General features: G+C 65.6%; 50 protein-coding genes, 1 tRNA gene and 7 pseudogenes (1 of these 58 running past the window's edge). 27 read left to right on the forward strand and 31 right to left on the reverse strand.

The genetic code is table 11. The features are described 5' to 3' along the window. Nucleotides 1-165 precede the first annotated feature (165 nt). From JWS14_RS50610 to JWS14_RS41020, 3 genes and pseudogenes are all read left to right on the forward strand, one after another. Nucleotides 166-995: pseudogene (locus tag JWS14_RS50610) on the forward strand (PEP/pyruvate-binding domain-containing protein); the annotation flags it as partial. 1,500 nt (nucleotides 996-2,495) lie between these two features. Beyond that, nucleotides 2,496-2,708, forward strand: a complete 213-nt coding sequence (locus JWS14_RS50615; protein ID WP_241031842.1) for a PEP-utilizing enzyme — start codon at nucleotides 2,496-2,498, stop codon at nucleotides 2,706-2,708. A gap of 1,632 nt (nucleotides 2,709-4,340) precedes the next feature. Beyond that, complete coding sequence (locus JWS14_RS41020; protein WP_206016318.1) at nucleotides 4,341-4,778, forward strand: hypothetical protein; 438 nt, start codon at nucleotides 4,341-4,343, stop codon at nucleotides 4,776-4,778. Nucleotides 4,779-5,127: 349 nt separating this feature from the next. Here the strand turns inward: JWS14_RS41020 and JWS14_RS51555 are convergent, their stop codons facing one another. From JWS14_RS51555 to JWS14_RS41035, 3 genes are all read right to left on the reverse strand, one after another. Further along, complete coding sequence (locus JWS14_RS51555; RefSeq protein ID WP_338051618.1) at nucleotides 5,128-5,976, reverse strand: PaaI family thioesterase; 849 nt, start codon at nucleotides 5,974-5,976, stop codon at nucleotides 5,128-5,130. A gap of 184 nt (nucleotides 5,977-6,160) precedes the next feature. Continuing rightward, nucleotides 6,161-7,027, reverse strand: coding sequence for an enoyl-CoA hydratase/isomerase family protein (locus tag JWS14_RS41030; protein WP_141471507.1), 867 nt, complete (start codon nucleotides 7,025-7,027; stop codon nucleotides 6,161-6,163). A gap of 362 nt (nucleotides 7,028-7,389) precedes the next feature. Continuing rightward, nucleotides 7,390-8,151, reverse strand: coding sequence for an SDR family NAD(P)-dependent oxidoreductase (locus JWS14_RS41035; RefSeq protein WP_105417956.1), 762 nt, complete (start codon nucleotides 8,149-8,151; stop codon nucleotides 7,390-7,392). Between the two features lie 292 nt (nucleotides 8,152-8,443). On the opposite strand from JWS14_RS41035, the gene JWS14_RS41040 reads away from it, so the two are divergent. Continuing rightward, a complete protein-coding gene (locus tag JWS14_RS41040) occupies nucleotides 8,444-9,013 on the forward strand; it encodes a TetR/AcrR family transcriptional regulator (RefSeq protein WP_206032248.1) in 570 nt (189 codons plus the stop codon). Nucleotides 9,014-9,582: 569 nt separating this feature from the next. On the opposite strand, the gene JWS14_RS51950 is transcribed toward JWS14_RS41040, so the two are convergent. The 4 genes and pseudogenes from JWS14_RS51950 to JWS14_RS52270 form a co-directional block, all read right to left on the reverse strand. Continuing rightward, entirely contained in the window at nucleotides 9,583-10,029 is a 447-nt protein-coding gene (locus JWS14_RS51950; RefSeq protein WP_420855160.1) for a transposase, read from the reverse strand. A 12-nt stretch (nucleotides 10,030-10,041) separates the two neighbouring features. Further along, nucleotides 10,042-10,365 carry a transposase gene (locus tag JWS14_RS51955; RefSeq protein WP_420855161.1) on the reverse strand — a complete coding sequence of 108 codons (324 nt, stop codon included), beginning with the start codon at nucleotides 10,363-10,365 and terminating at the stop codon, nucleotides 10,042-10,044. A gap of 73 nt (nucleotides 10,366-10,438) precedes the next feature. Beyond that, nucleotides 10,439-10,798 (reverse strand): hypothetical protein, encoded by a 360-nt coding sequence (locus tag JWS14_RS41050; RefSeq protein WP_206016320.1) that lies wholly within the window; start codon nucleotides 10,796-10,798, stop codon nucleotides 10,439-10,441. Between the two features lie 669 nt (nucleotides 10,799-11,467). Beyond that, nucleotides 11,468-11,599: pseudogene (locus tag JWS14_RS52270) on the reverse strand (IS110 family RNA-guided transposase); the annotation flags it as partial. 440 nt (nucleotides 11,600-12,039) lie between these two features. Here JWS14_RS52270 and JWS14_RS41055 point away from each other — a divergent pair. From JWS14_RS41055 to JWS14_RS41065, 3 genes are read left to right on the forward strand one after another with little or no spacing between them, the layout of a single operon-like run. Further along, nucleotides 12,040-12,570 carry a cytochrome c oxidase subunit 3 gene (locus tag JWS14_RS41055; protein ID WP_241031723.1) on the forward strand — a complete coding sequence of 177 codons (531 nt, stop codon included), beginning with the start codon at nucleotides 12,040-12,042 and terminating at the stop codon, nucleotides 12,568-12,570. A gap of 2 nt (nucleotides 12,571-12,572) precedes the next feature. Further along, a complete protein-coding gene (locus tag JWS14_RS41060) occupies nucleotides 12,573-12,863 on the forward strand; it encodes a cytochrome C oxidase subunit IV family protein (RefSeq protein ID WP_206016322.1) in 291 nt (96 codons plus the stop codon). Nucleotides 12,864-12,902: 39 nt separating this feature from the next. Continuing rightward, nucleotides 12,903-13,670 (forward strand): hypothetical protein, encoded by a 768-nt coding sequence (locus tag JWS14_RS41065; protein ID WP_206016323.1) that lies wholly within the window; start codon nucleotides 12,903-12,905, stop codon nucleotides 13,668-13,670. Between the two features lie 123 nt (nucleotides 13,671-13,793). On the opposite strand, the gene JWS14_RS41070 is transcribed toward JWS14_RS41065, so the two are convergent. From JWS14_RS41070 to JWS14_RS41080, 3 genes and pseudogenes are all read right to left on the reverse strand, one after another. After that, on the reverse strand, nucleotides 13,794-15,410 hold the full coding sequence (locus JWS14_RS41070) for a hypothetical protein (protein WP_206012473.1): 1,617 nt from the start codon (nucleotides 15,408-15,410) through the stop codon (nucleotides 13,794-13,796). A gap of 335 nt (nucleotides 15,411-15,745) precedes the next feature. Further along, nucleotides 15,746-16,912: an IS701 family transposase gene (locus tag JWS14_RS41075; protein WP_420855162.1), complete on the reverse strand. Its 1,167-nt coding sequence runs from the start codon at nucleotides 16,910-16,912 to the stop codon at nucleotides 15,746-15,748. A gap of 62 nt (nucleotides 16,913-16,974) precedes the next feature. Then, nucleotides 16,975-17,883, reverse strand: a pseudogene (locus JWS14_RS41080) (IS5 family transposase). Nucleotides 17,884-18,113: 230 nt separating this feature from the next. On the opposite strand from JWS14_RS41080, the gene JWS14_RS41085 reads away from it, so the two are divergent. From JWS14_RS41085 to JWS14_RS41110, 6 genes and pseudogenes are all read left to right on the forward strand, one after another. Beyond that, a complete protein-coding gene (locus JWS14_RS41085; protein WP_206016324.1) occupies nucleotides 18,114-18,614 on the forward strand; it encodes an N-formylglutamate amidohydrolase in 501 nt (166 codons plus the stop codon). 532 nt (nucleotides 18,615-19,146) lie between these two features. Next, nucleotides 19,147-19,983 (forward strand): hypothetical protein, encoded by an 837-nt coding sequence (locus JWS14_RS50620; RefSeq protein WP_241031725.1) that lies wholly within the window; start codon nucleotides 19,147-19,149, stop codon nucleotides 19,981-19,983. Nucleotides 19,984-20,968: 985 nt separating this feature from the next. Continuing rightward, nucleotides 20,969-21,517 (forward strand): annotated as a pseudogene (locus JWS14_RS41095) (phospholipase D-like domain-containing protein); the annotation flags it as partial. A 74-nt stretch (nucleotides 21,518-21,591) separates the two neighbouring features. Beyond that, on the forward strand, nucleotides 21,592-22,809 hold the full coding sequence (locus JWS14_RS41100; RefSeq protein ID WP_206016325.1) for a tyrosine-type recombinase/integrase: 1,218 nt from the start codon (nucleotides 21,592-21,594) through the stop codon (nucleotides 22,807-22,809). Further along, nucleotides 22,806-25,256 (forward strand): tyrosine-type recombinase/integrase, encoded by a 2,451-nt coding sequence (locus JWS14_RS41105; RefSeq protein WP_206016326.1) that lies wholly within the window; start codon nucleotides 22,806-22,808, stop codon nucleotides 25,254-25,256. The genes JWS14_RS41100 and JWS14_RS41105 overlap by 4 nt, the downstream gene beginning before the upstream one ends. A gap of 49 nt (nucleotides 25,257-25,305) precedes the next feature. Next, nucleotides 25,306-25,707: pseudogene (locus JWS14_RS41110) on the forward strand (phosphatidylserine/phosphatidylglycerophosphate/cardiolipin synthase family protein); the annotation flags it as partial. Nucleotides 25,708-25,888: 181 nt separating this feature from the next. On the opposite strand, the gene JWS14_RS41115 reads toward JWS14_RS41110, so the two are convergent. Further along, the gene (locus tag JWS14_RS41115) at nucleotides 25,889-26,368 is read right to left on the reverse strand and encodes a hypothetical protein (RefSeq protein ID WP_206016327.1); all 480 of its coding nucleotides are present in this window, start codon (nucleotides 26,366-26,368) and stop codon (nucleotides 25,889-25,891) included. Nucleotides 26,369-27,144: 776 nt separating this feature from the next. Beyond that, nucleotides 27,145-27,711 carry a TetR/AcrR family transcriptional regulator gene (locus JWS14_RS41120; RefSeq protein ID WP_206016328.1) on the reverse strand — a complete coding sequence of 189 codons (567 nt, stop codon included), beginning with the start codon at nucleotides 27,709-27,711 and terminating at the stop codon, nucleotides 27,145-27,147. 251 nt (nucleotides 27,712-27,962) lie between these two features. Here JWS14_RS41120 and JWS14_RS41125 point away from each other — a divergent pair, with 251 nt between their 5' ends. From JWS14_RS41125 to JWS14_RS41150, 7 genes are all read left to right on the forward strand, one after another. Further along, the gene (locus JWS14_RS41125) at nucleotides 27,963-28,868 is read left to right on the forward strand and encodes an alpha/beta fold hydrolase (protein WP_241031726.1); all 906 of its coding nucleotides are present in this window, start codon (nucleotides 27,963-27,965) and stop codon (nucleotides 28,866-28,868) included. After that, on the forward strand, nucleotides 28,865-29,737 hold the full coding sequence (locus JWS14_RS41130) for a metal-dependent hydrolase (RefSeq protein WP_206016330.1): 873 nt from the start codon (nucleotides 28,865-28,867) through the stop codon (nucleotides 29,735-29,737). The genes JWS14_RS41125 and JWS14_RS41130 overlap by 4 nt, the downstream gene beginning before the upstream one ends. A 28-nt stretch (nucleotides 29,738-29,765) precedes the next feature. Further along, complete coding sequence (locus JWS14_RS50625) at nucleotides 29,766-30,338, forward strand: ferredoxin reductase domain-containing protein (RefSeq protein WP_241031727.1); 573 nt, start codon at nucleotides 29,766-29,768, stop codon at nucleotides 30,336-30,338. Continuing rightward, nucleotides 30,251-30,847, forward strand: a complete 597-nt coding sequence (locus tag JWS14_RS50630) for a flavin reductase family protein (RefSeq protein ID WP_241031728.1) — start codon at nucleotides 30,251-30,253, stop codon at nucleotides 30,845-30,847. The genes JWS14_RS50625 and JWS14_RS50630 overlap by 88 nt, the downstream gene beginning before the upstream one ends. Nucleotides 30,848-30,916: 69 nt before the next feature. Next, the gene (locus JWS14_RS41140) at nucleotides 30,917-31,108 is read left to right on the forward strand and encodes a hypothetical protein (protein ID WP_141468190.1); all 192 of its coding nucleotides are present in this window, start codon (nucleotides 30,917-30,919) and stop codon (nucleotides 31,106-31,108) included. A 92-nt stretch (nucleotides 31,109-31,200) separates the two neighbouring features. Next, nucleotides 31,201-31,671 carry an SRPBCC family protein gene (locus tag JWS14_RS41145; protein WP_206016331.1) on the forward strand — a complete coding sequence of 157 codons (471 nt, stop codon included), beginning with the start codon at nucleotides 31,201-31,203 and terminating at the stop codon, nucleotides 31,669-31,671. A 55-nt stretch (nucleotides 31,672-31,726) separates the two neighbouring features. Further along, complete coding sequence (locus JWS14_RS41150; RefSeq protein WP_206016985.1) at nucleotides 31,727-31,936, forward strand: hypothetical protein; 210 nt, start codon at nucleotides 31,727-31,729, stop codon at nucleotides 31,934-31,936. Between the two features lie 45 nt (nucleotides 31,937-31,981). Here JWS14_RS41150 and JWS14_RS41155 read toward each other — a convergent pair whose 3' ends face one another. The 15 genes and pseudogenes from JWS14_RS41155 to JWS14_RS51960 all read right to left on the reverse strand — a co-directional run bounded on the left by JWS14_RS41155 (nucleotide 31,982) and on the right by JWS14_RS51960 (nucleotide 44,241). Further along, nucleotides 31,982-32,239 (reverse strand): hypothetical protein, encoded by a 258-nt coding sequence (locus JWS14_RS41155; protein WP_206016332.1) that lies wholly within the window; start codon nucleotides 32,237-32,239, stop codon nucleotides 31,982-31,984. 34 nt (nucleotides 32,240-32,273) lie between these two features. Beyond that, on the reverse strand, nucleotides 32,274-32,714 hold the full coding sequence (locus JWS14_RS41160; RefSeq protein WP_241031729.1) for a helix-turn-helix domain-containing protein: 441 nt from the start codon (nucleotides 32,712-32,714) through the stop codon (nucleotides 32,274-32,276). 400 nt (nucleotides 32,715-33,114) lie between these two features. After that, nucleotides 33,115-33,444 (reverse strand): hypothetical protein, encoded by a 330-nt coding sequence (locus JWS14_RS41165; protein ID WP_206016333.1) that lies wholly within the window; start codon nucleotides 33,442-33,444, stop codon nucleotides 33,115-33,117. Continuing rightward, nucleotides 33,444-33,806, reverse strand: a complete 363-nt coding sequence (locus JWS14_RS41170) for a histone-like nucleoid-structuring protein Lsr2 (RefSeq protein WP_206016334.1) — start codon at nucleotides 33,804-33,806, stop codon at nucleotides 33,444-33,446. Before JWS14_RS41170 ends, JWS14_RS41165 begins: the two co-directional genes overlap by 1 nt. 140 nt (nucleotides 33,807-33,946) lie before the next feature. Beyond that, nucleotides 33,947-34,318 (reverse strand): hypothetical protein, encoded by a 372-nt coding sequence (locus JWS14_RS41175; protein ID WP_206016335.1) that lies wholly within the window; start codon nucleotides 34,316-34,318, stop codon nucleotides 33,947-33,949. Nucleotides 34,319-34,327: 9 nt separating this feature from the next. Continuing rightward, nucleotides 34,328-34,573: a hypothetical protein gene (locus JWS14_RS41180; protein WP_241031730.1), complete on the reverse strand. Its 246-nt coding sequence runs from the start codon at nucleotides 34,571-34,573 to the stop codon at nucleotides 34,328-34,330. Between the two features lie 13 nt (nucleotides 34,574-34,586). Beyond that, nucleotides 34,587-35,021, reverse strand: a pseudogene (locus tag JWS14_RS41185) (transposase); the annotation flags it as partial. 27 nt (nucleotides 35,022-35,048) lie between these two features. Then, nucleotides 35,049-37,385 (reverse strand): tyrosine-type recombinase/integrase, encoded by a 2,337-nt coding sequence (locus JWS14_RS41190; protein WP_241031731.1) that lies wholly within the window; start codon nucleotides 37,383-37,385, stop codon nucleotides 35,049-35,051. After that, nucleotides 37,382-38,437 (reverse strand): tyrosine-type recombinase/integrase, encoded by a 1,056-nt coding sequence (locus JWS14_RS41195; RefSeq protein ID WP_206016336.1) that lies wholly within the window; start codon nucleotides 38,435-38,437, stop codon nucleotides 37,382-37,384. Before JWS14_RS41195 ends, JWS14_RS41190 begins: the two co-directional genes overlap by 4 nt. Nucleotides 38,438-38,519: 82 nt before the next feature. Beyond that, a pseudogene (locus tag JWS14_RS41200) lies at nucleotides 38,520-39,301 on the reverse strand (transposase); the annotation flags it as partial. Between the two features lie 47 nt (nucleotides 39,302-39,348). Continuing rightward, a complete protein-coding gene (locus JWS14_RS41205; protein ID WP_206016986.1) occupies nucleotides 39,349-39,858 on the reverse strand; it encodes a ribbon-helix-helix protein, CopG family in 510 nt (169 codons plus the stop codon). Between the two features lie 301 nt (nucleotides 39,859-40,159). Then, a complete protein-coding gene (locus JWS14_RS41210) occupies nucleotides 40,160-41,446 on the reverse strand; it encodes an Lsr2 family DNA-binding protein (protein ID WP_206016337.1) in 1,287 nt (428 codons plus the stop codon). A 629-nt stretch (nucleotides 41,447-42,075) separates the two neighbouring features. Continuing rightward, entirely contained in the window at nucleotides 42,076-42,741 is a 666-nt protein-coding gene (locus JWS14_RS41215) for a PIN domain-containing protein (RefSeq protein ID WP_206016917.1), read from the reverse strand. Next, a complete protein-coding gene (locus JWS14_RS41220) occupies nucleotides 42,738-43,148 on the reverse strand; it encodes a helix-turn-helix domain-containing protein (protein ID WP_206016338.1) in 411 nt (136 codons plus the stop codon). The genes JWS14_RS41215 and JWS14_RS41220 overlap by 4 nt, the downstream gene beginning before the upstream one ends. A gap of 82 nt (nucleotides 43,149-43,230) precedes the next feature. Then, nucleotides 43,231-44,241, reverse strand: coding sequence for a DUF3109 family protein (locus JWS14_RS51960; protein WP_420855163.1), 1,011 nt, complete (start codon nucleotides 44,239-44,241; stop codon nucleotides 43,231-43,233). A gap of 270 nt (nucleotides 44,242-44,511) precedes the next feature. Between JWS14_RS51960 and JWS14_RS41230 the strand changes: the two genes are divergently transcribed. Then, nucleotides 44,512-45,549, forward strand: a complete 1,038-nt coding sequence (locus tag JWS14_RS41230) for an alpha/beta fold hydrolase (RefSeq protein WP_206016339.1) — start codon at nucleotides 44,512-44,514, stop codon at nucleotides 45,547-45,549. A 217-nt stretch (nucleotides 45,550-45,766) separates the two neighbouring features. On the opposite strand, the gene JWS14_RS41235 is transcribed toward JWS14_RS41230, so the two are convergent. From JWS14_RS41235 to JWS14_RS41245, 3 genes are all read right to left on the reverse strand, one after another. Then, nucleotides 45,767-45,840 (reverse strand) — tRNA-Ile (locus JWS14_RS41235). Between the two features lie 85 nt (nucleotides 45,841-45,925). Then, nucleotides 45,926-46,273, reverse strand: coding sequence for a hypothetical protein (locus JWS14_RS41240; RefSeq protein ID WP_206016340.1), 348 nt, complete (start codon nucleotides 46,271-46,273; stop codon nucleotides 45,926-45,928). Between the two features lie 796 nt (nucleotides 46,274-47,069). Next, entirely contained in the window at nucleotides 47,070-48,362 is a 1,293-nt protein-coding gene (locus tag JWS14_RS41245; protein WP_206016341.1) for a helix-turn-helix transcriptional regulator, read from the reverse strand. A 148-nt stretch (nucleotides 48,363-48,510) separates the two neighbouring features. Here JWS14_RS41245 and hxlB point away from each other — a divergent pair, with 148 nt between their 5' ends. Further along, the gene (gene hxlB, locus JWS14_RS41250) at nucleotides 48,511-49,092 is read left to right on the forward strand and encodes a 6-phospho-3-hexuloisomerase (protein WP_095869901.1); all 582 of its coding nucleotides are present in this window, start codon (nucleotides 48,511-48,513) and stop codon (nucleotides 49,090-49,092) included. Between the two features lie 47 nt (nucleotides 49,093-49,139). Further along, on the forward strand, nucleotides 49,140-49,769 hold the full coding sequence (gene hxlA / locus JWS14_RS41255; RefSeq protein WP_095869900.1) for a 3-hexulose-6-phosphate synthase: 630 nt from the start codon (nucleotides 49,140-49,142) through the stop codon (nucleotides 49,767-49,769). A 301-nt stretch (nucleotides 49,770-50,070) separates the two neighbouring features. On the opposite strand, the gene zwf is transcribed toward hxlA, so the two are convergent. Then, nucleotides 50,071-51,651, reverse strand: a complete 1,581-nt coding sequence (gene zwf / locus JWS14_RS41260) for a glucose-6-phosphate dehydrogenase (protein ID WP_206016342.1) — start codon at nucleotides 51,649-51,651, stop codon at nucleotides 50,071-50,073. Between the two features lie 162 nt (nucleotides 51,652-51,813). On the opposite strand from zwf, the gene gnd reads away from it, so the two are divergent. The 4 genes from gnd to JWS14_RS41280 form a co-directional block, all read left to right on the forward strand. Then, entirely contained in the window at nucleotides 51,814-52,713 is a 900-nt protein-coding gene (gene gnd / locus JWS14_RS41265; RefSeq protein WP_095869898.1) for a phosphogluconate dehydrogenase (NAD(+)-dependent, decarboxylating), read from the forward strand. 3 nt (nucleotides 52,714-52,716) lie between these two features. Next, a complete protein-coding gene (pgi, locus tag JWS14_RS41270; protein WP_206016343.1) occupies nucleotides 52,717-54,384 on the forward strand; it encodes a glucose-6-phosphate isomerase in 1,668 nt (555 codons plus the stop codon). Nucleotides 54,385-54,714: 330 nt separating this feature from the next. After that, a complete protein-coding gene (locus tag JWS14_RS41275; protein WP_095869896.1) occupies nucleotides 54,715-57,345 on the forward strand; it encodes an ATP-binding protein in 2,631 nt (876 codons plus the stop codon). Further along, nucleotides 57,342-57,671 carry the 5' portion of a roadblock/LC7 domain-containing protein gene (locus JWS14_RS41280; RefSeq protein WP_095869895.1) on the forward strand. It continues 90 nt past the right edge of the window, so only the first 330 of its 420 coding nucleotides appear in the window; its start codon is at nucleotides 57,342-57,344; the stop codon falls past the right edge of the window. The genes JWS14_RS41275 and JWS14_RS41280 overlap by 4 nt, the downstream gene beginning before the upstream one ends.

Genomic DNA, 57,671 nt, shown 5'->3' on the forward strand with positions numbered 1-57,671 from the left:
GTGAATTTACGTCACCGCGCGACGACATTTTCAATCGTTAACTCAGACAGAAGGCAGAGGTTCATGGACGTCATCGCAGTGATGCCGCTCGAGAAGTGCGGAGAGGATGTCGCATCGGAGGTCGGGGGCAAGGCGCTGGGACTCGGAGCGCTTATGCGGTCGGGCATGACCGTACCTCCGGGTTTCGTCGTTACAACCGACGCGTACCGGGCGGCGGTGAAGGCTGCGGGCATCAACGAGCACATCGAGAGCGCTCTTCGCGGAGCCGACCCCGAGGGCGATCTCACAGCCGTGTCTGAGGTGATTTCCGCGCTCTTCACGGAAGCGCTCATCAGTGATGAGCTTCGCACGACTATCGAAGATGCATACCGCGGGCTGGGCTTGTCCCCGACTCCCGTCGCCGTGCGGTCCAGCGCGATCGCCGAGGATCGTGCAGACGCCTCTTTCGCTGGACAGCAGGACACCTATCTCTGGGTGCAGGGGGCAGACCAGGTTATTACCCATATCGTACGGTGCTGGCAAGCCTCTTCAGCCCGCGTGTCATCGCCTATCGGGCCCGCTTGGGAGTTCCGCCTGAGGATGTAGCCATGGCGGTGGTCGTTCAGGAGATGGTACAAGCTCGTGCGGCAGGAGTCATGATGACCCTCGATCCGGCCAACGGTGACCGCGACGCGCTGTACATCGAATCGAACTACGGGCTCGGCGAAGCCGTCGTAGCCGGGGAGGTCACGCCGGACTCCTTCTGGGTCGACAAGAAAACTCTTGGGTTGCGCAAGCGCGTCATCGGGGATAAGCAGATTGCGTACCGCTTCGATGAGGCGAGTCAGCAGGTTCGCAAGGTAGAAGTCTCGCCCGGCGAGCGTGCGGACTGGTCCCTCAGCAACGAGGAAGTGTGCAGGATCGCCGAACTCGGACGAGAGATCGAGACGGCCTTCGGCGCCCCGATGGACGTCGAGTGGGCAATTGCCGGGTCCGGACCGTCCTCACAGGTGCAGCTCCTGCAGGCGAGGCCGGAAACCGTCTGGGCATCGCAACCCGTCCCCCCGGTTAAGCAGTCCCAATCCGGTAACGACTCGGACCTCACCACACCCCAACGATGGGATCCGCTGCACTCGTCGAGCACTCCGAACCTTCATTGGACCACGTCTAACCTCGGCGAGGCGATGCCCGGGGTTCTAACTCCCCTGAACTGGACGCTGTGGCACCGGACGCTCGAGAAGGCCGCATTGAAGGCCGCATTCCGAATCGGAGTTCTGTCTCGGGCAGAGTCGGAATTCACTGATGACGCCGACCGCCACTACTTCCGTGTGTTCTATGGCCGCCCCACCATCCAGGTCGAATACATGGGCACAATGGGCGACCGTATGCCTGGAACTTCAAGCGAGGACATCGTCATATCCATCCTTGGTCGTGTTCCCGACGGTTGGCAGGCGAATCCCACACGTCGTCGATGGCCCATTATCGCCGGCAGATTCCCCTGGACATTCATGACCGTTACCAAGGAGATCCGGGAGACCGTCAAAGCGGTCGACGCCTGGTACGCACCGCATCTTCAGCGCGTGTCCAAAGCGTTGACGGTAGCCGAGGCGACCGAAAACTTCCGCGTCGCCACACGGCACTTCGACCGAGCCCTGGAGACCCAGGTCGTCGGCTCCCTTGCAGGCATCGTTCCGGTGTACGACATTCTTGAACGACTGACCAAGCGTGCTGGAGTGGATATCTCGGCATTGAGCGGCTCCGGTGGGGCTGAGGTCTCGGGACTCGTCACCGACGTCTGGAAGGCGTCACGCAACGAGCTCCGCTTTGACGAGGTCGTCGCGCGGCATGGAATGCACGGTCCGTCGGAGGGCGAAATATCGAGTGTTGTGTGGCGTGAGAATCCCGAGCCGCTGCGCACACTGATCGAGACCTATGCCCTCCAAGACGACGATGAGGATCCTCGCCTTCGCGAGGCGGATCACCACATCGCGGCCGGTATGGCGGCGCGACAGCTGCTTGCTGCGACGCCGAGATGGCAAAGACCAGCCGTTCGGTTCCTGCTGAAACTCGCAGCGACACGGATTCCGCTGCGCGGTGCGGCAAAGCGGTCGTTGGTGCAAGGTCTCGATGGAACCCGGGCATCCGCGCGGCGCCTTGGCGCACTGCTCGTTGAAGCGGGCACTCTGGAGCACACCGACGACATCTTTTACTTGACCGCGGCAGAAGTCGAAAACACACCTAGCGACGTTAAGTCGCTTGTGCGGAAACGGCGCGAGCGACGGGATGCTTACGCAGCGCTGTCGATCCCGAGCGAGTGGAAGGGCATGCCGGAGGCGACGCCGGTCGGCGCCGATGACGGTCTGACCGCCGAGGGAGCGATGACTCTTGAAGGCATCGGTGTTAGCGCAGGAGTCGTCGAGGGAATCGCGCGTGTCCTTTACGAGCCTGATTTCGCCGCGGTTCAACCTGGCGAGGTTCTAGTGACTCCGACGACCGACCCGAGTTGGTCCTCGGTGATGTTCATCTCGTCCGCCCTTGTCGTGGACATCGGCGGAGCACTTAGCCATGCAGCGGTCGTGGCCCGCGAGCTTCGGGTGCCGTGCGTCGTGAACACCCGGAGCGGAAGCCGCACCATCAAGACGGGCGACCGTATTCGCGTTAACGGCAATTCTGGAACCGTCGAAGTTCTCGAACGCGCTGCCTCGCCTGTGGAGCTCGAGGACGCGTGATGCGCACAGTCTTCCTCAAACGAGGAAGACGTGACTGGTCCGACGTACCGACGCGTGGGGTGTCCGCGGGCCGGGCAGGATAATAGATTCGGAGTCGTCCCCGAGGGTCCTCCCGGCCCGCCACCGCAGAGGGTGGAACCGTCTTCAAGCAGCGCAACGTGTCCTGGCGACTCGTGCCCACAGCGCGGTAGCACGTGTAACCACGACCGACCGTGTCCGACAGTACGAGGTGATGACCGTGGTGTGCAGGGCTCGGTACAAGTTGCCGATTGCCGGGCCGGGAGAGCCGGGAGCGGAGGACGCCGATGAAGCCCCTCTCCGGGACCGGTGTAGGAGGTCAACGCGGCCGCCGACCGGACGTGAAACTAGCTGCGTCGGGCGAGGGTGGTGAGAGCTCCCCGAGTTACACACGGTCGGCCGGCGGCATTGATGTACACGCACGATCGGGGGGCAGCCGTGACAGTCGAGAATTTTGCGTAAGTCATTGCTGCTCTGATTTTTTGACACAACAAGCCGGGTTGCCGAAGGCTAGGATGAGGGACCGAGTCCGGTGCTGCAGCCGACAATGGCGCAACGTCCACGACTGCGGTCGTGAGCGCCATCGATGAACTCAGACTCTGACAGTCACGGGTGGCGTTTCACCTCGATGTCATGGACGGTCACAGCAATGTGGCCACGGCTTGGTCGCTGCAACCGCTCCCGGGAAACTCCAAGGCGCGACTGCGGCCGCGTGCGTGTGTCAGGTTCGAATGGCTCTGGCTCATTCTCCGTGATGGTTCCTGAGTATGTCAGTGGCTGAGGTGTATTCGCATGTGTGGGAGGTCGAATCCGGCGCGTCCATCCCTCTGCCGCTCGCGCGTTTTGATTCGATTTACGTTTCCCTCGACAGCGCCGGAGTTGTCGGGCAGGTGGTCAGCCCGTTGAGGACCGCGGCTCGGTCGCGTCCGATCCCCCGGACGAATCGATGCAGGTTCGGCAGATCGTTCGAGGAGACGGCCGCCTTCCAAGGTTGACACGGTCGCCGTGTGCTGGTCAGCATCTCGGGCGAACGAGGTACGAACGCGGCGGTGGTCTCAAGGTGCTGGCAGTTGGCGAGGACTTGCTGCTCGTCGTCGGTGATGCCCTCAGGTCGGTGCAGGATCCGCGAGGCGACGCGCCGAACGTTCGGGATTTTCGCCCGTGCAGATGTACGGTGGACTCGTCCAACCCGAGTGCCGACCGGCCTGCGGGGCGGCCAGCAGTTGGCGACGCTGCCAAACGGCCGACGCACGGTTCTCCTCAGCGCGCCCGAGCCCCGTTGGATCGGTTTGATCCACTTGCCCTGGGCCTCGAGCGCGGAAACCGCTTTCATAGCGGCGCTGGGTGGAGGCGACGAGGACGGATTGCTCGCGGCGCGCGGTCAACGCTTGTTCGGCGGTCCGCCGGAAGTCCTCCGCGGCGGTGAGTTCGGTGTGCCGTTCGGGATCGTCTGCAGCCCTGAGTCGGAGACAAACGCTTTGAGCGGCAATGTTTTCCGCGCGGCTTCGGCCAGGTTATGCCACAGCTGTCAGTTTTCGGCGACCTCGATCGCGTCGGGCGCCCCCGTGCGCGCCCCTTCGACGCAAGCGCCGGCGCCAACACGGCACCACGGTCGTGCCCGGGCACGCGGTCGGCCAGTCGGCGAAGGTAATCGACCTTCCTGTCGGTGAGGACGTCGCCGGGGAGGGCGGTGGCCATGTCGATCAGGACGATCCCGGACCGGTGCCGTCGTCGAAGGGCGAAGTCGTCGACTCCGAGGACCTTCACCGCCCGATGCCGGGTCTGGAAGCGCACGGACAAGTCGTAGCTGGGTGCTGTGTCCCGACAGTTCTGTCGCTGGGTTCCGGAGCGGCCGGCAACCGCCAGCCAAATTCTTTCGAGGCTTCCCTTCAGCATCTGGGGGTGCGCCGTGCACATCACACCGTCTATCTGCTCGGCGAAGGTACGCCCGGGTCGCAGTCGGTGGTCAGACGCAGGAAGCGCCACATCCCGCAGCACGAGGCGACTCAGCCGGTTTCCGATCGCGATGTCGGCCACACCGTGCATTCGTAGCTATGTTGACCTTCGTGCAGGACGCCGGCGTCCGGAGACGTGTGGATCCCCGCAGTGAGGGGCGCACCGGCCTCACGGAGGCGATCGAGGCAACCCGTGCCGACCGCCACCGGATTGGCCGGTTCGGCGCAGACTCTTCGAGCAGTCGCTAGAGCCAGGCCTGGCTTTCCCTGAGCGAGACGACGTCTGCAATCTTCGAGATCGTCTCGTGGCCCCGAGGACCGGTGGCACGGCGAGGCGTGCCACCGGATGTCCGGTAATGCTTTCGACGCCGAAGGCCAGTTGTGCGGGCATCCTGCGGAGGTCCCGGTCATTCTGCTCGCAAGAAGCAGAAGCCAGTCGATTCCAGTCAGGCGAACTGCTTCATAAGCTTCGCCGCCTGCTCCGGGCGCAGCAGGCGGAAGTGCCCGTCCGCCGTCACCAGTCGCGTCCCCGGCTCAGCAGCGGCGGCTATCCACGCCTGAGCGAAGACATCGCCGTCCCCGCTGGCGACCACTCGCCCGCGCACGAGCAGCTCCACCCCGGAGGGGACGGGGCGCAAGTATTGGACGACGAGCTTCCGGGTCAGGCCCGGTTTGCCTGAGTCTGCCACGACGTGCCCCAGCGCGTGATCCATCAGCATTGCCGAGATCCCGCCATGTACGTGGTGCGGCGGGCCTTCGAATGCCTCACCGAACGTACAGGTGGCGCTGGCCACGCCGTCGACAGTCTCGAACGATAACGGAGCAACGAATGGACTCCCCTCCCCGGTCATTGGTGAGAACATTCGTACGCCGTTGTACGGGTCGTCAACCGAGGAGGGCACACCGGCCTGCCGGCTCGTCGCGCCTAGGATCGAGGTGGCCTCGGCGACCAGAAGCCTCGCCTGGCAGAGGATCTTGGTAGGTACCTCCGACATGACCGAGTCGGTCCCGAGGGCGCGGAGCGCCCGACCGAGATCACGGACCGCGCGTCGTCTATCGACGAGATCGCCCGGGACGTCCTGCTCTGCCACAGTTGTCGCTTGACCGAGCAAGGGTCCCCAGGCGATCGTTGGTACCGGGCCGATTCCCTCCAGGTCCTCGCCGTCCCCTGCCCCTCGGCCGACCCTTTCAGATGGCGACTTTACGAATCCCTCATTCACGCGAGGACTCCTGGAATCTACCCGGTTGAGGCCTCGACGGGTCAAACAAATACCGGAGAGTTCCGCATCCCGCATCCCGTATGCCGGCGCCTGCAGCAGCGCTGAACTTGGGGATGCGCATGCTCGGCGCCGTCGGCACTTCGTCGCGGGACGGCTCGGCGCGCCGCTCGCGGATCGATCGTACGACGATGGCGTCCATGTCTTCAATGCCCTGCATGGTGTTCCTTCGAATCGTGGATGAAGACCGGATCACCTCCGGTCAACGGCCGACGTACGTCCCCTTCGTGCGTGTTTTGAATGCCTCGAAGGCCGCGGCAGCGTCCTCGGTGGCAAAGGTAATGCGCTGGTTGTCCCACTCCAGGTCAAGCTGCTCGGCCAGGGTATTCGTCTCAGCACCTCGCAAGGCACGGACCGTCGCCCGCAACCCGAGTGGTGGCAGCTGCGCTAGATCCTTGGCAACCTTCAGCGCGTGCTCCAGCACCTGGCCGTCAGGGACCACCTGGTTGACGAAGCCTGCACGGTGCGCATCTTCCGCCGACATCGGCTGGTCCCGCAGCAAGAAGTCCGTCGCCGCCGATTGTCCCATCAGCTTGGTGACGAAATAACTGGCTCCCATGTCGGGGCCGAATCCAAGTGTGCCGAACGCAGCTTTGAACTTCACCGACTCGCCCGCAATGCGGTAAGTGTGCAGGCCAGCCCATCCGATGCCTCCGCCAGCCACGGCTCCATTGATGGCCGCGATGGTGGGCTTCTGAAAGTTGTTAAGCATCTGAAGAATCCATCGGCCCGGCCCCAACGGGTCGAAACGTCGAGCTTGAGCCGAGACCCCGAGCGAGGCGTGATCACCCTGCATCACTCCGCCGTAAAACATGACATCCGCGTCCGCGCCGGGACCGAGCTTGCCGTCCAGCTGGGCAAAGTCGACGCCGGGGCTCCACGCCGTCGCGCCGTCCGAGACGTTCGCGGTCGTGACGATGACGCGAACGCTGTCGTCACGTTCGAGCTCGGCGGAGACGTCCAAGAGTTCCCTCAGCAGAGACCCTCCGAGTGAGTTATTGGCGAGCGGACGATCGACCGTAAGCACGGCGACGTGCTCATCCACCGACACGTGCAGTTCCTCCGACATAGGCAGCCTTTCCTCGCGCGGGGGCTCCGGCGGACCGGGGAAGCTCCCGAGATATTTTACTGTACATTAAACTTTGGGCGAACAGAAGCATTCGTTCGAACCCCCCACGCGATCAATACCGCGTGGTCGATGATCTGAACCACATCTTCGACGCGCCCGATCAGGACCAGCGATGCCCGCACGGTCGCCGTCGGAGGACCTTGGCCGCTCACTTTGGGTCGGCGCGGTGTTGCCCGAAAAGAGGGCCATGTCTTCGCACCCCCGACCGCGAGCCACCCGAGTCCCGTGTGACGCGGCCGGGGATTTACCGGTGACACTCGAACGCATCGCGCACCAGAGGATGCTCACGACGCGAATCGCGATCAGACTCCGTACCCTCCATCGACGTTGAGAGTCTGGCCGGTAATCCAGCCGGCACGATCTGACATGAGGAATCGGACTGCCTCGGCCACGTCAGTCACGTCCCCGAACCGACCAAGGGTCGTCTCCGACTTCGCCAAGGCCAGGCCCTGTTCCGTGAAGACCCCCGATTTCACCAACTTGTCGAACATGCCCTCCCCCTCGATGACGCCGGCGCCGACAGCATTCGCGCGAACACCGAATCGCCCCTCTTCGCCGGCGATGCCCCTGATCAATGCCTGAACCCCCGCCTTGGGGGCCGACGACATCAGGTCCATCTTGCTGTACCGCTCGATCACCGGTGTGACGATGGCGGTTACTGCACCCGACGAAGCACGGAGCATCGGCAGGAAAGGCTGCACCAAGTTGAAGCAGCTCTTGAGGTCGTTGTCGATCACGCGTGAGAAGGTCTCGAGCTCAGTCTTGGCGATGAACGACATCGGAATCACCGGGCCCGCCGCGTAGACGACACCTCGCACGGCGCCGGCATCCGCGACTCGGCTCGCAAAGGCCCGAGCCTCGTCGGGAATCGCAAGATCAACCTGCTCAATCATGGCCTTTCGACCACTCGAACGGACGAGCTCCGCCGTCTCGTCGGCCCCCGCACGATTGCCTCGATACGCCACGACGACGTCATGGCCATCCTCCGCCAGGCTACGAGCGATGGCCCGACCCAAACCACCCGACGCCCCGCCGACAACCGTCCAGCTCATCGATTCCACCATCTTCTCTTCTCACTCCAAACTCGAGGATCGTTCGGCACACGAAACACATCGCGCGTCATCACGACTTCACGGCGCGCTACGGGCCAGCTGAACGAGGACCAACATTCCCGGAAGTATCTAATTCAGACTAAATAATAGGTGCATGTGACCGGGATCGTCAACAAAACCAGGGTGTCGCAGGCACGACCGTAGAAGGGCAGTTAGAATCGGGTTTGTGCCACGCCTAGCGACGAACAATGCCAGCAGCGCTCCCTTAGCGACTACCAAGTCCGCCAAGACCCGAGCCCGGATCTTGGATGCCACGGCGCACATTTTGTGCCGCAAAGGTTTCTCCGGAACTCGCCTGAGCGATATCGCCGACCGCGCCGAGTGTCAAGCACCGGCAATTTACTACTACTTCGAATCGCGCGAGGACCTGATCGAAGAGGTCATCTGGCAGGGAATGGCACACTTGCACGACCATGTGCGCAAGGCCCTCAAAGCTGCGAGCAGCGTGTCACCCGCGGAACGCCTGAACATCGCACTGGAGCAGCACCTACGCTTCATTCTGACCGAGTCCGACTACACAATGGCCGCGATTCGCAATGCCGCCCAGATGCCCATCGAGCTGCGCGATCGGCAACTCGCCGAGCAGCAGAAATACGCGGTGCTGTGGAGGAAGCTGTTCCGGGACGTGCGAACGGCCGGGCAACTTCGGCCGGGCGTCGACGAGCGGCTCGCACGCATGCTCATCCTCGGTTCGCTCAATTGGTCCACCGAATGGTGGCAGCCACGCGGAGAGTCTGTCGACACCTTGGTCCAGAACGCCAAGCGCATGCTCAACGGAGGATTCCTCAAAGAGGTCGATAACGAGGTCGACTGAGCCCCCGATGACAAGCCGGGGACCTCACGGGCCGATGACGGCCCACGAGATCCCCGGTTTCCAGCTACCCGCCTCCACCGACCACCACGTGTTCCGTTAGCAGGCGCTGGGTGGCCGCGCCCTCCGCTCCCTCGGGCGTCGGCTCGCAGGTCTTCGATGTGGCCGTCCGCCTCGTCGCCAGCGAAGCTGGGAGTTCAGCTCTCCAGCTCGACGGAGAGCATGTGCGGTGACGGAACACTGCGAAAGTCCATCCAGTGCCCGTGAGGAGTCCATCCCATGTGGAACGGGAGCTCGATGCGACAGATCGGCCCCGTGCCATATACGGCGGGTGGCCAGCGAAGTTATCGGCGGTGCTGTGGTTGCTGCTGAAGCTGGTGACCTTGCCGAACTCCATCCGGGAACCGACGGTGACGCCAGAGTCGATGCACTCCTCAGAGTGCATCTGAAAGCTCCGGTTCGGGTCAGGCCATCCGAGAGAGTCGGCGTGACGTGGTCGCGATCATGGCGATGTAGACTATAGCTTCGTGATGTCGGGCCGCTTCTCGTAGTTGCGGACGCAGCGGCGGTGTTTACAGATCCCCGCGAACGTTCTCTCGACCACCCACCTGAGGGGAAGAACCTTGAATCCCTTGGCGTCGTCGGCGCGTTTGACGACCTGAACAGTCAGCGACAGAACACCACTCGATCAGCCTGCCGGCGTAGCCGCCGTCGGCCCACACCAAACTGATCGTCGAGCAGGGGGCGCGCAGCGCAGCCAGGAGCCGGAACGCGCCGTCCCGGTCCTGAATACCGGCCATCGTCACCACAACCGCCAGCAACAGCCCGTTCGAGTCCACAGCGATGTGCCGTTTGCGCCCGTTCGTTTTCTTCCTCGCATCGTATCCACGACTCGACCCGGGCACGGTGTCGGCGCCCTGCACCGATTGGGAGTCGATGATCGCCGCCGACGGCTGCGGATCGCGGCCGCCCCGCACACGGGCGCGATCGCGCAGTGCGTCGTGGATCCGTTGCCACACCCCCGCCCGGACTCACCGGGCGAAGATCGCGTACACCGTGGTGGCGGGCGGGAACTCCGCCGGCAGCTGCCGCCACGCGATGCCGCCCCGCACGACGTCGAAGATGGCGTCGAGCACCAGACGGCGGCAGTGCTTTTCGGGTCGACCACCGCCGCCTCCGGTGTTGCCGGGAGGCGGGAGCAGGGGTTCGCGGAGCACCCACTGTACATCGGCGATGGACGATGAGGGGTACACCGCGCACCGGTGTCCTGGAGTGATCCGGGGTGGGGCATGACGGGCACAGCTCGATGAGCGATGATGGCAAGTGAGCTCCTGGCAGGGCGGGGACGTAAGCACTCACTGACCTTCCAGGAGTTCACTTGTTTCCCATCCGTCACACGCCGACGATCACCGAGTTTCAGATGCTCTCTCAGACCGACTGGCCTGTCAGCGCCGTCGACTCACAGCGGACCGGTCCCTCCGCTCCCCCTTTCGCTGCCGGCGAACATCGCCGCTGCACCGGCCCGCGGTTCGCGACAATCCCCGGACGGATCAGCCAGTCCACACCTACCGAAAGGACCGGCCGCAGCAGCAGCACCGAGACGACGACCGCGGCACTCTCGCCACGCCCGGAGAGATAGCCGAGGAACTCCTCGCCCAGGCGATCACCGCCGCCCTCACCCAGGGCGGTTCCTGGGCGCAGATCGGCGCCCGGCTCGGGTTTCCCGATCCCTGCGCACCCTCCGGCGCATGCTCGGACCTGCAGTGACAGAACGCGATCGTCGACCACGAAAACGCCCGAGCACACCGCATCCACACCGACCCGAACCCCACCGACAGGCCCGCACCTGGACCGGAAAGCACTGACCACGCCGCGTACAGCCCGCCGTTGCGGTAATCCCGGTGTCACGGGCACCGACTCCCCGAATCTTCGGCGCCTGAGGTGGCGATGCCCTACTGCCCATTGGCCGTGGTTCTGTACATCATCGCGGCGATCTGGCAATGCAACCTCGGACCCTTCTGAACCCGGTGTCCTGCCCGGTCACCGACAACGCGATGGAAGCCGGGATTCACCCCGTTGCCGTCTTCGTGGTCTCGTTCCGCGGGACTTCGGTCGCCATGTTCGGTATGACTTCTTGCCCCTGTCTCTCGAATGATCCGGGGGCGGTGTCGCCGAACCTGGTGGCGTCGGCGGACCGCTAATAGGCCTCCGATCACCGTAAGTCGTCATCCCTGTAGGTGTCGGGCTTGTCAAGGGTCGAGTTTTACGGGTTTCGGCCTCTATGCGGGCAGTGCCGGGTGAGGGCCGGGGTCAAGACAGAGCGCCCGCAGCGTGAGCGAGGACGAATGGTCTTGACGGTGGCCCGGCCCGGTGCAGGCTGGTCTGGGCCCGAGACCGCGTCGAGGACCAACGACGTGATTCGGTTTCGCTATGTGGTTGTGGTGCAACGGCTCCAGTGTCGATCAGCTCGAGCAGCGAGACCACCCGCTGCGCGTACGCGTCCCCGAGCGGCACCCGGGCCAGCCTCTGGCGGCCGGTGACACCGAACAGATCCGACACGGGGATCAGGACGCCGGCCTTGGCGAGCAGGGTGCGGCCCGGACCAACGGGCCACCGCTCGGGGGCATGGGTGGGCGTTCCCTGCGGGCTGTTGGGGTGCCTCCAGGTTTCGCGGTGTGCAGGTGGGCCAACAGCCGCACGGGTTACCTCAACGGCCTAGCGCCGCACACGACGCCCGGCAGCTTTCCGCGGAGACGCACCTGACGCACCGCGGTAGACGAGGTATGACCTCGGAGACGACAGATGACAAAAAGTGACGCTTGACACCTAATCGGTCGACTGCCAGGATACTTAATAGTGATTCAATTCATATCTAGGACCGTGCTGCTGTACCGACGCGCCAAGAACGCCGCCTCCGAGACGGCTGCGGACACAATAGACACCCCTGACCCTCGAGCGGAAGCAACATGTCGACAGTAACGAGAAATTCTCGGCAACATCCTCGTGCCGTTCCCCAAGTACCAGGTGAGGTGGGCATCTGGGTTTTCATATTCGGCGATATGGTCATTTTCGCCGTCCTCTTCGCCACCTTCTTCTATTACCGAGCGAAGAAGCCGGAGATTTTCGATCAGTCGCAAGTCGCACTGAATCAGAACTACGGTGCGGCCAACACGGTGGTGCTGCTGGTGAGCTCACTGCTGGTTGTGCTCGCTGTCCGGGCGGTGCGGAAACGGATGCCGCTGGCGCCTCACCTGATCGCCGGTGCCATCTTTTGCGGAATACTCTTCTCGGCGTTGAAGGTCTTGGAGTACGCCGAAAAAGTGAGTCACGGGATCACCCCGGCCACCAATGACTTCTTCATGTTCTATTTCGTGCTGACCGGGTTGCACTGGTTCCACCTCATCGTGGGATTGGTAGTACTCGTGACGCTGTACGTGTTCGCACGTAAACCCGAGATCACCGAGCATCGATTCGCCTTCTTCGAAGGTGGCGCCTGCTTCTGGCACATGGTCGATCTGCTGTGGATCGTTCTGTTCCCATTGCTGTATCTAGTGAGGTAGCGATGATTCCGACATTGACTGCGCTGGCACGAACCACGGCAACGGCCGTGTGGTTGGTACTGGTGTCCGCGACCGTGCTGTCGTGGTGGCTGGGTTTCGAGAGCGCGCACGGTGCCGACGCCTACCGAGAACTGATCGGCGTCGCGATTCTGCTCGTCGCCTTTATCAAGGTCCGATTCATCGGCATGTATTTCATGGAGCTGCGGGATGCCCCGCTGCCGTTGCGCGGTCTGTTCGACGGCTACTGCCTGATTGTCTGCACGGCGGTCGTCGGCATGTATCTGTGGGCTTGATCACGCTGTGTACCAAGTCTTTTCGATGAGTTAGGAGAAATGATGTTCAAACACAATGACGCCGATGTGATAGTGGCGACGAACCACACTGCTATCCAGAAGGTATGCGCCTGGAGCGGCCCGGCCTGCATCCTGTTTATGTTCACCGGCTTTTTCATCGCGGGATTTCTGCCGCCGATGCCGACGTCGTGGTCGCAGGCCGAAGTGGCCGCCCATTACCGGGAGAATGCGAACACTATCCGTATGGGCGCCGTTCTGGTCATGACGGCCTCGATGTTCTATGCGTCATTCACGGCCGTCTTTTCCGGGCAGATGCGTCGGATCCCCGGCATGCATTCCACCGTCGTGTACACCCAGCTGGCAGGTGGCGCGTTCGGGTGCCTGACCTTCCTGGTGCCCGGACTGCTGTTCATTGTCACCGCGTTCCGGCCGGAACGTTCGCCCGAGTTGACCATGATGCTCAACGACATGAGCTGGATCTTCCTGATTATGCCGTTTACCCCGTTCATGGTGCAGAACTTCGCGTTCGCTTACGCCATCTTCAGCGACAAGCGGCAACAGCCGCTGTTCCCTCGTTGGCTGGGGTACGTGAATATCTGGGCACCGATAATGTTCACCCCGGTTGTGATCGTGCCGTTCTTCCGGTCAGGACCGTTCGCTTGGAGTGGGATCTTCGGCTTCTGGGTTCCGGCCATTGCCTTCGGCCTTCAGTTTATCGCGAATATGATCTTCCTACTGCGGGCCATCAACCGACCGGAATCGGAGGACGCCCCGCAGTCGTCGCCCGGATCCACCCTTGTGGTATGAGATTGTGGCATAACATGTTGTCGGGACATGACAGCGACTAGGTAGCTAGGTAGCTAGAAGCGGCGTAGCCGGGTTTTGGGGTCAAGTTTGTGGTGTGTGGGTCACGTTCGACTGCTTGATATTTCAGGCTGCGAGTTGCGCTGTGGCGGTGAGGGTATCGACGGCGGTGCGGTAGGCGGTGGCAGCTGATCGCAGGCGGCCGGGAGTGGTTGTCGGAGCGGCGAGTTCGGCCAGGCCGGTGCGCAGGACCCGATCGTGGATACAGGTGAGGAACTTCGCGGTGTCGAGTCCGAGGTCGGTGACCTGATACCGGTGGGTGCCCTCGATCCGGACGATGAGGCTGCGGGTTTTCAGCCGGCGCAGGTCGTAGGTCATCTGCCCGGCGGACACTTCGTCCGGGTCGAGTCCACGCAGCTCGCCGGTGAGGGTGCGCAGGTCCTTGTTGGTGAAGCCGTTCGGGTGCAGCCGGAAGACCAGCAGTGCGGAGAGCAGGGCGTGGCTGCGCTGATCGGCGAACCGTAGTCCCGGGACACGGGTGCCGGTGGTGGTGATGACGGGGGCGGTGATGGCGGCGAGGGCGTCGGCGCCGATGATCGGGTCGTGGCTGAGTCGTTGGACGCGCAGTAGGCGGCGGTTGGCGTGGAAGCCGATCTCCCGCAGGGCGGGCAGATGTGTCAGTCGTTTCCCGAGGTGGAAATCGCGGGTGTCGTTGATGGTGGTTTCGGTGCGCAGGGCGCGTCCCTCCTTGTGGTACTGCTTGATGGTGGTGTGTTTGTAATCGACGTGCAGGCTGGGGGTGACGCCCTCGGTGATCACCCGGGTGCGGAATCGCCCGGGGGTGGCACGGGGGCCGCGGCGCATCAACCGCCGGTCGAAGACCAACGTGACCTGGTCGGGGCGGCCGAGATCGAGATTGTCGCGGATGACCTGTTCGAAGAAGACCCGACCGGAAACCGGGGCGTCGAGCATCTGGGTCAGGGAGAACTCCGCCTGCAACACCGACAGGTCGTAGCGGTAGCCGGCGTCCCGATCGGCGTCGGTGAACGGATCCGGCAGAATCGCCAGCCATTTCCGGAGGAGGGCGTCGATCCGTGGACCGGTCAGCCGATCGCAGATCGCCTGCAACGCGTCGGGGTCATCGACGGCGGCGAAGGCGTTGTCGAGCGCGGTGAACCCGAGCCCGGCCCTCGCGGCCTGACGCTGGGCCCAGTGGTGGCCGTTGATACAGAGTTTGGCGTTGTAGGGGAAGTACGAGCAGAACTTGAGGAAGAACGGGCCGAAGTCGGCGTCGACGCAGTAGAAGTAGTAATGGTTGACCACGCCGGTGGACTTGACGATCCACGGATAACTCTTGCCGTCGGCGTCGCGTCGTTTCTCCGTGCGGAACAGTGGTGTCCTCTCCTGCGCCCGGCCAATGAACACCACCCCCTCGGGTGCGGTGAACTGCTCGAGGTACTCGTGCATCACGTCGTCCTTGCGCTGGCCCTTCGCGAAGTCCACCCACGGGATGTGCCCGGTGTCGGCGAAGCGGTGCACCGCCGCAGCGAAGCGGTCGGTGATCCTGGCCAGCGGTGCGGTGGAGGCGACCGGCAATCCCAGCTGCCGATGCACGTAGGCGACCAGGCCGGGAGCGTACTGCAGGCCGGGAACGTAGACGTTGAGGTACATCCGGTCGATGCACTCGACGTCGAAGAGCGTGTGCGTGGTGAGCACGTCGGCGACGCTGCGCGGTATGGTCATGATGAGCTCCGGACGATCGGGCGGCCGGCAGGCCAACCAACCGCTACGACGGTTCATACACCCGATCGACGTCGTCGACCAGGGTCATCACCCCGACCGGCCGGGGCCCCCGGAGCGCAGCCGCCACCACACGACTCGTCGGGCTGGGGCGCAGCCCCGGTAGTACTACAGTCGCGTTTAGGGCAGGTGTCCGCGGGCTCGGTAGTGGCATTGCCGGGCTCGGTGTTGATGGCGGCGGCGCCAGTGGGAGCGTGCGAGGACGTGGCGGGGATCGGGTAGATACGTCCAGATCAGGTGGCAGAGCAACCGTCGGATCTCGGGCACGCTCAGTGCGATCAACTCACTGTCGTCGCCGGGTTCTCGGGCCCCCTTTTTGACCGGGTGACGGTGAGGAAGGTGTGCGCGAGCATCGAGAGGGTGATGTGTCGGTACCAGCCCGCGTACTGCCGAACCTGGTAGTGGTCGAGGCCCGTCTGGCCCTTCGCGGTCTGGAAGGTTTCCTCTATCGCCCAACGTGTTCCCGCGACGGTGACCAATTCGGTCAAGGTGGTGCGCGCCGGGCAGTGGCACAGGTAGTACGCCAGATCCTCCGGGTCGGTGCGACTGCGACGGGCCAGGAGCCAGTACACCGTCGTCGGCCAGTTCACCCCGCGCACCGGTGTGCGCGCCCAGTCGTAGAGTCGCTCGCCTTTCGCGCCGTCACCGGCCGAGCGGGTCCGCCACGCCTGGGCAGGCAACGCCGCGATCGCCTCGTCGGCACGGAGCTCGGCGCCGTCGACGGTGATGACGTGTTGGTTCACCGAAGTAGCCAGCACGTAGGACAATCCGAGTTCCTCGCAACGGGCACGGAGCCGGTGCACCTGCCCGTATACGGCATCTCCGGTGACCCATCGTGCCGGCACACCGGCGGCGACGGCGCGTTCGAGCATCGCGATCGCCAGCTCGGGTTTGGTCGCGAACTCGCGCTCGGCGGGGATCCCGGCCTGCGCGCACCGGTCACGGTCGTCGGTCCAGGCTTTGGGCAGGTACAACTCTCGGTCGATCAGCGTTCGACCCGCCGCAGTGGCATAGGTCAAGAACACCCCGATCTGGCAGTTCTCGACTCGGCCCGCGGTGCCCGAGTACTGGCGGGCCACCCCGGCCGAGCGGGTGCCCTTCTTCAGGAAACCGGTCTCGTCGAGAATCAACACACCGGACGGATCCGCAAGATGATCGACCGCATAATCGCGTACGTCGTCGCGGACCGCGTCGGGATCCCAGTCCGCCGTCGAGAGCAGTCGCTGCATCCCGTCCGGCAATCGATCGCCCGCGCGTTCGGACAGGGTCCACGAATTCTTCCGCTCCTCGCCCGAGAGCAACCCCCGCACATATTCCACCGCATGCTTGCGGGGCTCGGACCTGGCGAAACGATGCCCGATCAAGGCATCGATCTCCGCCAGCCCCTCCGCCCACACCCGCACCTCAGCCACGCACACATCATCGCCCACACACGGACCATGCATCCTGCGACTCTCGGAACCTGCGCCGACACACCGACAAGATCAAAATAAACGCGACTGTAGTACTAGGGCATGTCTCCCAATAGTTTGAGCCATTCGACGATGCCGGCGAGGAGGAATCCAGCCCGGTAAGTCAGGGCAAGCTTGTCATACCGGGTTGCCACCGCTCGCCACTGTTTTGCCTTGTTGAAGGCCCTTTCCACCACGTTGCGGCCCTTGTACGACTCGGCATCGAAGTTCGGTGGCCGACCGCCCGCGCTGCCCTTGTTCTTGCGGTTGGCCACCTGATCGGACTTCTCGGGAATGACCGCCTTGATGCCCTTGCTGCGTAGCAGTTCTCGATTGGCCTTGGATGTGTACGCCTTGTCGGCACGGACCTCGTCCGGGCGCGTGCGGGGTGCGCCGCCACCGTGCGCGGCACGCAGATGCCCTCCAGGAGCGGGCCGAACATCGGGCTGTCGCCGGCCTGGCCAGGACCCACCAGCACCGACAAGGGACGTCCGTCGCCATCGCACGCCAGGTGGACTTTGCAGGTCAGCCCGCCGCGGGACCGGCCGATGCCGTGATCGACCGGTTCGTCAAGCAGATTCGTGTAATTCGGTAGATCCCCCTGTGTCACGCGCGGCGTTGGCGCCGTGCTGGTGCACCCGCACCACGGTGGAATCCACCGACACCGCCCAATCCAGGTCGCCACCGGCATCGGCCATCGCCGCCAGGGCTATGAGTACCCGATCCCACGTTCCATCCCCGGCGTAGCGTCGGTGCCGTTTCCACACCGTCTTCCAGGGGCCGAAATGCGCAGGTAGATCCCGCCACGGGAGCCCGGTACGCAGCCGGTAGAGCATCCCCTCCACCACGAGCCGGCTGTTCTGGAACTTCCGCCCCCGCAGCCCATCCGAACTGGGCAACAGCAGCGCAAGCAACTCCCACTGCTTGTCCGTCAACACCTCAAACCTATTAACAACGTCTGCCACAGCGAAGAGTCTGCAGCACAACACCCCAAATCATTGGGAGACACGCCCTAGTAGGGCGGAGTCAGGCGAACCGCTCGCGTTCGCGATCCCTACCGCGCATCGACGCAGTCCTTCCGTTAGGGGACCTGCCATAACTGCAGGTCAAAACCCCCTTCTGCCGGATCGGTCGTCGGTCGGACTAATCGCTGTCACCTCGCGGGCGGTGTATCGGCGGCCCGTACTCTTAACCCATGTCCGCTGATCCAGGCAGCATCCGCGCCGACGGCCACCAGGCGCTGCCGAACCTGGCCGTACAGGATGCTTCGGCGGATCCCCACATCATCACAGCGGCGGCGCGCACCGGAACGGACATCGAGCTTCGGATTCACACGTCCGTCGCACCGTTCGACGTTGCGGCCGAGGAGTGGTTTCCCGCGGCGGCCGGGTTCGCCGTCACGGTCATCCTGCACATCGTCGACGCGCAGACGGGCGTGCCGCGCTATCTGTCGCCGGCGGAGCCCGCCGAGTGGGCGCGGGCGATCTTCTCGACCGTTGACTCCGCGCACGGGTACTTCCTCGGCGCCGTCGACCCAGGCACCGGCAGCCATCGACGCGGGCAGCTCGCCTACCGCCTCTACCTCGACACCGACCGTCAGGCGATTCCCGTTCCTCTGCAGGTGGTCACCTGCCCGCATTACCAACTATCGGCCATCGACGGCAGAGCCGAGATCACCATTCCTACGACGGCCTGACCCCGCAGGCCAGCCGGGAGCTGGACCACGGTCTGCGGGCGCCGCTTCCTCCGGTGTCCGATCTGCGCGACCTCCGAAGGGGGCGACCTTGAAGTCACGTCCACGCTGCTCACTCATGCAATTCCTCCATCCGTCTCGATCCGATCCCCTGCCAAAGACACCTGGTCGCCGCTGCCCCACACGCGAGGACGACGCCCTGGGGCGGAATCGAGACAGTTGATCCACCCGGGGAGGGCCGCGGCACGTGGATACACTTGTGCCACAAGCTCATTGCCACTTCTGAAGCCGACCACGACAGACCTCAGGAATCTCCCGGGTGGGAGCGCGGCGACCACACTACCAGCGCACGGAACCGCGGGGAGGGGACGTGTCATTTCTGCTGGTCAAAGAGAAATCCCGGGTCGGATACGACACCACCAGCACTGATGTCGGCCCCGCGCCTCCGATGCGAGCTCTCACGCGGCCGGCGAGCTCGGCCGCGGCCAGGCCGGCGCGCAATCGCGGCCCTACCCGTCCGGTTAAACTGCCCGGCATGGCGCTTGGACTCACGCGACGCACGCGCGCCCACCCCGTCGCTCTCGAAAACCTCGCCGACGCTGCACACGAGTTCCGGGAAGCGCTGATTCTGCTGCAGGGCATCACCCCTGACCGCTGTGATGCCGCAGCCACCGAGTTACTGGACAGAGCGCATCACGCCGGGGAACGATTTTTCGCAGCTGTCGCAGGGCTCCCCCGCCGCGAGCGCACACTCGCCGGTCACTGGGAGAACGCGGCGGTCATGCGTTACCGGTACGGGCTGGAGGTCTTTGCGCGCGCCGAAGACCTCGGCGCCGACATGCTCGCCCAACTCGCCACCCACCGGCGGCCCTCGTTGCCCGCGCTCACCGAACTGTGTGACGCCTGTACCCATGCCCGCGCCCTTGACCAGCACCAACGGCCCGAGATGTTCGGGGCCATACCGCGCAGGGCCACCCGACGGCTTCGCACCGCCCCCGCCGACTCGGCCGACGCCGACCACGGTAGGGCCACCGAACGGTCCTGCATTGTCGATCAAGCTGAACTCCGGTGGCGGATCCGCCGCGATCTGACAAGTCTTCTCGTCGAGAACGCCATAGCGGGCAACGGAATCACCCGGGAAGCCGAACGCCACCTCGTCCCGTGGCTGAAACTGGCGTGCGAGACCCTCGACAGTCCCATGAGCATCGACGGTCTCGAGGATGTCGCCGCGCAATGGCGCGAGCGCCGCCGGCCCTACATGCTCGCCGCCGCCGATCGGGCCGACGTGATCATCGTTGACCCGATCCCTCGTCAGCGCGCGACCCTGTGGTGGAAGCTCGTCCACGGCGACGAACCGCCGCCGCCGCTGTAAGGCGACACGGTGTGGTCGCCCCGGCCGGAGAGGGAAGCTCCGCGCTGGGGGCGCCTACTCCTCGGCAACAACCGAATCTCAGGAACACCCCCTACGAGATCGCGCCCCTGACGACATCGTCCACTCCAAGGACGAAAAAGTTCGCCCCCTCGTCGTGGCGGACGTGACGTAGTTCGCCGAGTCGTCCCTGGTTGCCGCCTTGATCGCCTGGACCGTCACCTGGTCGGGGTCGCGCGCACCGATGCCGATCACGAAGAATTCACGCATGTGGGCTGGCTATCGCTCGTGCACCCTTCCGGTTGTTCCAGCTCCCGAAAAGGCGCACGGGCGCGAAGCGCCTAAACTAAACACCGTGACTGTGCCGACCCCGTACGAAGACCTGCTCCGCCGAGATCGGTCCTGACACAAGAAAAGCCCCGCCTTGCAGGGCGGGGCACCTTCTCGAAAACCATCCATCCGCGGCTTAGACATCCGGAGGTCCTCCATTCCGACAATACGCGCTACCCGACAGTCCAGCACCGCGCGCCCTCAGGTGCACGTCAACTCTGCCGCACTGTGGCACCGCTGCCTGATGCTTCTGTGCATCGCAGTTGTGTTGTGCGCCATCACCGCTGTAGTTCTCTACTCTCCCGCCCCAGAGGTAGGAGTGAACGTCCTGATCGTTCTCCTCAGCGGAGGAGGGTTGGCCGCTCTCGTGCAGAAGATGATGACCTAACCGTCCCGTAGAACGACGAAAGCCCCCACCCTCGAATGAGAGTGGGGGAGTTCGTTGTGTGTGCCCTTACGGCGTGGCCTTGAACCAGTACGCGGTCGGGAGGTCGAAGATGCGCCGGTTCGATGTCTCAGATGGGGACGTGTCATATCCGCACTTCATCACCACTTTCCGCGAGCACGGCGATGCAATTGGCCTCATGGGCTGCACCATAGGCTCCGGGCCCGAGCCAATAGCGGTACAGCGCATCACGCCCGCGCTACCGTTCTACCTATGGGGACGACATTTCACGGGCCGAGTCCCTGGCCGCACATCACCCGCGCCATTCGAGTGAGGGGGCCGCGCCACGCGGCGGTCGCGTACCTGGGCGAGGACGCGCCCGCTCTGCTGCCGCTGCGGGCCGGTGATCTCCTCGTCGTGAACGCCTCCCGGGCGGCGGTGCGCGCGCATGTGACCTCGCCGATTGCGCTTGCGTACTACGTCGAGGCCGGTGTGAGGGTCCTGTCATCGCCGAACCTGCACGCCAACGTGATCGCCACCAGTCGGCGGGCGGTCATCGGCTCCGCGAATTCCTCCCACAGCTCGACGATCGCCGATGAGGCCGTAGTCATCACCGATGATCCGGAGGTCGTTGCCGGCGTGCGGAAGTTTATCGACGGTATCGAGGAGATCACCGAGGTCGATCAGGTGTTTCTCGACAACGCCGCCACCGTATGGCAGATCGGTCGGTCGGTGCCGATCCCCGGGGTCGGTGGCCGGGTGCGCGCCGACCCCGGGTTCCTGCCCGCGAAGATCCCCCGGATGTTTTTGCGGCACACCGTCACGTTGACTGAACTACGACACGCGTTTTAGCTGGTAAACCGGGATGGGCGCCTTTCGTGGTTATGGTCTGAACCGTGACAATCGATAAGGAAGTTCCACGCGATCTCGCCGAGCTGGTGGTTCCGCTGGAGGGTTCTCTACGCGAAACCGACGATCGGTGGCAGCCGTTGATGCTGACCGATCCCGCCGGCGCGTCGGTGGAGTCGGTTGCCGCATACTTCCGGGATCTGCAGGCGCGGGGCTGTTCCGACGCCACGATCCGTTCCTACGGGATGGATTTACTGCGCTGGTTCCGATTTCTCTGGGCGATCGACGTGTCGTGGAATTCCGCCACACATACTGAGGCGCGGGACTTCTGTCGCTGGCTACTGTTGGCAGGCAAACCGATTCGCCCGCACTGGCGCCACCCGAGTACCACAGCCACATCGAGCGGGAAGCCCTATTCGGCATCGGTCCGCGCACACAGCGAGACGGTGCTGCGATGCTTCTACGGGTTCCACCTGGAGGAGGGCAGCGGGCCGATCGTCAATCCCTTCCCCTCCGGCCGTTCCTCACATGGTCGACGCGCGAACGCCCATCACAACCCGATGGAACCGTATGCGCGCGAGCGCCGAGGCCTCTATCGCCCGACGCTTCCAGCGCGCGTGCCCCGCGCAGTGCCCGATGCCGAGTTCAACGAGATCTTTGCGCGACTGCCCTCGCACCGCGATCGCGCCTTGGTCGCGTTCTACGTCTCCACCGGTGCACGGGCCTCGGAGCTGTTGTCGGCGACCCAAGGTGGCGTTGACCCCGGGAGGCAGCTGATCACCGTGATACGCAAAGGAACTCGCGAAGCACAAGAATTGCCGGCGTCCACCGATGCCTTCGTGTGGTTGCGGCTGTACCAGCTCGAGATGGAGGGTGTGGTCCCGAAAGGCGCGCGGAAGCCGCTGTGGTGGACCTCGCGGACCCCGGTACGACCGCTGACCTACCACGCGGTGCACCGGATGTTCGAGCGGACCGGCAAACGCGCCGGCAGTTCCGTCACACTGCACGCGCTGCGCCATACCGCGGCCTATCGGATGGCGGAGGACCCGAACGTGCCGCTGACCGACGTGCAGTTCGTCCTCGGCCATGCGCAGCTGACCACCACGCAGATCTACCTCACGCCCCGCAAAGAGGACGTCATCCGTCGAATCCTGGCCCACCACGCCGAGCAGACCCGCCGGACGGTGCAGCACACACCGCCGCGGCTGGCCCCGGAATATCGACCCGAATCGTTGGACGTGCTCTTCGGAGGTTCGATCTCATGAAGTCCACAATCGTCGACCCGCCGCACGATGTCGCCGACCAGCCCACAGCACCCGCCGGGTATGACGGACGAGCACGGTGGCCGGCCCGTCCGGTCGAGAGCGGATGGGCCGAAACCCGGCGTGACCGCGACCAGACGTGGTCGCGGTTGATGAGTGCCCCATTCGCGTTGGATGACTACCACGAACAGAACGCCCGCACGCAGGGCCTGCGCTGGATGCTCGATTGGCTCGAAGCGCAACCGGGAGAAACATGGCAAGACAGGTGGCTCGCGAGCGGCGTCGACACGGCCGAAGCCCAGCACCAGTGGCGAACGGTGCCCGAGAAATGGGTGCTCACCTCCGGCGGGATCGCCTACCACAATCGGATCCTCTGCCGAGCAGTGGCGACGGCGATCAGCGCCGACCTCATTCGACCATCCCTGGCCTGGCTGAGTTCGAGCAGGATTCAGCGGAGCACCCTCATCGGTGGCCTCACCTGCGCTGGCCGTGGCGAGGGATTCGATCGGCTGAAGGCCTTCTTCGATGCGGATTCGCTGGTGTCGGCCACCGCGGCGAACCGCTGCCTGCACCGCACGGCGATGATCGTGGCCCATAAGGGTGGCACAGTCTGCGATATCACACCCGGTGACGTGCTGGAGTTCCTCGACGTCGAAGCGTCGACTCGTGGCGCCGGCCGCCTCGGTGCCACACGATTGTTCTACCGAGCTCTGCATACCCTCGGGAGCTTCGACAGCCAGGCACCCGCCACCCTGCCGCAACTGCGCAGCCCGGGACAGCGCACTCCCGCCGAACTCATCGACCGATACTCCCTCCAATGCCGCCCTATCCGAGATCTCTTGGTCGAGTATCTCTGCGATCGTCAACCCGCCGTGGACTACGCCAGCCTGCACTCGCTGGCGTGGATCCTCGGGGGGCTGTTCTGGTCCGACCTCGAACGGCACAACCCCGGCATCACGTCCTTGCGGATGCCCGCCGACGTCGCCGGCGCCTGGAAGCAGCGGCTCCGCACCGTGACGACACGAACCCGGACAAACGACGGCACCGTTGTCGAAACGACCACCCCCCGGTTGAACTACTTCGGTTGCCTGGCAGTAGTGCGCGCCTTCTACCTCGACCTCGCCCAATGGGCAGTGGAGGATCCCGCCCGGTGGGGGCCCTGGGTCGCCCCGTGCCCGATCGCCGGCAACGAAATCGATCGTCGAAAAGAAAAGCGTCGCCTGAAATCACGGATGGACACCCGAACCCGGGAGCGGCTCCCGGTGCTCCCGATCCTCGTGCGGTCGGTCACCCAGCGCCGCATCGACGCGGCAGAACTGCTCGAGCTCGCGCAACGAACCCCGCCGGGCAGCCCATTCTCCGCCGCAGGTCAAACCCTGATCCGATCACGAACCCACGAAAGGACCCCCGGCAAACTCTGGGCGCACGAACCCGACACCGGGATACGCCGCGACCTCGCCCGAGAAGAAAGCCGCGCATTCTGGGCCTTCGCCGCCGTCGAGGTCCTACGCGCCACCGGAGTCCGAATCGAAGAACTCAGCGAACTAACCCACCACAGCCTGATCCAATACCGACTCCCCACCACCGGAGAGATCGTCCCGCTGCTCCAGATCGCACCATCCAAGACCGACGCGGAACGGCTACTGCTGGTCAGCCCCGAACTGGCAGACGTGTTGTCGATGATCATCCGCAGGATCCGCAACTCCGACGGCACCGTGCCGCACGTCGCCGCGTTCGACCTCCACGAGCGCACGTGGTCATTGCCCGCACCGTTTCTGTTCCAACGGCGTCTCGGCAGTGAGAACCAGGCGATCGGACCCCGAGCTTTGCGCGAAATGCTCACCGCAGCCCTCACCGCCACCGGACTCACCGAACCATCCACCGGCCAGCCTTTACATTGCACCCCACACGATTTCCGCCGAATGTTCATCACCGATGCCATTCTCAACGGGCTGCCCCCACACATCGCTCAAATCATTGCCGGACACCGCGACATCAACGTCACCATGGGCTACAAGGCCATCTACCCAGAGGAAGCCATCCGCGTGCACCACGCCTTCCTGGCCCGCCGCCGCGCGCTTCGCCCGACCGAAGAATATCGGGTGCCCACCGACACCGAATGGGAAGAATTCCTAGGCCATTTCGAGCGCCGCAAAGTTTCCTCCGGAACCTGCGGGCGATCATTCGGCACGCCCTGCGTCCATGAGCACGCATGTATCAGATGTCCGATGCTCTGGCCGGACCCACACCAACGCGAACGACTCGTCGAGATCCGCGACAACCTTCACGCACGCATCACCGAAGCCGAACACGAAGGCTGGCTCGGTGAGGTCGAAGGACTCCGGATCAGCCTCCTCGGAGCCGAGGACAAACTCGCCCAAATCGATCGCCGCACCCACAACGGAGCCGTCGCCGACCTCGGCATCCCCACCACGCCGAAAATTGGATAGCCGCCATCAGAATGGGATCTCACAGCGAGAGCCCGCGGAGTTCAGTGAAGTCGACTACACGCCCGGTCCTACCGAGCAGCACACGTGGGCAGCGCAGGCCCGCCGCCGTCGCGGTCCTGCCGGGCCGGCAGCGAAGTACCATCTCGAATGGTTCCACCACAACAAATCCGAGAGCCGCCTCGAGCGCGGTGACGTCCTGATTTTCGTCACCGCCGACAACGAGTGGATTTACCCCCCAGCCGTCGTGGATTCCGAGGCGATCGCGATCCTCCACAGCCGCGGCGCCGTCGGTCACCTCCTGCGCAGCCGAGCGGACCTGCACCCGATCCCGGTACCGGACGCCGAGCAGCCCCTCGCCGACCTCGGGCACCCCAATCCCCGGCTCCGGGCCGACCACCGGATCGCCTTCCCCAGCCTGCGGACCGCTCTGCTCCAACTCTGGAACCTCTGAACCACCGCGGCCAATACGCAGCGCGACCGGCGGAAATGGCACGTCCCCACGAGTCACCGAACCGCCATCATCGCCGACAATGCACGCATTCATGGCAATGCTGGCAGGTCGCGTCCGCGGGTGGCGGTTCGCCCGTCCACCCCTGTGGCCCGCGCCGTGGCGTCGGCTCACCCGGGTGGGGTCATGCCAGGGCGAGAACTCGGGAACGTGCCTCCAGGTAGCGGCCGAGAAGGTCGAGCATCTCGGCGTCCGGGTGCGCGAGTTCGGGAAGGTCCTTCGCGCCGATGATCGTCTGATCGACCGCGGCGACCTGCCGGCGGCACTCGCCGAGCGCCTCCGGTGTGACGACGGCGGCGTCGAGGCGGTCGGTGAGGTACCGAATCGACTGATCCAGACCCAGACCCGGGTTGCGGGTGCCGTTGCCGGCCCTGCGGGTTTCGACCATCTGCCACCATCCGTCCAGCTCGGCCAGCACCGGAGGATCGGCGACCGCGATCCGCAGCGCACGGTCGAGCGACTGCGGATCGGTGAGATCAACCTCACCCACACCTGCTGCGCGGGTGAGGATCTGGCCGAGCTGGTGGTTGTCGAGACCGTCGCCGCGGCTCCACCAGTACGACACCATCACATGTACTTTGCTCGCCGCGGCCAGCTCCCCCATCAGACCCTGTTCCCTTCAACGCAAGACGAAAAATGTTCGAGTTCATCCTCACAGCCCGGCAACCCCTTCGGAACTCCGGGGCGGGGATGCGGGGCGGTGGGTCAGGCTGTGCCGCGGGAGGTGTGGGCCGCCGCGCACATCGGGCACCACGTACGCTCGCCGACCATCCACCCGTTCGTCTCGGCGAACGCCACCGCCTCAGGCCGGCCGGCGACCGCAGCGGCAAAGGTGCGCTCACACACATCGCACCGCACCGTCCAACCACGCCTGCCTGTGGATCGCACCAACGTACGAACAGTCATGTCACCCCCGCGACTTCGCCACCGTGCCCCAGCATGGCACAACCCGTCCGACAATGGTGGCCCACACAGACCAGGGCCCCGGCCGCCACATCCGAAGCATCACCCAGAAGACGAACAGGTCGCATCTGCCGTGCGTCATGATCGCCGGCCACAACGACCGGGCTACAGGGACAGGCCCATGTAGACGACACCACCGACCAGTGCCGTAAGGACATTCGCGGTGCCGTATTCGACGTGGCCCCAGGAGAACCACGCCGTGGAGCGACGGCGATGGCCGCAACGAGGAAGTGGGCGCCGGGCCGCCAGCGCGCATCCCAGCGGGAGTCGGCTGTCGTTCCGTAAGCGGATCGCCTTACGGTTATCTCTGAGTTCGACTCGCTGCCGCACGTGCCTACGGCCGCACTGGCGACCGAAAATCGAAGCTCGGCCGTGCCCACGCTCCGAAGCCGAACCCACCCGGGAGAACGATTGAAATCAGGAGAGGTGGAGCCGGATCAGTTCGGCGAGATGTGTTCCGGTTCGATCGAGTGGTTGCACGGAGCGTGACGAGAGGGCCACGATGACGGCACCTTCGACCGCGCATACTGCGGTGGTGGCCAGCGACCGGGCGACCGGCCCGTCCACGCCGACACGCTCGAGTTGATCGGAAAGCAGGCTCTCCCAGTCGCCGAAAACTTCGGCTGCCACGGCGGGTGCCGCCGGTACCTCGGGGCCACAGAGGGCCGCCGCGACGATCGGGCATCCGGCGGTGAAATCGCTGGCCTGCAGCGCGTCCTTCCACATCTGAATGAAAGCAACCAGGCCATCGGCGGGGTTGCCGGACATAGTGAATTCGGCGATCCGCGAACTCATCAACCGGCCGGCCACCCGGGTCGATTCCTCGATGAGCTGCTCTTTCCCGCGGGGAAAGTTCTGGTAGATCGAACGCCGCGCGGTGCCGCTACGCGCCAGCAGTTCGGTGATCCCGGTGCCGGCGACTCCGCGCTCGCGCACCAGTGCGATCGTGCCGGCGATGAGCCGTTCACGCGGACCTGGAGTCATGGTTCCCATCCCTGAGTTGAGCGAACAATCCTTGCGGTAGCACGATCAGTCTACTATCGTCATTAAAAGTGTTACTGACGTTTACACCTAGTTGGCTCCAAGCGCCATTTCGGGGACGTCCGCCGCCACTTCCACGAAGGACCTCACATGACACCACCGACCCTCCGGCCTCCGGTCGCACCGCACATTCTGCGAAACCCGGATACCGGGCCGAAAGTCCCGCGCGGCCGGGCGACGGCTGGGGTTGCGTGATGACGACATACGTCGACGCCTCGGACGGGGTTCGGCTGGCGGTGCACGAGCGGGGCAACCCCGGCGCGCCGAGGGTGCTGTGTGTGCACGGATTTCCCGATGATCACCGGGTCTGGGACGGGGTGGCCAGCGAGCTCGCGTCGTCGTTGCATGTGGTGACATTCGACGTGCGCGGTTCGGGTGGGTCCGGGCAACCCCGACGGATCAGGGACTACCGCCTCGACCAGCTCGCCGACGACATCGGCCGGATCATCGACACGGTTTCGCCGGGACGGCCGGTGCACCTCCTCGGCCATGACTGGGGCTCGGTGCAGACCTGGCATGCCGCCACCGATCCGGCGCAGCGGCACCGCATCGCGTCGCTGACGTCGATTTCCGGGCCGTGCCTCGATCACGTGCCCTACTGGATCCGATCCCGGCTCACGGCCGGTCCCCGCGGGTGGAAAGACCTGGTCGGGCAGTGGAAGTCGCCGCTGTACATGGGATTTTTCCAGATCCCCTGGATCGCGCCGCTGGCGTGCCGGCTGGGTCTGATCGACGCCGCGATCGCGTTGGCCGGCCACTTCGAAACCGGAACCCGACCCGCATCCGCCCCGTCGCACCAGACCCGCAACAATCGCGGGGCGCTGAGAATCTACACCGCGAACCTGCTCCCGCGCCTGCTGCGCCCACAGCAGCGGCACACCGAGATGCCCGTTCAGGTGCTGGCTCCGCGCCGGGACATCTTCATCACCCCCGCCAGCCAAATCGACATCGGTCGCTGGGCAGCCAATTCGCAGGTTCATTCCGTCGACGGTGGGCACTGGGTCCCGGCATTCAACCCGACGGCGATCGCCGATCGCGTTCGCTCCTTCATCGACGAGCACGAACCGTTGCACACCAACCCGATCGGAGAAACACGATGAGCACACACCCCAATACCGACAAGGTCGCCCTCACCGCCCGCAACGTGTCCTGGGACTGGACCGGGTTGCCGATGCACTACTTCGACTCCAACCCCTTCGCCACCCACTACGCGAACGGGATGAACATGCTCCTGCCCGAGGGGGAGGTGTTCTTCGTCGACGTCTTCCGGCAGGCACTGCCGCTGATCAAGGACGACGCCGTCCGCGAGGACGTGATCGGGTTCATCGGCCAGGAAGCCACCCACTCCTCCTCGCACCAATCGCTGCTCGAACATCTGAATTCCGAAGGGCTCGAAACAGATCCGTACGTCGAGCAGATCCGGTGGTTTTTTCGCCGTCTGCTCGGCGACCGTGACCTGACCGGCCGCACGGCCCAGTCCTGGCTCCTCGAACGGGTCGCCATCGTGGCCGCCCTCGAACACTTCACCTCCTACCTCGGCGATTGGGGACTCAACGCCCGAGCCTGGGATGACGCCCTGAACCCGAGAGTGCTCGACCTGTTCCGGTGGCACCTGGCCGAGGAGGTCGAACACCGTCATGTCGCGTTCGACCTGTTCACCCACCTCGACGGCCGCTACCCGCGCCGGGTGCGCGCGTGGCTGATTGCCGCGCCCACCCTCGCGATCCTGTGGATTCGGGGCATCCGCTACCTGATGTCCGTCGATCCCGAACTCGCCGAGAGGGATCGGCGGATCCGGTTTCGTGACGTGCGGCGGGCCTGGCGCAAGGGCCTGATGCCGAGCCCGGGGAGCCTGGCCACGATGTTCGTCGAGTACTTCCGTCCCGGCTACCACCCCTCCCGGTACGGCTCGACCAGCCAAGCGGTCGCCTACCTCGCCTCCTCACCGGCCGCGCGCGCCGCAGCCTGAGCACCATCGCCCGATTCGGAGTCCACTCATGACCGAACACTTCCTCGCACCGGTCCCGCCGTCGCTGCGCCGGCCGGACAAACCCGACCGACTGATGTCGGGTTTCCGCCTCGCCGTTCGCGGCTACGCCGCCGTGGCCAGCCGGGCACGCATTACCGATCCCGCCCGCGTCGACCGGGTGCTGCGCCTTGTCGTGGCTGACCGCCGCGTCGAGGCCGACGGGGTGATCAGCTTGTATCTGGCATCCGCGGACCGCTCCGTCCTGCCGCCCTGGCACCCGGGCGCGCACCTCGACCTGACGCTGCCCTCGGGAAGGGTCCGGCAGTATTCACTGTGCGGCGATCCCGCCGACCGACGACGCTACCGGATCGCGGTCCGGCGCATACCCGATGGCGGCGGTGCTTCGACCGAAATCCACGACCACCTCCCCTCCGGGCACTGGTCACCGCGCGTGGTCCTCGCAACGCCTTTCCCTTCGCCTACCCGCACCTGGCGCGGGCTGACATCTCCCGGGTGGTGTTCATCGCCGCGGGCATCGGCATCACCCCCATGTTGCCCATGGTCCGGGCCGCCGCTGCAGCGGGTGTCGACTGGCACCTGACCTACCTCGGCCGGGACACCGCGACCATGGCATTCCTCGACGAGATCGGCGCGCTCGACCCCGACCGGGTCCAGATCCTCACCGGCGCCCGCCCCACACCCGCCGAACTGCTGGCCCACGCCGGTCCCCGCACCTCCATCTATTTCTGCGGACCGCCCGGACTCCTCCCCGACATCCGAACCCGGTGCGACCGGATCGGAGCGGCCGGACTGCATTTCGAGAGGTTCAGCCCCGAACCGATCGTCGGTGGACAGCCGTTCGAGATTCGCCTCGCTGACACCGCGAAGACCCTCGAGGTCCCGGCGGACAGATCGGCCCTCGCCGCCGTGCGGGAGACGTTGCCCAACGTGCCGTACTCGTGTCAGCAAGGATTCTGCGGCACCTGCCGCGTACGGGTCCTCTCCGGCGACGTCGACCACCGCGGACGATCAGCCTTCCTCGACGAACCAGACACCATGCTCCTGTGCACCGACCGCGCCAACTCCACCCAACTCACCATCGACCTGTAACCACCCGACATTGCGGGGCTTTACCTTGCCGGTGCCAGCCAGGGCTGGGGCCCGGGCGTCGAAGGAGTCATGCTCTCCGGCGTCGGCGCTGCCGGCGCCGTCCTGCAACGCGACCTGTTCGCAGAGATTCGCAACGGCACCGTGTTCGGCAACGCCGACCAGCTGCCCGAGCACGACAAGAACTGGGATCCGCTGGCCGTCGCCACCGATACCACCCTCCGCGGCCAGAAGGCCCGCACCACGACCACCACACGTACATGACCGAACCCGGTCCAGCCCCGGCGCAAGCGCGTCCCCACCCGCCTCGGACCGGTGACCCGATCACACTCCTGCGACCAGAAGGAATCCAGCTGATGAAGCCCCGCACCGTCACCGTCGAACGGACCATCCCTGCACCCCCGCAGGTGGTGTTCGACTGGCTGAGCACGGTCACCAACTACACCGCCTCGCCTCTGGTGCTGGCCGCGAAACTCCTCACCCCCGGTCACGACGCCCCCTACGGTAAGGGCGCCCGTCGCGCTGTCACCAGCGCCCTGGCCTGGTTCGAGGAAGAGATCACCGGCTACGACCCGCCGTACAGCTTCGACTACCGCATCCGCCGCAGCGTGCCGCGCATCCGGCACGACCACGGCCGCGTCGAATTCCACCCCCACCGGGACGGCACCACAGTCGTGTGGACCAGCACCTTCGCCGTCACCACACCGGTCATCGGCGCCACGCTCACCACCGTCGCCGCCCCGCTCATCGCCCGCACCTTCGCCGGGCTGCTCGCCGCCGCCAACCAGGCACTCACCACCGAACTACCCGGGGCGCACCGTCAGTGACCCCCACGAAACGCACGTGATCCGACCGAACCCGGCCCACGAGAGGACAATACAGATGACTACGACAGCCGAACTCGAACTGGAAACGCTCGCCGTCAAACAACACGGGCGCGTGACGCAAGAGCCTGTGGTCGAGGGCGATCCGGTGCCGTTCACGTCGCAGGCATCAAACCGGTTCGGAGATGGCGCGCGATTGGTCGGAAGTCGGGAGCTCCGGTGGTGGCTCAAGAGTGCAGTGAGCGAAGTGACGAACAAAATGAAGTGAGACACTCGCACTCACCTTGGATGTGTCCCATGCCCGTATACGGGCCTACTTCGAGGACAGCCACAGCCGGAACGCTTCGGCCGTCGCTGCCTGCATAGTCGTTCCACGGGTGGCTACTTCGATTTTCACCTGCCGCAGCAGTTCGGGGTCCACCCGCGCGGAGAACTGCAGGTGTTTCGCAGCGCCCGCGGCCGGCGTAGCGGACTCGGCCGGAATCTGCGGTATGCGCGAATCTGAATCACCATCGGGGACCGCATGCGACACCGTGCTGTCGAACGCTCCCTCGGGTTGGTCCTTGGACATCGTCATCTCCCGTTCGGCGACAGGCGGCGGTGTTTCAGCCGGATGCGGGGCCGGGCTGATCCGACTTGGGGCGGTGGGGGTGCTGGAGTTCGGTGTTGATGCGTCGGGCCTCGGCGAGTTGGTCTTCGAGGATGATGATGCGGCACGCGGAATCGAGTGCGGTGCCCTGGTCGATCAGTTCGCGAGCTCGGGCGGCGAGACGGAGCTGGTATCGGGAGTAGCGGCGGTGGCCGCCCTCGGAGCGTCCGGGTGTGAGCAGCTTCGCGGCGTCGAGGCTGCGCAGGAATGCCTGTGTCACGCCGAGGATCTCGGCGGCATGGCCCATGCTGTAGGCCGGGTAGTCCTCGTCGTCGAGCTTCCCGGCCGGGTTGTGATCGGGCCAGTCTTGCTGAATGGGGTGACACCTTTCAGACGGACAGGGCCCCCGGCACCGTGAGGCACCGGGGGCCGGAGCGGGTTTCACTTCCTTATTCACTGCACTTTTGCCGGCTGCCAGGCTCCTCTTGCCTGCCCGGCCGCCGGTCGGAAATGCCGGGGCCTTACACACTCACATCAACCCTTGCCCGGCACATCCTGGTCTTGCGGCACTTCTCTGCGGGCAGTTCATCCTCTCCCGCACTTCGTGAACTCTTTCCTTGCGACGAAAGGAACTCTACAACAGCGACACCTCAATGTCTACACTCGCCACTGCAGAAATTCTGGAGTCGGTTGACCAGGGATTTCATACGCGGCAGGGGCGAGTGGGTTCCGTCGACGTCACCGGGCGGTCGCTCGACGGATCGGCTCGCCAGGAGGATGCAGATCGGTACAACATCTCCTTAGCCCTGCCCACGATGGGGACGTGTCATCTCCCCAGGTGACTGAGCCAATCCGGCTTACCAGTCCGATGCGCTGGACGTGATCTCGCGGGCGCGGTGGGGCCAGTCCGGGTCGCTGACCAGAGCGGTGATGGCAGTGGCCATCTGCTCGGTGTTGCCGTCGATGCCGAGCCGGCGGAGCGTGCGGGCGATACGCGCGGGGTGGGCCGGCCACCGACCACCGGTGGTTTCGACCAGGGCAGCGAGGACGGCGGCGGCCTCGGTGTCGCTGAGTTCCACCGGCTCACCGGTCATGCCACGTAACCCCCGGCTGCCGGTGGTCAGCCAATGCTCGCTCGCCGCTCGGCGCACCGAGGCCCGGTACCAGGGATTACGCAGCGATCGCATCAACGCTCCTTCGCGTTCAGTGGGTCCTGGTACGCCTGCTCGACCTCGGCGGGAATGCGCCCGCGCGACGAGATTTCATAGCCCTGTTCGGCCGCCCAGGCGCGGATCTCCTTGCCGTTCCCGCGCCGCCGCACCGGGGCGTCCGAGACCACGGAACGATCGGAACGTCGTTTGCGGCCGCCGACCGGGGTGGCGTGCTCGATGAAGAATCCGATCTGCTTGTGAAACTTGCTGGCGTGCTTGCCTTTCAGATCAATTTCGTAGTCCACCCCGTTGACGGAAAAGGTGATGCTCTCCCCGTCCTCACCGAAGACGGTTCCGTCGATGTCGTCGACGAGTTCGACAACTACCTTGCGCGCCACAGTTCCCCGATCTCTCACGTCTCGATACAGCAGGCAGAACCCTACTGGCGGCCGCAGCCGATCAGGGGCACCGACCCCGGGCACGTGCCCATCTCCGCAGGTCACCTGCCGGTTGTACGGCGCAGGAACAGCCGGGGGTCCTATCGGGTGTGCACCCGGGTGTCCCCCAGGGGGCCGAGCACGAAGTAGATGGGCGGCGGACACAGTGCGATGGATGGCAAGAAGGTGGGCACCTCCGGCCCCCACACGGTGATGGTGTTGGCGGGATAAACAATATTGGTAAACGGGACGCACACCAGTTCCAATTGGTGGGTATTCACCGATCCGGGTGCACAGCTCGACATGGCACCGACCGCGAAGAACTGCATGTCGCACCCACTCGGAGCTGGGGCGGCGTGTGCGGGCGCCGCGGTCAGGGACAGGGCGGCGGCCGCGGTGGACGCGACGAGGGCGAGGCGCAGAAACGAAAGACATGGGTCCTCCGGTGGTGCGGGGCCCGACCCACCGCCCATTCTCGCAGGTCAGGTGCCGCTGCCGCGGTCCATCCGACGAATCCGTTCAGGGCGGGCATGTTTGGCGAGTAGGTGTTTCCGGTTGTTCGGGGCGCGGAACATCTCGTCGAGCATCCGGTTCTCGATGTTGTGATGGAAGCGGAGGATGCGTGTGGCCGCCAGATGCACCAGCTCCTGGCGGTTCGAGCCGAGCCGGTCGGCGAGGGCGTCGAGGTGCGCGAGGAGTTGGGACTGCCCCCACCCTGGTTGACACACGGGGTGTGCAGTTTCAGGCCGCGTGTGCGGTCTGATGGAGCGTCTCATATTCGACGGGTGTCAGTCGACCGAGACCGCGTTGCCGGCGACGCCGGTGGTAGGTCTTCTCGATCCACTCGACGATCGCCAACCGTAGTTCCTCACGGCTGCTCCAGCGGCGACGGTCGAGGACATTGCGTTGCAGCAACGCGAAGAACGATTCCATCGCGGCATTGTCACCACATGCCCCCACCTTCCCCATTGATCCTTGTAAACCATTGCAGGTCAGCAATTCTACGAAGATCCCGGAACGGAACTGGCTGCCGCGATCGGAATGTACGACGGTGCCGTCCGGTCCGCGGAGCGCAATGGCATTTCGCAGCGCCGAACATGCCAGGTCCGCGGTCATCCGGTCGGCGATCGAATAGCCGACGATCCGGGTGGAGAAGCAGTCCTTGATCGCGCAGATTATGTGGAATCAAGATTGTCAAGTTCATCAGGGTTTCCCGGGTCGGACTTGCACGATCGGCAGCAGGGTCACGGTCGCGGGGGTACCGAGCTCACGCGGGGTGGGCCCGGCGGGTGTGGGGACGTCGGTGAGCCGGTCGAGCAGGGCGGTGACTGCGGTGTGTCCGTCGTCGACGGCTGCGCGCTCGTCGTCGGTAAGCGGGATGCTGGCGAGCATGCGCTGCAGGTTGCCGCTCGCCTCGAGCAGCTGGGCTTTGCTGGAGTCTTTCGGGGTGTAGAAGTCGCAGCGTGCGCAGGCCATCCTGTGCTGACACTGCTCGAAAAAGCTGTAGCTGCACCATCCGTGGCCGAGGTCGTAGTGCTGCCAGGGCTGCCCGGCGGCGGCGGCGCCGGAAGTGACGGCATCGCGGTCCAGCAGCACCTCGATGGTGCGCACGTTGCGGGCGAAGTAACCGGCTTCGGTGTAGGCCTTGGAAAGGGTGTTCGGGCTGATCTTCGCGTAATGCTGCGTGGCGGTCGGGGTGCGATGTCCGAGCCATGCCTGCAGCTCGAACAGCGTCATCGGTTCCTTGGCGTTGTAGAGTTGGGTCGCGATCGTGGACCGGGCCCGGTGACTGGTGATGTTGCCGCGGACGTCGCTGCTCGGGACACCGGCCTTGGCGCAGAGCGCAGGGATGATCGTGCGGTTGATGTAGTTCTTCGCGACCGGGTGCGCGCGGACAGCGAAGAGCATGTCCACCTGTTCGCTGGTCTTGCGGTCGAGCGTCGTCGGCTGAGGCGGGCGCAGCGCCTGCCAGGCCTCGATCGCCTGTCCCAGTAGAGGATCGACGGGTTTGGTGAACGCGGTGCCGGTCTTGTGGACGGGCACGTCGAGCAGGCAGACGGCGTCCTCGGCGAGCACGTCGGGCGAGTCGGCAGCAATGGGCTGACCGTTGTGTTGCCAGCGCACGCAGCCGATTCGAAGGCGGGACAACTCGTCGCTGCGCAGGCCGCTGAACAGCCAGGTCAGCGTGATCGCCCGGATCAGCTCCATCGGGTAGTAGGTGTCGGCGGAGTTGCCGGGCAGATGGTCCTGGTCGAGGTTCAGCCCGGCCCAGAGCAGTTTCGCCCAGACCTCGTCGGCGATGACGCGTGGGTTGGTGCCGATCAGCGCGGACACGCTGCGGGGTACCGCAAGTGCCCGGGCCGGGTCGAAGCGGCGACCGATCCACTCCCACTCCTGGCAGTCGCGGAAGAAGGTGCGGGTCGCCATCAGGTTGTGGGCCTTGGTGCGCGGGGAGATCGGTGTTCCAGCACGGGTGTGGAGGTGGTCGCGTCGCTGGACGTAGTCGCCGACGTTCATGCGGTCCACGGCCGCGACCCAGGCGGCGCACGTCTGACGGGTCCATTGCCCGGGTTCGGTGATCTCAGGATGTTCTGCGACCAACCATCGCCCGGCCTTGGCCATGATGGTGCGCACGGCGGCGCGGACCCGCGGGGTGAGCGTCGAGGTGTCGTGCCAGCGTTCGACCCAGCCGGCCCAGGCTGTGGCAGTGCCCTCGATGCCGGGTGCGTGGTGGTGCCCGGTGCGCACCGGCGGGTCGCAGTGTCCGAGTGCGGCGACCGCACGTTGCAGCGCGTAGAGCATCTCGCCGTGGTGGTCACCTGTTGCCGGATGCGCGCGCAGCCGCTCGAACGCCGCGGTGTCCAGGTCCTCCAACCTGGGGCTGCGGTTGATCAGCAGCGCCTGGCTGAACACCCCACGCAGGCGGTGCTTGCCGCTCGCGGCGCCGCGGTAGCCCCACTGGTCCAGGACCGCGCTGGCCTGGCGCATCGACTCCTCGACAATCCCGGCGCCGAAGACGAAGCGGGCCAGGTGCAGCCGGTTGAACGTGCCCAACAGCTGGAAGTCGTCGAAGCCGCCGAGCAGATAGGCCAGCGCGAGCAGGAAGGGACGCACCGTGGTCTCGGTCGGCAGTTCCCTGGCTGCGACGAAGGCCTCGGCGCTCGAACCACACAGCTGCGCCCAGTCCTCGGTCGTCCACGCCCAGTAGGACCGGCTCGTGTCCACGCAGTTCTGCAAGATGATCGCGGCCGCGTGCGCCCCGGCCCGGCGAAACCGGGTGTCATCGCCATGATGCAACCCGGCCCGCGCGGTGTCGAGCGGCTCGACGAGACGGGCCAGCGCCGTCCAGTGGGTCGCGGTCCGGCGTGGGATTCCCCGTGCTCTGTTGCGGCGCAATGCCTTCGGGCCCAACTCGCGCAGAGCGCGGTGCTCCGCATCGGTCAGCTCCCCCCGCTGGTCGTAGCGTTCGAGGGACAACGGAAACGTCCACCCCGGCTGCATGGCTTCCGTCTTGCCGACGGCACGAACCGCGGCGGTCACGCCGGACCCGTCCCGTCGGCATCGGCTGCGGTGAGCATGCTGATGCGCTGCGCATGCAGGTGCGTCATCGAACGATTCAGCTTTTCCGCAAGATCCCGGCCCGACAGGTGAATGTAGGTCAGTGTCGACTCGGTGGAACGGTGCCCGGCGAACGTTGCGATTGCGTGCAGCTCCCAGCCCATCCGGGCCAGGTCGGTCAGACACAGGTGTCGGGTGGTGTGCGTGGAGAACTGCGGAACATCAGCAGCCAACGCGACCCGCCGCACCACCTTCGACCAGCTCCACAAGCTCAGCGGTTCACCGTAATTGCGCCGTGACTCGGACAAGAACAGCGGCCCCCGGGCGCGGCTGATCCCGGCCCGGTGCGCGAGGTAGCCCGACAGCAGCACCCCGGTCGCCGCCGAGTACGGCACCACCCGCCCCCGACGGGTCTTGGTCGTCTCCGCCCGCACCCGCAGCGTGCGGTGCGCGGGATCGAGATCGTCGGTGCGCAGCGAGCACAGCTCTTCACGGCGAAGCGCCGAGTCGTAGGCCAGCGCCAGCATCAGCCGGTTACGGATCGGCTCGAGCCGGAACGCGTCAAGCAGCTGGAACCACTCGGCCTCGCCGGGGATCCAGGGCAACTTGACCATCCGCGGGACCAGCGGCCGGGACTGCCCACCGAAGTGCCGGCCCGGCGTGTAACGCCCGCGACCGACCGGGTTGGACTCGCGCACGCCCTCCTCGACCAGGAAGTCGTAGAACAACCGCACCGGAACCAGCCGCTGCTGCAGCGTCGCGTTCGCCAGACCCGAACCCGAGTCCAACGCGACAACGTTGGTACCGCGTCGGCTCGGGCGAGTCCGCAACTCCCTTACAAACAGGGCGATTTGGGCCCGGGTGGCAACAACCGGGTCGATGCCCTCGCGATCGCAGACCAGCAGATACTCGGCCAGGCCGCGCGCATACGCGTCGATCGTGCGAGGCGCCCGCCCCAGATCGGTCCAGATCCGCAACCACTCGGCCGCCCGCTCGTGCCGGCACAGCACCGGCCACTTCTCCTCCAAGTTCATCGACACAGTCAACAGGGCCCCTCAGCTCGTGGTGACACCGCGGGACGAACAACCCGCCCCCGGCGTGATTCCACGTAACTAATAGGTAGAGCTTGCCCTCATCGGTCCAGTGCTCGGTGATGTCGGTCAACCACAACCGGTCGGGCTGCTTCGCGGTGAACTGCCGCCTGACGAGGTCGTCATGGACCGGTGGCCCGGAGCGACGATGAAGTCCTCGCTTCTTGGCGAACACCGAGAAGATCCGCTGCTGCGAACACAGCCGGTGGACGCGGTTCTCGCCGGCGACGATGCCGTGGGTGGGTAGTTCGTCGGCGATGAACCGGTATCCGAATTCCGGGTCGCCGGCGTGGATATCGAGTGCGGCGTTGATCAGATGGGCATCGTCCCAGTCCCGTCGGGACACGGGATCGGTGTTCCACTTGTAGAACGCTTGCCGGGAGAATCCCAGCACCCGGCAGGTCACCGCGACGGCGATACCGTCGGCGGCAAGTTCACGGACCAGCGGGAACATCATTTTACGTAGTCATGCCGAGGTGTCCAGTTCAGTGGTCGGAAGCGGGTTGTTTCCGACTTTGAAAAGGGTAACGGGTTGACGTCCCTCGATAGGTAGGCCACCGCCCGGCGCATCACCTCCGCTTCCTGTTCGAGCAGCCGGATACGTTTGCGGGCCTCGCGGAGCTCGTCGGATTCGTCTCGTGTGAGGCCCGGTCGGGTGCCGTCCTCGATGTCGGCCTTGCGCAGCCAGTTCTTCAGGCAAGTCTCGGAGATCCCGAAATCTTTCGCGATCTGCTCCAGCGGGGCTTCGCGTTTGCGGGCCACGGCGACGACGTCGCGGCGGAACTCTTCCGGGTACGGCTTTGGCATGTCGATCATCCTTCCACCGTGAGGGCAGATCCCTCACAGGTCAGGTGTCAACCAGAGCCGGGGCAGTCCCGTTCGTCGTCGAGGGCGACGTCGACCCGGGCTGTGCGCGGCGGGGCGGCGACGCGGCGTGCCTGCGCCAGGGCCTCATCGGCCGCCGGGTTCTCGATGAGTCGGCGAATCCCAACCCGCAGCAGCGCGGACATCCGGCGGGGACCGTACTCGTCCGCCAGCTCCTCGAGGCGGCGTTTGGTGTCCTCATCGAACCGGAAGACATGCCGTTTCCCGAACGGGTTCCCCTGCGGGCTCGGCGCCCTCCTAGCGGCAGGCGGGTGGGTGGCCCGGTTTGCGGCCGCGGTCTGCCGGCGGCGGGTGTTCCGGGCGATCAGCAGGTCCCGGTTCGCGTCCCCGCGGTAGATCCCCTCGGTCACCGCCTGATCGAGGTCACGCCAGTTCGCCAGGAGCTGGCGGGCGGCCAGGCGAATGAGTTCGGCGCGGTCGGAGTCGAGCCGACCGGCGAGTGCGTCGAGCGCATGCGCGCACCCGTCGCCCCACGACAAGATACAGCGTCCTGACCGAGCACCGTCGCCGGCGTGTCGACCCGGCTTTCACTGTGCGGGCCGTCATCCGGATTGGTGCTCGATGCCGTGGCCCGGGTCGGGAGGCTCGTCGTGAGATCTGACCAGGGTGGACCGTCAGTGCGGCGCAGCATCCTGGTCACGGAGGAGGGACTTGGCGTTCGAGCAACTCGGCAAGCTCCTCGATGGTGACCTCCACGGTGCCGAACATATGATCACCCGAACGGCGTACCGCGGCAACAAGAGTCGGTCGGTCACGCTCAGTAGCGGACCCCCACCCGTTTCAACCGAGCGGGAGCGGCAACTTTGACGCAGCGTCATGGAAGGCTCGCACAATCGCGGCCGAAATCCGACCGCGGAAGGACACTTTACGGCCCTCCCTGATTGCCCACTCGCGAATCTCCTTGGTCGTCGCCTTCGCCGGAGCGGTGCCCGCCGCCGCTCCCGTCACCGGAGCCTTCTTCACGGCCGTCGCATCAGCAGCCGACTCCACAGCCGCCGACTTCGCGACCGACGTCTTCGCGACGGACGTCTTCGCCGGAGCCTTCCTCGCGGCCTTCTTCTTCACGGCCGTCGTCTCCGCGACCGACTCCACAGCCGCCGTCTTCGCCGCTGCCGTCGTCTCCGGGACCGACGTCTTCGCCGAAGCCTTGCTGACCGCCGACGCGCTCTTCGCCGGCGCCTTAGTCGCGACAATCTTCTCCGCGGCCGTCGTCTTCGGCGCTGCGGCCGTCGTCTTCGGCGCTGTTGTCTTCGCCGGAGTCTTCTTCGCAACCACCTTCTTCGCCGGCGCCTTAGTCGCGACAATCTTCTCCGCGGCCGTCGTCTTCGGCGCTGCGGCCGTCGTCTTCGGCGCTGTTGTCTTCGCCGGAGTCTTCTTCGCAACCACCTTCTTCGCCGGAGTCTTCTTCGCAACCGCGTTCTCCGCAGCCACCTTCTTCGCCGCGGCTGTCTTCTTCGCGGCTACCTTCCTCGCGGGCGCCGTTTCTGCCTGAGCGTCATGGAAAGCTTGCTCGATCTCGGCCGAAATCCGACCGCGAGGCGACACGTCACGGCCCTCTCCGATCGCCCACTCGCGAATCTCCTTGGTCGTCGCCTTCGCCGGAGCCTTGCGGACCGCCGCCGCGCTCTTCGCCGGCGCCTTCGTCGCGGCTATCTTCTCCGCGGCCGTCGTCTTCGGCGCTGTTGTCTTCGCCGGAGCCTTCTTCGCAACCACCTTCTTCGCCGCCGGTGCCTTCTTCGCGACTGCCTTCGTCGCGTCCGTCTTCTTCGCGACCGACTTCTTCGCGGCAGTCTTCCTCGCCGCCGGTGCCTTCTTGGCGACTGCCTTCGTCGCGTCTGTCTTCCTCGCGACCGACTTCTTCGCGGCAGTCTTCCTCGCGACCGACTTCTTCGCGGCTACCTTCCTCGCTGGCGCCGTTTCTGCCTGAGCGTCATGGAAGGCTCGCTCGATCTCGGCCGGAATCCGACCGCGGGGCGACACTTCACGGCCCTCTCCGATCGCCCACTGACGGATCTCCTTGGTCGTCCTCTTCGCCGAACCTTCGGAATTCCTCGGTGATACCGCCATCGTGCTCTCCTTCTACATCGGCAATCGTCGACCGCACACAGTAACGGCAAGTCCGTCTCCGTACTGAGGGAGCTCACCCGAACTGACATTTTCAACTGTCTAAAGACATTGTCCATGGGGGCAGACCAACACGACCCACTTGAAGCTCAACCTCACATTCACCGACCTTCGTGCAGGACCAGCGTGGCTCGCCATGGCACAGGCTAATCTCCAATGACATTCCGACATTGCTTCAGCGGCTGCGGATTTGATGTGGCGGCAATGACAATTTCTGGGTTCAGGACGGCGAGCGGACGTGCGTCTTACGGCCCACCATCTACTCACCGACGACTGTGCCCGCAATTCCGGCGGTGCAGCGTCTCCCGAACTCTGGACGCAGCGGTACCGAACCCTACGGCGCAGGCGCGCGCTGGGGCGGCCCCACGGCACCAGTCCGCCCGATCCGACCGCGAATCACTTTTTGGTCGACGAGTCCTGTCGCACCGGTACCGCGCCTCCCGCGATCGCCTGCGAGATCCAGGTGGCCACACGCTGGAGTATCTCGGTGGGAGGCCGAGCTGATCTCGTCGCCCAGCGGCCACTATCTACGCGCGACGCAATCACTAAATGCCAAGCCGGACCGTAAGCGGTCATTCGGCGGTGGCAGTGAGCGGACGCGCAAGCGCTTCGGCGACGGCTCGACTGCGCATCATTTCACGGATCAGATGCGCGAATTGTGTTGCCCCAGAGGCATCCAAAGAGGCAGGGAGGTTGAATGCGCCGCCGCGCCGACGGTGATAGTCGATCTGCTCGAGCAGCACTTCACGCACCGCCGCAGGTGAGTTCTGGTTCACCAGCATGAGGAAGTCGTCCGCCGTGTACACCTCGTAGGTGAGGATCTCGTCGTTCGCTGCAGCAAAGTCCAGGAAGCGTTTGTCGTCGGTCACGACGTACTGGACGCCACCGTGCACGGCGGCGGCGTGCAGGTGGGCGTCGTAGTCGTCGGTGTACGCGAGGCCGGAATCGATGACGTAGCCCTTGATCCGGCCGTTTCGCGCCACCGCGATGATACGGTCCCGGATGCCGCCGACCTGCGCGTCGGAGTAGTGCGGGTGCTTCTTCCGGATGTGGTAGACCAGCTCCGCGAGGATGTCCTCGGTCCACGTCAAGTGGAACATCGGCGCTTTCCGGAAAGCGAGGAGGCATATCCAGTCTCGGAGTGTCCTCGAATAGAGGACGTTTGCATCCGTCAGAACCCCTGCGCTCACCCGACGAGGATAGACGCAGAGATCCCGTGGACTCCGAGCACCGGTCAGTACGTCATGCCTTCTGAATCTTCGAACGCGCGAAGGTCGTCGAACGCTGCTCGCTGCGTGGCACGCTGCCGCTCTTGGTAGGCGATCACATCACTGCTCTTCAACCGGGTGTGGGTGCCGACTTTGTGGGCGGGGATCTCGCCCTCGCCGATGAGCTTCATCAGTGTCGGGCGGGAGATGTCCAGCATCTGGGCCGCGGTCGTGGTGGTGACCTCACTCGGCACCGACCCGATCGTGACGGTGCCGCCAGCGGCAACGACCGCCACCACCGCGGTGAGGATCCGCGCAAGCTCCGGGGGTACCGCCGACTCCAGGCTGACCGGATCTACGGAGCCGGCCTGCTCAACCTCCGTGGACGTGACCGTGAGGGTGGTCTTCGCGGCACGATCGGTCACAACTGCGCTCATCTCAAGCACCTCCTATGCACAAATCGTAGCGATTTGCACTTATAAGTGCAAACTACTTGGTTCGCGCGCTCCCAACAACCCATCAGCGGGACTTCTTCTCGGCGGCCGCGGTCGCCGGATGCACGGCAACCAGGCCGAGGCCCTGCCGCCGCTTACACAGCCGCGCCAGCTCCCGATACGCGGCCTCGCCGAGCAACTCGGTGAGCTCCGGCGCATACGACTGCCACACCGCCATGGCGCCGACGTGCGCGTCCGGCGAGCCGGAGCAGTACCAGTCCAGGTCCGCGCCGCCCTCACCCCAACCACGGCGGTCGTACTCGGTGATCGTCGTCTTCAGGACCTGCTCGCCGTCGGGTCGCTCCACCCATTCCTGGGTGCGCCGGATCGGCAGCTGCCAACACACTTCCGGCTTCACCTCGAGCGGCTCGATACCACGCTCGAGCGCCATCGCATGCAGCGCGCACCCGATGCCACCCTCGAAGCCGGGACGGTTGAGAAAGATGCACGCACCCTTGTAGCGGCGGGTCCGCAGCGCCGGCTCGCCGTCGGGTCGCTCCACCCATTCCTGGGTGCGCCGGATCGGCAGCTGCCAACACACGTCCGGCTTCACCTCGAGCGGCTCGATGCCACGCTCGAGTGCCATCGCATGCAGCGCGCACCCGATGCCACCCTCGAAGCCGGGACGGTTGAGGAAGATGCATGCACCCTTGTAACGGCGGGTCCGCAGCGCCGGCTCGCCGTCGAGCTCGTCCTCCTCGATGTACCCCCTCTTCCCGAGACCCTGCTTCCTGAACTGCCAGTCCTCGGGCCTGAGCAGCTTCACCGACTCGTGCAACCTCTCGACATCGTCCTCGTCGGTGAAGAACGCGCCGTGCGAGCAGCAGCCGTCGTCGGGTCGGCCCGCGATGATGCCCTGGCAGGCCGGGGTGCCGAACACGCAGGTCCAGTGCGAGAGCAGCCACGTCATGTCCGCGGCGATGAGATGCTCGGCGTCGTCGGGATCGAGGAACTCCACCCATTCCCGAGCGAAGTCGAGCCCAACCTCGGGGCTCGGCGTCATCTTCGGCGACGGCACCGGAATACCTGCTGCCACAAACCCCCACGGTAGCCGACCCACGTAACAGACAAGGACTGATCGGATCCCGTCCGGGAGCGAACAACACTCGACCCGAATCGCGCCGACGTGGGTGTAACGCCGCGGCCTCCAGCGCGAATAACCAGCGAACGTTCTCGCGTCTATGTCGGGGCACGAGGAGGCAACAACCCTCCTGATGTCGACACCCTCGGGTGGGGCGTGTCGTCACGTGTGTCGACGATGCAAAGCGAAGAATCGACGTAGAACGCGACAGTCGAGGAGGGTGCGATGAACCCCAGTCGCATACGCAGGCTCCGGCCGGTGCCCGACGCCGAGCCGCAGATGATGTTCCGCACCATCCACGGGTACCGACGCGCCTTCCGCATGACCGGTGACGGCCCCGCGCTGCTGCTCTTGCACGGCATCGGCGACAACTCGTCGACCTGGACCGAGATCATCCCGCACCTCGCCGAGAACTACACCCTGATCGCACCCGACCTACTCGGCCACGGACGCTCCGACAAACCCCGCGCCGACTATTCCGTCGCCGCCTACGCCAACGGCATGCGCGATCTACTCTCGACCCTGGGAATCGACCACGCCACCGTGATCGGACATTCGCTCGGCGGCGGCATCGCGATGCAGTTCGCCTACCAATTCCCACAAATGGTGGATCGGCTCATCCTGGTTTCCGCCGGCGGTATCACCACCGACGTTCACCCACTACTGCGCCTCGCGGCGACGCCGATCCTCAACGAGGCACTGAAATTGCTGCGCCTGCCCGGAGCGGTGCCCGCGGTGCGGTGGGTGGGAACCCTGTTGACTCGGCTGCACGGCACTGCCCTGCACCCCGGTGCGACGCTGCACGACACACCGGATCTGGTGCGGATCTTGACCGAACTGCCCGACCCCACCGCATACGAGGCCTACCTACGCACCCTGCGGGCGGTGGTCGACTGGCGCGGACAGACGGTAACCATGCTCGACCGCTGCTATCTGACGGCAAGTCTTCCTGTACAACTCATCTGGGGAGATCACGATACGGTCATCCCCGTCAGCCACGCCCACACCGCGCACGCGGCAATGCCGGATTCGCGGCTGGAAATCTTCCCGGGCGCCGGTCACTTCCCCTTCCGGGACGACCCCCTGCGCTTCCTCCACACCGTCGAGAAGTTCCTGTCCGATACGCGCCCATCGCCATTCGACGAGGCCAGGTGGCGGCAACGGCTCAACATCGGAACTATCGATACAGCTCTCACCCCCGACGTCTCCACGCGTGCCGCCGTGCTCGATGCGGTGGGATCCGCCGAACGCAGCGCCACCTGATACGGGCCCAGGTGACCGACGCCGGGCACAACACCCACCCGGTACCTGGGGTAGGTACCGCGCCGCGGCAGTCACCGGTCTGCAGCACCGTGTTCGAAAGATTCACCACCTACCGACCGGGAATCCGCCACGGCCATGTCACTGCCTCGCACACACTCGATCCGGGCGGCCTGACCCGTCCCTCCACCGGCCTGTTGAGGGCCGGCGATGAACGCGGTGGGGCGGGCGGGGCTCGAACCCGCGACCAATGGATTATGAGTCCACGGCTCTAACCGACTGAGCTACCGCCCCATCACCGCACTACCCCCACCATCGCGGGTGTGGCGATGCTACCGGCCACCCTGCTGTCCATCCCCGCCCGTGCCAAGGACAGTCTTCATGCGCGGCCGAAGAGCTGCCGCACGCCGCCGTCCTCATCGACCGCATACAGCGCCATCCCCAACAGATCCAGAATCCGCTGAGGTGCCCGCACACCAGCCTCCACCGAAAGCGGCTCGTCACAAACGACCAACGCAAACGACACCGACTGATCCGCCTCGCTCGGCATCCGCCGCACCAGCTGCCCGATCGCGGTATCGACATCCAACCCCGGCGCGGCGCTCGCACCCTTGACCTCGACGTAGAGCCGGTGGCCGTCCTTCTCTGCAACAATGTCGACGAAATCCGCATCGGTACGCACCGTCCACCCCTGAGACGACAACCACCCCGCGAAGTCCCGGGCCACGCGAGCCTCATCACCTCTCATACCGCCACGGTAAGCCAGAAACGTCAGTTCAAACCGTCTCATCCAAGCGACACGGACCCCACGGTGCGCGATAGGGCAGCCGCCGGACACGTTACGACTTGACATGCCCCGAAAGGTGCCGTGCGGTGAGACCGGCATTCATGACGATCCCGCCCGGAGCCCAATCCGTGTCGATCACGTAATCCTCTGTCTGCGGATGACATTCAGCGATACCGTGCCTGAAGCCAACGAGAAGTTGACTGTGCAGGCGACGAGCCGTGGACCGAGCCGCCGCGCACCTTGCAGTTCGTCGCCCGGGCCGGCGGACAGCACCGTGCCGGGCACGGCCCCGGAACCGGCTCTCAATGCGTATACACGCACGTTCGAAGGACGAATCAGACCGTGTAAGAACAAAACTGATTGGCCAGAGCTTTGTCCACCGAAACCTGACACTCCCACCGAACCACCAACCCGTTGTTGAAACGTGCATGCGTGGGCCTGGGGGCGAAGTGGCAGCATGCGGGCGAAGATCGCACACCGCATCACCGTGGTGAGGCTCTGAAGAGACGAAGAAAGCCCCTCCGGATCGGAGAGGCCCTCGTGCGAGGTGGGCGCGCAAGGCTGGAAACCGCTTGGTGGGGCTGCCTACAGGGGTACTTACGCCCCGGAGACCTCCTACACGAACCACTTCCCTCGGCTACTGCCTCAGGCACTGACATAATGCCGGTCAATGTTGCGTCGACGCAACCGCGGCACGGTTGACCTGGGCGTACGCCGCCTAGATGGGTTGTGGTCTCTAGCCTGGGCCGGGCGCTGGATGTGCCTCGCCGGAGACAATCCCCGCCCGGATCCCGATCGCGCTGGCTTCCCCACGGTTGGCGACGTCGAGTTTCTTGAGCACGCTGGCGACGTGGAACTTGATGGTGCTCTGGCTGATTCCGAGTTCTTCGGCGATGGCGCGGTTGCGTTTTCCCATTGCGAGGTGGGCGAGGACTTCGAGTTCGCGGGGGTTCAGTGTGGACAGCAGGTGCTCGTCCGGGCGCACGGCCGGGGGATCCAGGGGGATGGTCAGGGTGACCCGGCTCCCCCATCCGGCAATGGATTCGATGTCGATCCCACCACGCAAGGTGTGCAGCCGTCCGGCCAGCTGGCGTGTGAGGGCTGTTCGGTCGATTTCGCCGGGTCCCTGGTCGCGGACCTCGATGAGGACATTGTCGCCGTCGCAGTCCCACGCGATCCGCATTCGGGTCAGCACCGGTTGGGCGGTGAAGGCCAGGACGATGGCGCGGACCATCGCCCGCGCCGCGTGCGCCACCTCACCGGGGAGGGGGCGGCCGTCGGCGGGTGGGTCGACGTAGTCGACGTCGACGTCGCGGTGACGTAGCAGGGGGCGTAGTTCGCCTTGCAGTCTGGCGAACGCGGTGGTGACCGCCTCCTCGGAGTGGGCGCGGTCGGCGGCACCCGCGGACCGCAGCGCGATCAGTGCGGCCGATGCGGTCTCACTCGCGGTGATGCGGGATCTCCGGTCGTCGAGGTCGTTCGAGCGAAGGGTTCCGAGGATCGACGACAGGGTCGCCTCGTGGACCTCGGTCAGTTCGGCGATGGTGCGGGCGCGTTCACTCGACGCTGCCCGTGACTCGGCGAGATAGTCGGGGCTGGCCTGTGCCACCTGGTGCTGGATGGAGGTCGCGACGATCCCGAACACGGCTGCGACCTCATCGGGGTCGGGTGCGCCTGCCTGAGAGGGCCGCGGGACCAGGACGAGCAGGGTGTCGCCGGAGTCGCGGACCGCCCAGACTCGGCGGCGTCCACCTCCCAGCGAACGGATTCCGGCAAAGAGACCACCGGGTTCGATGGATTGTTTGATCTCGTCGAGTTCGTCGATGGTCACCCGGTCGACGATCTCGCGGTTTCCGGCGACTTTGCGGGGACGTCCGGTGCATTCACGGGTGAAGATCACCAGGGCGTCGTGCGGCCACCATCGGCCAAGGAACCGGGAGAAGCGGGCCGCGATGTCCGGGAGCGGTCCCGTGATCACCTTCCGCATCTCCACCCAGGCATCGCCCTGCAACCGAACCGAGTCCTCCACGCTTACCACCCGTCCACAGTATGGCCGGTAGCCGCGAGAAGGCACTGGCCAACCGGCCAGCCCGAACCGGCCGGCCGGCCGGGTGCCCGATCGCCTCGGGGTCGGCAGCCTTGTTCTCACACCCAGAACGGCTATACCGAGGAGGACCATGACCGTCACCGTCGAGCAGACACGCACACGGTTCAGTGACGGGCGCCGCATTGTGCTCGACGAGAACGTGCGCCTGCTCAATTCCGTTGCCGCAGAACAGTGGGACCGCGCCGGTTCGCTCATCACGTCCGCGCGCGCAGTGTTCGTGATCGGCAACGGGCGCAGCGGCCTGGCCGTCCAGATGGCCGCGATGCGGCTGATGCACCTTGGCCTGCGCGTCCACGTGGCCGGGGAGGTCACCGCCCCCGCCGTCGGCGGCGGCGATGTGCTGATCGCTGTCTCCGGGTCGGGCACCACCGCCTCGGTGGTCGGCGCCGCCGATACCGCGAAGACGGTGGGTGCCTCGGTGCTGGCCGTCACCACCGCTCCGGACTCGCCGCTCGCCCGGCGCGCCGACGAGGTCCTGCTCCTGCCCGCGGCCGACAAGCAGGACCACAGCGCCGCCATCACCGCCCAGTACGCGGGCAGCCTGTTCGAGCAGTCCGTGCTCCTCGCCTTCGACGCCCTGTTCCAGGCGCTGTGGCACAACGTCGATCAGACCGCCGAGCGGCTGTGGGAACGCCACGCCAACATCGGCTGAGCGACCCCTACCCCAAATCCCCAACAGAAGATAACCAGGAGAAACACATGACGAAGCTGCAGGTTGCAGTCGATCTGCTCACCACCGCCGACGCGCTGGCCCTGACCAACAAGGTCGCCCCGTACGTCGACATCATCGAACTCGGAACCCCGCTGATCAAGAGCGCCGGCCTCAGCGCCATCAGCGCGATCAAGGCGGCGCACCCGGACAAGGAGGTCTTCGCCGACCTCAAGACCGCCGACGCCGGCTTCCTCGAGGCCGACCTGGCCTTCTCCGCCGGCGCAGACCTGGTCACCGTCCTCGGCGCCGCCGGTGATGCCACCATCAAGGGTGCCGTCGAGGCAGGGCAGAAGCACGGCAAGAAGGTCGTCGCCGATCTGATCGGCGTCGAGAACCGTGTCGAGCGAGCCCGCGAGATCGCCAAGCTCGGTGTCGCGTTCGTCGAGATCCACGCCGGCCTCGACGAGCAGGCCCAGCCCGGGTACTCGATCCAGACCCTCCTCGACGACGGCAAGATCGCCGGTGTCCCGTTCTCCGTCGCCGGTGGCGTGAAGGTCGACACCATCGCCGCCGTCCGTGACGCCGGTGCCGCCGTCGCCGTCGCCGGTGGTGCCATCTACAGCGCCGAGGACCCCGCCGCGGCGGCGAAGGCCCTCAAGGACGCCCTTACCAAGTAGTCCTGCGTGCACGAAAGGCCCCGAACATGTTCGTGTTCGGGGCCTTTCGCCGTATGGTGTGGTGCTGTCACTGAGTGAGCGTGGAGCGGTGTTCGAGGACCGTTCCGCAGCCATCGCGTCAACGGAGTTCGCTCTCAACACGCAGAGCAGGTCCCCAGCTGGGTCCGGTGGGGCCGAGGAGCATCCGCAACGAGCACCGGCGGCATCGAGATCGTCGAAGTCCGGTTGAGCTGCCGTCCGCGTGGGTGGGACTTGAACCCCTCCGTCGGTCCCACCTCGCGCATCTACCTGCCCGGAGGGGTCAGAGCTGGCGCCACGACCGGCCGGTCCGGCTGAGGATCCGTTCCGCGGACTCCGGGCCGGACGCACCAGACGGATAGTCCTCTGGGCGACCCGTGGCGGCCCAGTGTTCGAGGAGCGGATCGATGATCCGCCAGGACCATTCGACCTCCTCACGGCGGGGAAAGAGGGTGGCGTCCCCGCGGAGCACGTCACTGATCAGCCGCTCGTAGGCCTCCGGTGCCGGGTCGAACACCGACCGGAAGTCCGTCCCGAGGCTGACCGGCTGAATGTGCATGCCGCCGCCCGGACGTTTGGCGCCGATGTGCAACTCGATGCCGTCGTCCGGCTGGACCCGGAACACGAGCACGTTCGAGACCGCCGCGGCCCGGGCCGCGGGTGAGCCGTGGGCGGGGGGTGTGAAGGTCACCGCGATCTCGGTGGTGCGCCGTGCCAGGCGTTTGCCGGTGCGGATGAAGAACGGCACGCCGGCCCACCGGCGGGTCGCGATGCCCACTGTCAGGGCCGCGAAGGTCTCGGTCGTCGAGTCGGCGGGGAAGCCTGCCTCGTCAGCCAATCCTGGTACGGGAACGCCGTTCTCCACTCCGGCACCGTATTGGCCGCGGGCCGTTGTCTCCGCGAGCGGTCCGAGGAGTTCGGTGGCGGAGAGGATCTTGATCTTCTCTGCGGCGATGCTGTCGGCGTCGAACGCGACGGGTTCTTCCATCGCGATCAGCGCCAACAGTTGCAGCAGGTGGTTCTGGATGACGTCGCGGGCGGCGCCGACGCCGTCGTAGTACCCGGCGCGCCCGGTCACGCCGACGTTCTCGGCCATGGTGATCTGCACGTGGTCGATGTGCCGGTTGTTCCACAGTGGCTCGAACATTCCGTTCGCGAAGCGCAGCGCGAGGATGTTCTGCACGGTTTCCTTGCCCAGGTAGTGGTCGATGCGGTAGATCGAGGATGGTGGAAACACTCGTTCCAGTGCGACACCGAGGGTCTGCGAGCTGGCGAGGTCGTGCCCGAAAGGTTTTTCCACCACCACCCGGCGCCATCCGTGGGCATCCCGGTTCAGGCCGGTGATCGCGAGCTGATCGCAGACCGTGGCGAACGTCGACGGCGGGATGGACAGGTAGAAGACGTAGTTGCCGGGCTTGCCGCGGCGGGCATCGAGCTCGGCCAGCCGGGCGGCGAGCCGGGCGAACGCGGCGGTGTCGTCGAACGACCCCTGCACGAGGTGGATCCGCTCGGCCAGCTCGTTCCACACCGCAGGGTCGAAGGGTGTGCGCGCGTGCGCGATCACCGCCTCGCGCAGCCGGGTTTCGGCGTCGGTGCTGTCGCGGGCGAATCCGATCAGATCGAAGTCCGGTGGTAGCTGGCCACCGTGCGCGAGGTCGTAGATGGCCGGAATCAGTTTCTTGCGCGAGAGATCCCCGGTGATCCCGAAGATCACCATCGACGCCGGTTCGGTGACCTGACCGATATCGCCGATCAACGCCTCACCCAACCGGCCGTCCGAGCCCGCTGCCAGCGGGTCCCACTCCTGCACTTCAGACACGGTCACTTCTGTTGCACTCCGTCTTTCGCTCCACCACACGCGCATTCGGACAATGCGTCGACTACCAGTGTCGAAGGCGCGGCGAGGTAATGCACTTGGCCGAGCGGCCAGTGTCAGCTGCCCGTCCGGTCAGGTGAGGCGGCCCCGAAACCCCCGTAGACATAGACCTCGGCAAGGCACTCGAAAATTGAAAGTGGAACGGTGACGATGAAACTGGGACTGGTCGGTCTGGGCAAAATGGGGCTGAACATGCGTGAGCGGTTGCGTGAACGCGGACTCGAGGCGATCGGATACGACCCGAACGCCGCCGACAGCGATGTGGACAGCCTCGAAGCGTTGGTCGAATCGCTTCCGGCGCCGCGTGCGGTGTGGGTGATGGTGCCCGCCGGTGCGCCGACCCGCCAGGTGATCGGGCAGCTTTCGCGGCTGCTCGCGCCCGGTGACCTCGTCGTCGACGGCGGCAACTCCCGGTTCACCGACGACAAGCTCAACGCGGACATCCTCGCCGAACACGGCATCCGCTACCTCGACTGCGGCGTCTCCGGCGGAGTGTGGGGGCGACGGAACGGATACGCACTGATGGCCGGCGGTGACGCCGCCGACATCGACCGGCTGATGCCGGTCTTCGACGCGCTGCGACCGGACGGGGACCGGGAGGACTCCTTCGTCCACGCCGGCCCGGTCGGCGCCGGCCACTACGCGAAGATGGTGCACAACGGCATCGAATACGGGCTGATGCAGGCCTACGCCGAGGGGTACGAACTGCTGGCGGCGGAAGAATCCATCGTCGACGTACCTGCCGTCCTGCGCGCGTGGTCCAAGGGCACCGTGGTCCGCTCCTGGCTGCTCGACCTCCTGGTGCAAGCCCTGTCCGACGATCCCGACCTGGCCGCGATCTCCGGGTACACCGAGGATTCCGGCGAAGGCCGCTGGACCGTCGAAGAAGCCATCGCCCACGCGGTCCCCGCACCGGTGATCTCCGCCGCACTGTTCGCCCGCTTCGCGTCCCGCCAGGACGACTCCCCCGCGATGAAGGCGGTGGCGGCATTGCGCAACCAGTTCGGTGGGCACGCCGTCCGGTCCGCAGAACCCGCCGGGATCGCCTGAACCGTGACGATCTCGACCCAATCTGACGTCACCCGCTCCCCCGAATGGCAGAAGCTACAGGCCCATCACGCCGACGTGGCCGACCTGCACCTGCGGGAGTTGTTCGACACCGACCCCGATCGCGGTCGCGACCTCACCGTTACCGCCGGTGACCTGTTCATCGACTACAGCCTGCACCGGATCGACCGGAGAACCCTCGGGTTGCTGACCGACCTCGCCCGCGCAGTGGGCCTGGAAGAACACCGCGACCGTATGCTGCGCGGAGAACGCGTCAACACCACCGAGGACCGGGCGGTCCTGCACACCGCGCTGCGTCTGCCCCGGCCCTCGGAACTACGGGCGGATGGCCGCGACGTGGTCGCCGACGTGCACGAAGTGCTCGACCGAATGGGCGAGTTCACCGACCGCATCCGCAGCGGACAGTGGCGCGGGGTCACCGGTGAGCGCATCACCACGGTGGTCAACATCGGCATCGGCGGCTCCGATCTGGGGCCGCGCATGGTGTGCGGCGCGCTGCGCCACTACTCCGAGGCCGGCATTACGGTCCGGTTCGTCTCGAATGTCGACCCCACCGACCTGGTTGCGGTGCTCGGCGATCTCGACCCGGCGACCACGTTGTTCGTCGTGGCGTCGAAAACGTTCACCACCATCGAAACCCTCACCAACGCCACCGCCGCCCGGCGGTGGCTGACCACCGCGCTCGGTGAGGATGCGGTCGCCCGGCACTTCGTCGCCGTGTCCACCAATGCCGCGAAAGTAGCCGAGTTCGGGATCGACCCCGGCAACATGTTCGAGTTCTGGGACTGGGTCGGCGGACGCTACTCCGTCGGGTCCGCGATCGGGCTGGCGATGATGGCCGCGATCGGCAGGGACGCATTCGGTCAGTTCCTTGCCGGGATGCACACCGTGGACCGGCATTTCGCCGAGGCGCCCTTGGAGGCGAACGCCCCGGTGCTGCTCGGGCTCCTCGGATTTTGGTACTCGAACTTCTTCGGCGCCGAAACCCGTGCGGTGCTGCCGTATTCGAACGACCTCGACCGGTTTCCGGCCTATCTGCAGCAGCTGACCATGGAATCCAACGGTAAAGCGGTGCAGCTGAACGGGGCTCCGGTTGCTACCGCGACCGGTTCCATCTGGTGGGGCGAGCCTGGCACCAAGGGGCAACATGCGTTCTACCAGTTGCTTCACCAAGGCACCCGGCTCATACCGGTCGATTTTCTCGGCTTCGCCGATCCCACCGAGGACCTGCCCACGATCGACGGCCGGGGCAGCATGCACGACATCCTCGTCAGCAACCTTCTCGCGCAGCGGCGGGTCCTCGCGTTCGGCCGCACCACCGACGAGATCACCGCTGATGGTGTCCCCGACTCTTTGATTCCGCACAAGGTGATGCCCGGGAACCGTCCGTCCACGACGATCCTGGCGCGCAAGCTCACCCCCTCGATCCTCGGGCAACTGATCGCACTGTACGAACATCAGACCTTCGTCGAAGGCGCACTGTGCGGCATCAACTCGTTCGACCAGTGGGGTGTCGAACTCGGCAAGACTCAGGCGGTGGAACTGCAGACCATCGTGAGTGCGAAGGAAAAGTCGCCGGACTTCGCCGATCTGGACAGCTCGACGGAGTCGCTTGCCCGGTGGTTCAGCACGGCGCGTGGCGACCGACGGTGAATGCGGTTGCGGTCCGGGGGTGGTTGTTGTGGTCCGGTGGATACACTGACCCCTCTCGGGTAGCCATACGCGACGTAACCCGGCCTCGACGTGGCGCTGCGCGACAGTTTCGGCGAAACACCGGTTGTTCGGTCTACTTCTTTCGGTTTTCCCGAACAGCTTCAGCCTATGTGTCGGTGGAATGCGGACATCCCGGCATCTCTCCTGCGCTTCTCCGTCTCTGTCATAGCCTCCCGGGCACGTGACGAGGACGGTCCGCCCATTGCTTCGGCCACCACCTCGGCGCTCCGCCGCGCCCTCTCCGGGGGCGCATGACCCGAGAGGCACACGATGAGTCGCACAACCGCCGCGGTTGTCGGCTTCCGTCGGACCCGCGAGCAGCGGCCGACATCAGGTATCGCAGGCTGGTCGCTGCGATGGAAGATGGCGATCGTGTTGACCGTTCCTCTCCTGGTTGCGGCGGGACTCGGTGCTCTCCGCGTACAGGAAGGACTCGAGGCGGCCGCGGACTTCACGACGGTCGCCGACCGGGTCCAGATGCTTCCCCTGCTCGTCGAATTGGACGGGGACGCGGCCGTTGTGATGGGAACACTCGCGCAACGCGCGATCACAGTGTCGATGATCGACAACCTCGACGCATCCATCGGGGAAGTGGAACGAGCGAATACGTCGGCCCGGCTCGACGACACCACGGCTTCGCACCTTGCGACCGCCCTCGCCGGTGCGCGAGCGTTGAGTGCACAGGCCAAGCAGGGACCCACGTCGACGGCGGCACTCACCGAACAACTCGCGTCCATCCGCTCCGGTCTGTCGAGCGCGGTGACCGCGATTACCGTGCCGATCGCCGACCCCGAATTGGTCGTCGAGACCGGGCGTCTCGAGGATCTGTGGGCAGCCCAGAAGCAGATCTCCGCCGAGGGCCTGTCGGTCGTCGCATCGACAGCAATTCTCACCGGCGAATCCGATGCCACTCTCGAATCCGAGAGCGTCAATCTTCTGGCCGACCTCCGCACCGAGTCCGCACTGCTCGACCAGGTCGCGCAACGCTATCCTCCCGGTGACCCGACCATCGAGACTCTCCGAAAAGGCGTGAGCGACCGAATCGCATTGTTACAGAACGCTACTCGCCGTGAGAGCGCCGAGCAGGCACTGACCGGTCTCAAGTATTCGCTGTTCGCCAGCGTCGATGACTACTCCAGCGCAGTCGCCTCGGCGTCCGCAGGTTTGCGGGAGGTGGTCGGGGCCAAGTCGGACGCGTTGCGGGCCAGCGCGTGGCGAGACATGGCGGTGGTCACGACGTTATTGCTCGCCGCGATTCTGCTCGCCGTTATGGTGGCACGATCCCTGCTCGAGCCACTACGCAGACTTCGCCGCGGTGCCCTGCAGGTGGCGCACACAGACCTGCCGGAGGCGGTCGGACGAGTCAAGGCCGGTGCCGCCGCGTCCACGTTGGCAGTCGATCCCATCGACGTGCACACCCAGGAAGAGATCGGCCAGCTTGCTCGCGCCATCGATGACATTCACAGCCAGGCCCTGTTGCTCGCCGGCGAGCAGGCGCAACTGCGGCTGCAGATGAACAACGTCTTCGAAACGCTTGCACGGCGCAGCAGGTCACTGATCGATCTGCAACTCGAGATGATCGAGCAACTCGAGTTCGAAGAGCGCGACCCCAAGCGCCTCGACAACCTGTTCCGGCTCGACCACCTCGCCACCCGGATGCGCCGCAACGGCGACAACCTGCTGATCCTGGCGGGCAGCGACAACCGGCGTAGCCGCCCGGCACCCATCCCGCTGGGCGATGCCGTGCGGGCGTCGATTTCCGAGGTGGAGGACTACCAGCGCGTTCAGGTCGGCCCGGTACCACCGGTGACGTTGACCGGCACGGCGGGAAGGGATCTCGTGCATATCCTGGCCGAATTGTTCGACAATTCGCTGCACTTCTCGCCGCCGGACACTGCGGTGATGACGACCTGCGCGCGCACCATCGACGGCGGTGTCGTGATCGAGATCGTGGACCGCGGAATCGGCATGTCCGCGACCGACCTGCACGAGGTCAACGACCGCGTCGCCGCGGCGGCCGAGGTCACCCCGGACACTGCACGTCGCATGGGACTCTTCGTCGTCAGCGAACTCAGCAAGAGGCACAACATCACCATCACCTTTCGCCGCACACTCGACCGGTCACGCAACGCGGGAATCACCGTGTCGGTCCACATCTCCGGTGATGTGCTCACCTCGGCACCGACCGCCGAGGTCCAGGACAGCTACGGCGGACGTCCCCCGGGTTCCGGTCAGCAGCCCGCACACACGTCACCGGAGACCCGCGCCCTCCCTGCGACGGTCGAACCAGTCCCCGTCCAGCGACAGCGAGCACGCCAAGAACCGGTACCTCTCGGAGTCGAGGGTGTCGGCGCACCAGCGGGTCCCGTAACAGGTACTCTTCCCCAACGCCGACCCGGGGCGACCGGGATCACTACCGCCGCCCGACCCCCATCCGTGGCAACCCCGGAGAACAGTAAGACTTCCGAAGGGCCCGCGCCGCGACATCGTCTGGACTCCACTCGGACGGCATCCTTCTTCCAGCCTCGGGTGGTTGCCGAGGAGACCCGCGACGACGGGACCGCGCAGACCCCGATCTTCGCCAGTATCGCTCCCCCATGGTTGACCGCCCCCACCAAGACCGACAGCGATGTTCCGCAACAGTGGATCACGCGAGCGGATACCGGGTGGTCTGCTGCCCGCCGGGCCGCGCAGCAGACCCCTGAGCGGGTCACCCGCCACGGGCTGCCACAACGTGTCCCTGGCCAACGCCTGGTCCCCGGCGGTATCGACGAGCCGGACGCCACGTCCAGGCGAGTCCGCACACCCGAAACCATCCGCGCCACGCTCACGCAACACCAAAGCGGTGTCCGCGCAGGCAGGACGGGCAACTCGCCCCGTCCCGGTCCGCGGGACCGATGACAACAGGAGGAACCTTCGTGACAAGTCCTGGCACGCTGGGCTGGTTGGTATCGAACTTCGCCCGCGACGTCCCCCGCGTGACGCACGCCGTGCTGGTCTCGGCCGACGGTCTGCTGATGGCCGCAAGCGAGCACCTGCCACTCGACCGAGCCGAACAGCTCGCGGCGGTCACGTCAGGGTTGGCCAGTCTCTCGGCCGGCGTGTCGACCCTTTTCGAGGGCGGTGGTGTCTTGCAGTCGGTCGTCGAGATGCAGCACGGGTATCTGTTGTTGATGAGTGTCGGGGACGGCTCGCAGCTGGCGGCCCTGACCACAGCGGAGTGCGAC

It is taken from the genome of Rhodococcus koreensis, assembly GCF_017068375.1.
GTDB classification, from domain to species: Bacteria; Actinomycetota; Actinomycetes; order Mycobacteriales; family Mycobacteriaceae; genus Rhodococcus_F; species Rhodococcus_F koreensis.

What these genes read in the sequence shown, in the direction of transcription:
- JWS14_RS41120 (WP_206016328.1), bottom strand. Translation starts at nt 27,711, where the DNA reads ATGACTCCAGGTCCGCGTGAACGGCTCATCGCCGGCACGATCGCACTG.
- JWS14_RS41125 (WP_241031726.1), top strand. Translation starts at nt 27,963, where the DNA reads ATGACGACATACGTCGACGCCTCGGACGGGGTTCGGCTGGCGGTGCAC.
- JWS14_RS41155 (WP_206016332.1), bottom strand. Translation starts at nt 32,239, where the DNA reads ATGTCCAAGGACCAACCCGAGGGAGCGTTCGACAGCACGGTGTCGCAT.
- JWS14_RS41105 (WP_206016326.1), top strand. Translation starts at nt 22,806, where the DNA reads ATGAAGTCCACAATCGTCGACCCGCCGCACGATGTCGCCGACCAGCCC.
- JWS14_RS41085 (WP_206016324.1), top strand. Translation starts at nt 18,114, where the DNA reads ATGTCCGCTGATCCAGGCAGCATCCGCGCCGACGGCCACCAGGCGCTG.
- JWS14_RS50620 (WP_241031725.1), top strand. Translation starts at nt 19,147, where the DNA reads ATGGCGCTTGGACTCACGCGACGCACGCGCGCCCACCCCGTCGCTCTC.
- JWS14_RS41150 (WP_206016985.1), top strand. Translation starts at nt 31,727, where the DNA reads ATGACTACGACAGCCGAACTCGAACTGGAAACGCTCGCCGTCAAACAA.
- JWS14_RS41060 (WP_206016322.1), top strand. Translation starts at nt 12,573, where the DNA reads ATGATTCCGACATTGACTGCGCTGGCACGAACCACGGCAACGGCCGTG.
- JWS14_RS41065 (WP_206016323.1), top strand. Translation starts at nt 12,903, where the DNA reads ATGATGTTCAAACACAATGACGCCGATGTGATAGTGGCGACGAACCAC.
- JWS14_RS51555 (WP_338051618.1), bottom strand. Translation starts at nt 5,976, where the DNA reads ATGCGGGATGCGGAACTCTCCGGTATTTGTTTGACCCGTCGAGGCCTC.
- hxlB (WP_095869901.1), top strand. Translation starts at nt 48,511, where the DNA reads ATGACCGTCACCGTCGAGCAGACACGCACACGGTTCAGTGACGGGCGC.
- JWS14_RS41230 (WP_206016339.1), top strand. Translation starts at nt 44,512, where the DNA reads ATGAACCCCAGTCGCATACGCAGGCTCCGGCCGGTGCCCGACGCCGAG.
- zwf (WP_206016342.1), bottom strand. Translation starts at nt 51,651, where the DNA reads ATGCGCGTGTGGTGGAGCGAAAGACGGAGTGCAACAGAAGTGACCGTG.
- JWS14_RS41195 (WP_206016336.1), bottom strand. Translation starts at nt 38,437, where the DNA reads ATGAACTTGGAGGAGAAGTGGCCGGTGCTGTGCCGGCACGAGCGGGCG.
- JWS14_RS41130 (WP_206016330.1), top strand. Translation starts at nt 28,865, where the DNA reads ATGAGCACACACCCCAATACCGACAAGGTCGCCCTCACCGCCCGCAAC.
- JWS14_RS41140 (WP_141468190.1), top strand. Translation starts at nt 30,917, where the DNA reads ATGCTCTCCGGCGTCGGCGCTGCCGGCGCCGTCCTGCAACGCGACCTG.
- JWS14_RS41145 (WP_206016331.1), top strand. Translation starts at nt 31,201, where the DNA reads ATGAAGCCCCGCACCGTCACCGTCGAACGGACCATCCCTGCACCCCCG.
- JWS14_RS41210 (WP_206016337.1), bottom strand. Translation starts at nt 41,446, where the DNA reads ATGGCGGTATCACCGAGGAATTCCGAAGGTTCGGCGAAGAGGACGACC.
- JWS14_RS41070 (WP_206012473.1), bottom strand. Translation starts at nt 15,410, where the DNA reads ATGACCATACCGCGCAGCGTCGCCGACGTGCTCACCACGCACACGCTC.
- JWS14_RS41115 (WP_206016327.1), bottom strand. Translation starts at nt 26,368, where the DNA reads ATGGGGGAGCTGGCCGCGGCGAGCAAAGTACATGTGATGGTGTCGTAC.
- hxlA (WP_095869900.1), top strand. Translation starts at nt 49,140, where the DNA reads ATGACGAAGCTGCAGGTTGCAGTCGATCTGCTCACCACCGCCGACGCG.
- gnd (WP_095869898.1), top strand. Translation starts at nt 51,814, where the DNA reads ATGAAACTGGGACTGGTCGGTCTGGGCAAAATGGGGCTGAACATGCGT.
- JWS14_RS41275 (WP_095869896.1), top strand. Translation starts at nt 54,715, where the DNA reads ATGAGTCGCACAACCGCCGCGGTTGTCGGCTTCCGTCGGACCCGCGAG.
- JWS14_RS50625 (WP_241031727.1), top strand. Translation starts at nt 29,766, where the DNA reads ATGACCGAACACTTCCTCGCACCGGTCCCGCCGTCGCTGCGCCGGCCG.
- JWS14_RS41035 (WP_105417956.1), bottom strand. Translation starts at nt 8,151, where the DNA reads ATGGTGGAATCGATGAGCTGGACGGTTGTCGGCGGGGCGTCGGGTGGT.
- JWS14_RS41165 (WP_206016333.1), bottom strand. Translation starts at nt 33,444, where the DNA reads ATGCGATCGCTGCGTAATCCCTGGTACCGGGCCTCGGTGCGCCGAGCG.
- JWS14_RS50615 (WP_241031842.1), top strand. Translation starts at nt 2,496, where the DNA reads ATGTTCATCTCGTCCGCCCTTGTCGTGGACATCGGCGGAGCACTTAGC.
- JWS14_RS41075 (WP_420855162.1), bottom strand. Translation starts at nt 16,912, where the DNA reads ATGCATGGTCCGTGTGTGGGCGATGATGTGTGCGTGGCTGAGGTGCGG.
- JWS14_RS41175 (WP_206016335.1), bottom strand. Translation starts at nt 34,318, where the DNA reads ATGGGCGGTGGGTCGGGCCCCGCACCACCGGAGGACCCATGTCTTTCG.
- JWS14_RS41030 (WP_141471507.1), bottom strand. Translation starts at nt 7,027, where the DNA reads ATGTCGGAGGAACTGCACGTGTCGGTGGATGAGCACGTCGCCGTGCTT.
- JWS14_RS41220 (WP_206016338.1), bottom strand. Translation starts at nt 43,148, where the DNA reads ATGAGCGCAGTTGTGACCGATCGTGCCGCGAAGACCACCCTCACGGTC.